Below are 57,671 nucleotides of genomic sequence, written 5' to 3' on the forward strand. Positions count from 1 at the left end.
GAGTGAAGGGTCGGGTGCGGCGGGTGCTGTCAGCGGTCGCCGAAGACGGTGCGGTGCCAGTCCTTGCGCACCACGCCGGTCGTCTCCGACATGACGTGCTTGACCTGCGTGTACTCCTCGAAGGAGTAGGCGGACATGTCCTTGCCGTAGCCGGAGGCCTTGTAGCCGCCGTGCGGCATCTCGCTGATGATCGGGATGTGGTCGTTGAGCCACACACAGCCGGCCTGGAGCTCCCGCGCGGCGCGCCCGGTGCGGAAGACGGAACGGCTCCAGGCGGAGGCGGCGAGTCCGTAGGGGGTGTCGTTGGCCAGGGCGATGCCCTCATCGTCGGAGTCGAAGGGGAGGACGACCAGAACGGGGCCGAAGATCTCCTGCATAACGACCTCGCTGTCCTGCGGCGCGTCGGTGATGAGCGTCGGCCGGTAGTACGCGCCCTTGGCCAGTTCCCCGCCAGGAGCCTCACCGCCGGTGACGATGGTGGCGTAGGAGCGGGCCCGGTCCACGAAACCGGCCACCCGGTCGCGTTGTGCGTGGGAGATGAGCGGCCCCAGGTCCGTACCGTCGGCGAACGGATCACCGACGCGCACGTCGCTCATGAGGTCGGCGACGGCGGAGACGAACGCGTCGAACAGTGGGCGCTGGACGTAGGCGCGGGTCGCCGCTGTGCAGTCCTGCCCGGTGTTGATCAGCGCGCCCGCGACCGCGCCGTGGGCCGCGGCCTGGAGGTCGGCGTCGTCGAACACCAGGAAGGGGGCCTTGCCCCCCAGTTCCAGATGGAGGCGCTTGGCGGGCCGGGAGGCCGTGGTGGCGATCTCGGCGACGCGCCTGCCGACCGCGGTGGAGCCGGTGAAGGAGGTCATGGCGACGCCGGGATGTGCGACGAGCGCCTCACCCGCGTCCCGGCCCGCGCCCGTGACGATGTTGATGACACCGGCCGGGATGCCCGCCTCGTGTGCGGCCTGCGCGAACATCAGGGAGGTGAACGGGGTGAGCTCGGAGGGCTTGAGGACGATGGTATTGCCTGCCGCCACAGCTGGGAGGATCTTCCAGGCCGCCATCTGGAGCGGATAGTTCCACGGGGCGATGGAGCCGATGACGCCGAGCGGTTCCCGGCGGATGGCGGAGGTATGTTCGCCGCTGTACTCGGCCGCCGCCGCACCGGTGAGGTGACGGGCGGCGCCCGCGAAGAAGGCGACATTGTCGAAGGAGCCGGGGACGTCGAACTCGGCGGAGAGCTTGAGCGGCTTGCCGCACTGGAGCGACTCGGCGTGGACGAACTCGTCGGTCAGCTCCGTCAGCCGGGCCGCCCAGCGGTGCATCGCGTCGGAGCGCTCGGCGGGGGTGGCGCCCGCCCAGCCGGGCAGGGCCTCGGCGGCCGCACTCACGGCGGTGTCGACGTCGGCTGCGCCGGCCAGCTCGTACGTGTGGAGCTCCTGGCCGGTCGCCGGGTCGACGACCGCGTGCGTACGGCCCGAGGTACCGGGCCCCAGCCTGCCCGCGACGTACTGGGCGCCCGCGGCGAACCGTTCGGACACATCGAAGCGCTGGACCATCGGGACTCCTGACCACTACGGCGTACGGCGTGCTCCGGCGGCCTCAGGCCACGGTTCACCTGACACGGCACCGTGGCCCGGACCACTGTTGGCAGCCGATCCTGACAGGGGTTCGACCATCCAACAAGGGATTCCGTAGTTATCTTTTGATTACGCCACGGAATCGATACTCCGGTGGAGCTTTCGCCTCGCGATGGGAGAGCCCGCGGCGGCGCGAGGGCGGACTCCGGCGCGGCACATGCGAAAGGCGGCCCTCCCCACATCCCGCGGGAGGGCCGCCTCTGGCGCAACTGACATACGGCTGCTCGGCGTTCGAGCGGCGGCTCGGCCGTTACAGCGCCAGAGCCGCCGGAGCCCGTGCGCCCCGCGCATCGTAGGAGTCACCGCTGCCGCCGCCGCCCGGACCACTCCCGGAGTCGTCCGACCAGACCGTCAGCCCGAGGATCAGCAGCGTGCTGATGACCACCGAGAGCACGAGTCCGACGATGCCGAGGATGAACCCGGCCGTCGCCTGTCCGCCGCCGCCCAGCTCGCCCCGGTCCACTCCGCGCCGGGCACTGACGCCCAGGACCAGCGCGACGACGGAGGAGAAGACGGCGAGGAAGCTGCCCCAGCAGGTGATGACGAGCACCACGCTGGCGATGCCGACCACCATGGCCGCCACGGACTTCCCTGCCGGCGGAGGCGGCCCCTGCCATCCGTATCCATAGGGCGCGTACGCCCCGGCACCGTAACCGTCGTGGCCGGACTGGCCACCGTAGCCGGCCGGGCCACCCTGACCTGCGTAGCCGCCGTGGCCCGCGTAGCCGTCGTAACCCCCGGTCCAGCCGGTGGCTCCAGCCCCGGGATGTCCGGCGTAGCCGGGATAGCCGGGGGGTCCGGCCGGTCCGCCGCCGTATCCGCCCGGCGCCCCCTGTCCCGCGGAGCCGCCTTGCGGGCCGTGGCCCGGCGCGTACCGACCGCCGTAGGAGCGGCCCGGTCCGTCCGGCGCGGTCGGTATCGGGGGCGGTTTCTCCTCACCCGGGCCGGCGCCGTTGCCCGTGCCCCCGTGCCCGGGCGCTCCGGCCGACGGCATCTGCCCTGCCCCCTGGTCCATCGCGTCCCCCTCCTGTACTCCGTTCCCTGTCCCTCATGCTAAGCGGCAGCTCGGACATCACCCGGTGCGGCAGCCGCCTACGATGTTGCGGACCCGCAACCAGCCGGAGGCCCCCTTGTCCCATCCTTCCGACGATCTGGCCGCCTTCATCGCAGGGCTGCCCAAGGCGGAGCTGCACGTGCACCACGTCGGCTCCGCCTCGCCACGGATCGTGGCCGAGCTCGCGGCCCGCCACCCGGAGGCGGGAGTGCCGGCGGACGCCGACGCGCTCTCGGAGTACTTCACCTTCACCGACTTCGCCCACTTCATCCAGGTCTATCTGTCGGTCGTGGACCTGATCAGGGACGCCGAGGACGTGCGCCTGCTGACGTACGAGATCGCCCGCGACATGGCGCGGCAGTCGATCCGGTACGCGGAGCTGACCGTCACCCCCTACAGCTCGGTGAGCCGCGGCATTCCCGACGGCGCCTTCCTGGAAGCCATCGAGGACGCCCGCCGCGCCGCCGAGCGGGAACTCGGCGTGGTGCTGCGCTGGACATTCGACATCCCCGGCGAGGCCGGACTCGCGGCGGCGGAGGAGACCACCCGGATCGCCACCGAGCTGGCACCGGACGGGCTGATCTCCTTCGGGCTCGGCGGACCGGAGATCGGTGTGCCGCGGCCGCAGTTCAAGCCCTACTTCGACCGTGCGCTGGCCGCCGGGCTGCACAGCGTCCCGCACGCGGGCGAGACGACGGGACCGGGCACGATCTGGGACGCGCTCACCTCGCTGCGTGCCGAGCGCATCGGCCACGGCACCAGCGCGGTCCAGGACCCGCGGCTGCTGGAGCACCTGGCCGAGCGCGGCATCCCGCTGGAGGTCTGCCCCACCTCGAACATCGCGACCCGGGCCGTGGACACGCTGGATAGCCACCCCATCGGCGAGATGGCCAAGGCGGGCGTACTGGTGACGGTCAACAGCGACGACCCGCCGATGTTCGGCACCGACCTCAACACCGAGTACGGCATCACGGCACGGCTGCTGGGCCTGGACGCGCCCGGCGTCGCGACGCTCGCCAGGAACGCGGTGAAGGTGTCCTTCCTGGACGAGGCGGGCAAGGCCCGACTGTGCGAGGAGATCGACACCTATCTGGCGACCTGGCAGCGCACCGGGTGACCGACGAGACGGCTCCGGCCGCACCGCAGGCCGGCCCGCCGCGTGGGCGGCCGGCCGCGGTGGCGCACCGGGGCGCGCCCTTCGCGGCGCGGGAGAACACCCTGCCCTCCTTCCGCGCCGCCGTGGCCGCGGGTGCGGACGCCGTGGAACTCGACGTACGGCTCACCCGCGACGGGGTCCCCGTGGTGCTGCACGACCGCACGCTGGAGCGGTTGTGGGGCCACGAGGCCGCGCTCGCCGCGCTCACCCACGAGCGGCTGACCGCCCTGGCCGAGGGCGTGCCCTCGCTCCCCGACGCGCTGGCCGCCACCGACACGGTCCGTACGCTCATCGACCTGCCGGACCCGGCGGCGGTGCCGGCCACCGTCGCCGCGGTACGCGCTGCCGACGCGGCCGAACGCGTCTACTACTGCGGCGGCCCGGAGGCGATGCGGCGGGTGCGCGCGGCGGAGCCGGGCGCCGAGCTGGCGCTCACCTGGGAGCGTGCGGCACCGGTGCGGCCGACCCTGCTGGAGGAGCTGCGGCCCCGCTGGCTCAACTACGGCTTCGGTTTGCTCACCCCGGAACTGATCGCCCGCGCGCACGCCGACGGACGACTGGTCTCCGCCTGGACGGTCGATCGGGTGCGCACCATGCGCAGGCTCGCCGCACTGGGCGTCGACGCGATCACCACCAACCACATCGCCCGGCTGGTGAGCGCCTTGGAGTCCTCGCCCGCCCGCGGGAGTTGGGGCAGGCTTGTTACATGAGGTGCCTTACGCGGGGCACCTGCGAATGATTGGCTCATACACGCCGTCTACGCACTCGTGAATGGATACCGCCGTGATCATTTTCGGTACCAGCAGCAAGCTGGTGCAGCTGGCGATGCTGAACCTCCTCTGCGGCTTCTGCGGAAACCCGTCCGCGCACCCGCTGCGCAAGCGCGTGACGAAGTTCTCGCTGTTCTTCATCCCGCTCTTCCCGATCGCACCTGCGAAGCACTCGATCCAGTGCACCTTCTGCGGAGCGCAGACGGAGGTCTCCAAGGAGTCGGCCGAACAACTGCTGGCCCAGGGCGCCGCTCCGGCCGGCGGGCCCGGCCCGCAGCAGGGCGCGGGCGGTGTGCCGCCGCAGCCGGGCGGCGCCCACAGCGGCAACCCCTTCGCGGGCCAGCAGCCCCGGAACCCGTACCAGTCCTGAGCCCGGGACCGCGCACCGTACGACGATCGCGTGTGCGTACGACGGGGCCCGCACCCTGCGGCAGGGTGCGGGCCCCGAGGTGCGAGACGGCGCCCACCGGGGCGGCGCCCACCGGGCAGCGCTCACCGCGCGAGCGGGGTCACATCGCCGTCATGACGTGCTTGACGCGGGTGTAGTCCTCCAGCCCGTACATCGACAGGTCCTTGCCGTAGCCGGACTTCTTGAAGCCGCCGTGCGGCATCTCGGCGACGAGCGGGATGTGGGTGTTGATCCACACACAGCCGAAGTCCAGCGACTTGGACATCCGCATCGCGGTGCCGTGGTTGGTCGTCCACACCGACGACGCCAGCGCGTACTCCACGTCGTTGGCCCAGGTGACCGCCTGCGCCTCGTCCGTGAACTTCTGGACGGTGATCACCGGACCGAAGACCTCGTTCTGGATGATCTCGTCGTCCTGCTTGAGCCCGGAGACGACGGTCGGCGCGTAGAAGTACCCCTTGTCTCCCACGCGCTCGCCGCCGGCCTCGACCTTGGCGTGGGCGGGCAGGCGGTCGATGAAGCCCTCCACCTTCTCCAGGTGGGTGGGGTTGTTCAGCGGGCCGTAGAAGCAGTCCTCGTCGCTCAGGTCGCCGGTCTTCACCTCGGCTGCGGCCTTGGCGAGTGCCTGCACGAACTCCTCGTAGACGCCCTCCTGGACGAGTACGCGGGTCGCGGCGGTGCAGTCCTGCCCGGCGTTGAAGAAGCCGCCGTCCCTGATGCCCTCCACGGCCGCCGGGATGTCCGCGTCGTCGAAGACGACGCAGGGGGCCTTGCCGCCCAGCTCCAGGTGCACCCGCTTGAGGTCCTTGGCGCCGCTGGCCGCGACCTCCATACCGGCGCGCACCGAACCGGTGATCGAGGCCATCGCCGGGGTCTTGTGCTCGACGAGCAGCCGGCCGGTGTCGCGGTCACCGCACACCACGTTGAAGACGCCCTTGGGCAGGATCTCGCCCATCACCTGGGCCATGAAGACCGTGGAGGCCGGGGTGGTGTCCGAGGGCTTGAGCACGACCGTGTTGCCCGCCGCGAGGGCCGGGGCGAACTTCCACACGGCCATCATCGCCGGGTAGTTCCACGGCGCCACCTGGGCGCATACGCCGATCGGCTCGCGCCGCACGAAGGAGGTCAGGCCCTCCATGTACTCGCCGGCCGACTTGCCGTCCAGCATCCGGGCGGCGCCCGCGAAGAAGCGGATCTGGTCGAGCATCATCGGCAGCTCCTCCTGCCGGGTCAGCTCCAGCGGCTTGCCGCAGTTCTCGCACTCGGCGGCCAGCAGCTCGTCGGCCCGCGCCTCCAGGGCATCGGCGATCTTGAGGATGGCCTGCTGACGGGTTCCGGGCGTGGCGTCCCGCCAGGCGGGAAAGGCGGCCTCGGCGGCGGCCATCGCGGCGTCGACATCGGCGGCGCCGGACAGCGGTGCCGTGGCGTACGCCTCACCCGTCGCCGGGTTGACCACCTCGGTGGTCCGGCCGTCAGCGGCGTCCCTGAACTCCCCGTCGATGTAGTTGCGCAGTCGACGCAGCTCGGTGGTCACTTGGCACCCCTCCTGCTCCGTTGTCCATTGGGTGAGACTGCCACCCTAACCGGCCGAGCAACGTTTTCGATATGCCCAACGCCACCGAACAACGGAATCAGTGTTCAGCCGCCCGATTGGCTGCGGATTACATCGCTCAAGGGTTGCGGGACGGAGGATGTCTCATGCACAGTGGCACCCGTGGCTCGCGACTCGAAGAAGACAGCCGGCTCCTCATCCCTGGATGCCGTGTCCCTGGCAATCATCGAACAGCTCCAGGAGGACGGACGACGTCCGTACGCCGCCATCGGCAAGGCCGTGGGCCTGTCGGAGGCGGCCGTGCGCCAGCGCGTCCAGAAACTCCAGGAGCAGGGCGTCATGCAGATCGTCGCCGTGACCGATCCGCTCACCGTCGGCTTCATGCGCCAGGCGATGCTCGGCGTCACGGTCGACGGTGACGTCGAACCGGTCGCCGACGCGCTCGCCGAGATCGACGAGGTCGACTACGTCGTGATCGCGGCGGGCTCGTTCGACCTGCTCGTCGAGATCGTGTGCCACGACGACGACCATCTCCTCGAACTGATCAACAAACGCATCCGGACCCTGCCGGGCGTGCGGTCGACGGAGAGCTTCGTCTACCTCAAGCTGCGCAAGCAGACCTACACATGGGGAACGCGATAACAGTGAGCAAGGACAGTCACGCCAGCCAGGGGAGCAAGGACCTCTCCCGCACCGCGAACGACCACCTGTGGATGCACTTCACCCGCATGTCGTCGTACCAGCACGCGCCGGTTCCGACCATCGCCCGCGGCGAGGGCGTCTACATCTACGACACCGACGGCAAGCGCTACCTCGACGGCCTGGCGGGCCTGTTCGTCGTCCAGGCGGGGCACGGCCGCGCCGAGCTGGCGGAGGCCGCCAACAAGCAGGCCCAGGACCTCGCCTTCTTCCCCATCTGGTCCTACGCGCACCCCAAGGCGATCGAACTGGCCGAGCGGCTGGCGCACCACGCGCCCGGCGACCTGAACAAGGTCTTCTTCACCACGGGCGGCGGCGAGGCGGTCGAGACGGCGTGGAAGCTGGCCAAGCAGTACCACAAGCTGACCGGCAACCCGATGAAGCACAAGGTCATCTCGCGGGCCGTCGCCTACCACGGCACCCCGCAGGGCGCCCTGGCCATCACCGGGCTGCCGGCCCTCAAGGCGCCCTTCGAGCCGCTGGTCCCCGGCGCACACAAGGTGCCCAACACCAACATCTACCGCGCCCCGATCCACGGCGACGACCCGGAGGCGTTCGGCCGCTGGGCCGCCGACCAGATCGAGCAGCAGATCCTCTTCGAGGGCCCGGAGACCGTCGCCGCGGTCTTCCTGGAGCCGGTGCAGAACGCCGGCGGCTGCTTCCCCCCGCCGCCCGGATACTTCCAGCGGGTCCGCGAGATCTGCGACAAGTACGAGGTGCTGCTCGTCTCCGACGAGGTCATCTGCGCCTTCGGCCGGCTGGGCACCGTCTTCGCCTGCGACAAGTTCGGCTACGTGCCCGACATCATCACCTGCGCCAAGGGCATGACGTCCGGCTACTCCCCGATAGGAGCCGCGATCATCTCCGATCGCCTCGCCGAGCCCTTCTACAACGGTGACAACACCTTCCTGCACGGCTACACCTTCGGCGGCCACCCGGTCTCGGCCGCCGTCGCCCTGGCCAACCTCGACATCTTCGAACGCGAGGGCCTCAACCAGCACGTGCTGGACAACGAGGGCAACTTCTACAGCACCCTGCAGAAGCTGCACGACCTGCCGATCGTCGGCGACGTCCGCGGCAACGGCTTCTTCTACGGCATCGAACTCGTCAAGGACAAGGCCACCAAGGAGACGTTCACCGAGGAGGAGTCCGAGCGCGTCCTGTACGGCTTCCTGTCCAAGGCGCTGTACGAGAACGGTCTGTACTGCCGCGCCGACGACCGTGGCGACCCGGTCGTCCAGCTCGCCCCGCCGCTGATCTCCGACCAGAAGGTGTTCGACGAGGCCGAGCAGATCCTGCGCTCCGTACTGACGGAGGCGTGGACCAAGCTGTAGGCCTCAGCAAGCTGTACGCGTGAGCGCAGCTGAGAGCGCGGGCGAAGCTGTGAGCGGCGACGCGCCCGGAACCCGCAGGCCACCCGGCACGGCCGCATGAGGGGCGGTGGCATCGGTCCAGTGACCGATGCCACCGCCCCTCGTTTCACCCTCCAGAGGGAATGACGGCTCGCGATGTTGAGTGGAGGTGCCCCATGACCGCCCCGCCGGACGACGTGCTCTGGGCGCGAGGACTGCACTACGCCTACGACGGTTCACCCGCGCTGCAGGGCGTTTCGATCGGTGTCCGGGAGGGCGAGATCGTCGCCCTCACAGGCCCCCGGGGGAGCGGAAAGACCACACTGCTGCGCTGTCTGTCCGGTCAGGTGCTGCCCGAACAGGGCGAAGTGTGGTTCAACAGCGCCCCCGTGCACACCCTCGGCCGGGCCGCCCGTGAGCGACTGCGGCTGCACCGCTTCGGCTGGATCGACAGCAGCCCCCGCCTCGTCCCCGAACTGACCGCCTGGGAGAACGCCGCGCTCCCTCTCCTGCTGCACGGCAGCGGCTACCGCGCCGCCCGCCGCGCAGCCCGCTGCTGGCTGGACCGGCTGGACGTGGGCGACTGCGCGAGCAAGCGGCCCGCCGCGCTCCGCCAAGCACAGCGCCAGCGCGTCGCGGTGGCCCGCGCCCTCGTCCACTCCCCCACCGTGCTCTTCGCCGACGAACCCACCGCCCCGCTGCACCAGAGCGACCGCGCTCAAGTGCTGCGGGCGCTCAGCGCGGCGGCCCGTTCGCACGGCATCACCGTCCTCCTCGCCTCCCACGACTTCACCCTCGACCAGGCGGCACGCACCTCCGACGCGACCGGCGCAGCGCTCGCGGACCGCATCGTCACACTCACCGACGGGCGGCGGTCCCGCGCCCCCGCCCACAGCGGCGCTGCCGCACGCTCCGCAGGATCGGAAGGCGCGGCAGCGTGCTCACTCTCCGTCTGACACTCACCGCACCGCCCCTGACGCTCCTGCTCCGGCTGCTGCTCCTGTGCGCCTCGGCAGGCATCGGACTGCTGCTGCTCGCCACCCTCTCCTACGCCCTGGAACACCCCGGCCACCGGGTCGCCGCACTGGTGCGCCTGCTGTGGTGCCTGGTCCCGCTCGCCGTCGCCGCACAGCTCGCCGCGGCCCTCGGACGCACCGAGCCGCGCCCCGAGGTCCGCTCCGGGCTGGACGCCGCCGGGCTGGGGCCCGCCCGGCTGCCGCTGCTGGCCGCGCGCACCGCCGCGGTCCCCGGCCTGGCGGGCAGCGCACTGGTTCTGCTGGTGACCGCACGGGGCGGCATCGGCGGTCTCGTCGGCACCGACGGCTCGGTGCACGGGTTGACGCTGCCGGGAGCCGCCACCGGGCTCCCGCTTCCCGAGCAGCCGCTGCCCGCACCCGCCGTCGTGACACTGCTGAGCACCGTCCCCCTGCTGACCGCGCTCGCCGCCGCCTGGGGAGCCAGATCCGGTGCCCCGGCACCGGCAGCGGGCGCGGCGGCGGAACCTGGGACACCGGCACGGAGCCACCGGGGGCCGACCGGATCCGAGCAGACCGGCGCCGGGCGCCGGGACGCTTCCGGCCCCTCCTGCCGGGCGGGGCTGCTGTGGGGGGCCGCGCTGACTTCCGGCGGGCTGCTGCTGGCCGCCTACGCACCGCGGGTGGCAACCGTGACCGGCACCGCACGGCTCGAAGACCGGGAGGTGCGCGTCGAGGACCTGGCGACCTCACCGCTGGCCGCCGGGTGGCTGCTCGCGGCGTTCGGGCTGATGCTGGCCGGTCCCGGCCTGGCAGCGTGGAGCGGCCGCCTGCTGGGCGCCCTGCGGCCGGGACCGGTACGGCTGCTGGCAGGACGCACACTGGTACGCGAAGCGCTCTTCCTCGGCCGCTCGCTGGGCGCACTCAGCGCTGTTGCGGCGGCACTGGTGGCCCTCGCCCGCGCGCGGCTCACCGGTGGCGCGCCGCTCGCGCCCGGCCCGCTGGTGGGGGCGACGGCGACACTCACCGGATGCTGTGTGGCCGGTGCCGTGCTGGCGGCGCTCACCCGGGCCCGGCACGCCCGTGCGCCGCTGGGGGAGCTGCTGGACCGGATCGGGGCGCCCCGCCGACTGGGGCGGGCTGTGACGCTGCTGCGGGCCGGCGTGCTGTGGGCAGTGTTCACGGCACTCGCCACGACGGCCGGGCTGCTCACTCCGCTCCCACCGCACTGAGACGGTACGCCGGAGGACCCCCGGGGAGGGCTGTCCGAACAGCGGATCGGCGTCCCACGGCTACGAGCGGCTGCCGGCCGGCTGTGTGGGCGGTTCGGCGACCGCCCCCTCCCCGCCGTCCAGTGCGACCACCTCGCGCGGGTCGAAGACCACACCCACCTCGATGCCCTCCTGCGGAGCGTCCCGCAGCGTGCAGGCGGCCTCCAGGGCCGGCCCCTCGTGCGGACGCAGCAGGACGGTCACCGTAGAGGCGTCCCCGCCCCGGAACGTCCGCGCCTCCACCGTGCAGCGCAGCCCCTCATCCGGTGCGCGCAGCAGCACCCCTCCAGGGCGTACGAGCAGCAGGGTGCTGCCCTGTGGAGTGCCCTGGGGGACGGCGATGTGGCCCCAGCCGGTGACCGCCCTCTCCCCGTGGACGGTGGCCGCGGTGATGTTGTCGAAGCCCAGGAAGCGGGCCACGAACGCGGAGGCGGGGCGCTGCCAGACCTCCAGCGGGGTGCCGGCCTGCGCGATGCGTCCGTTCTCCATGACCACCACGCGGTCGGCGAGTGCGAAGGCCTCCCCGTGGTCGTGCGTGACAGCGAGCACCGTCGTACCCAGTCGCCGGAAGAGGCCCCGCAGCTCCACGACGAGGCGCTCGCGCAGTCCGCGGTCGAGCTGGCCCAGCGGTTCGTCCAGCATCAGCAGCTTCGGCTCGGGTGCCAGCGCGCGGGCGAGCGCGACGCGCTGCTGCTCACCGCCGGACAGCGCGGTCACGGCGCGCCCACCGGCGCCCGGCAGTCCCACCAGGTCCAGCAGTTCGGCCACCCTGCGCCCGGTCTCGGCCCGGTCCGTGCGGTGCATGCGCGGTCCGAAGGCGACGTTTCCCGCGACATCGCGCTGAGGGAAGAGCTGGTGGTCCTGGAACATCAGCCCGACGCCCCGCCGGTGCGGCGGCACCCCGCTCTGGTCCCGCCCCGACAGCAGCACTCGTCCCGCGTCGGCCTGTTGCAGCCCGGCGACGACCCGCAGCAGGGTGGACTTCCCGCTGCCGCTGGGCCCCAGTACGCACACCGTCTCGTGTGCGGCCACCTCCAGGTCGACCGCGTCCAGCGCGGTCCGCTCCCCGAAGCGCACGGTGACACCGTCCAGCCGCAGCATCTACAACTCCCCCTGGCGGTCGATTCGGACGCGCTCCAGCGCGAGCAGAACGCCCGCGCAGACGAGCATCAGGATGGTGCTCAGGGCCATCGCCTGGCCGTAGTACGACTCCCCGGCGCGGCCCAGCATCCTGGCCACCGCGACCGGCAGGGTGGGAGTGTCCGGGCGGGCGATGAAAACTGTCGCCCCGAACTCGCCCAGCGAGACGGTGAAGGCGAACCCGGCGGCCACCACCAGTGCCCGCCGCACGAGCGGGAAGTCGACCTCCCGCCAGGCGCGCAGCGGGGAGGCGCCCAGCACGGCAGCGGCCTCACGCAGCCGTACGTCCACAGCGCGCAGTACCGGCAGCATGGTGCGGATGACGAACGGCACGCCCACCAGTGCCTGCGCGAGGGGCACCAGGATCCAGGTGGAGCGCAGATCGAGCGGGGGCTCGTCCAGCGCGACGAGGAAACCGAAGCCGACGGTGACGGCAGAGGTGCCCAGCGGCAGCATCAGCAGCGCGTCGAAACCGCGCACCAGCCGTGCCAGGCCGAAGGCCCGTCCGCCCGGACGGCGCCGGGGATCGGGGAGAGTGAGCGCGGCAGCGGCCGATCCACCCACCACCAGGGCGATGACGGTCGCGACGGCGGCGTAGGCCAGTGAGTTGCCGACGGCCTCGACAGGCGCGACGACAAAGGTCGCACTGTCGGACTGTGCCGCCAGTGCGCGGAAAAAGGTGAACCCGTACCCGTCCGGCCCCCCGAATGCCCGCTGTACCAGCACCAGCAGCGGCACAACAGTCAGCACAAGGATCACGCCCAGCACGGAGCACAGCAGCACCCACTGCCCGGCACCTGCGGGACGCCGTGCGGTGTGTTCCGCTGGGACGAGGCTGAGCGCGCTCTCCCGCTTGCGCAGCGACCAGGCGTGCACCGCCAGCAGCGCGGCGACGGCCGCGAACTGGACGAGCGTCAGCACAGCCGCCGTCGGCAGGTCCAGCAAGGTGGCGGTCTGCCGGTAGATCTCCACCTCCAGTGTGGCGTAGCGCGGACCGCCCAGTACCTGGATGACACCGAAGCTGGTGAAGGTGAAAAGGAAGACGATCAGCGCGGCAGCTGCCACGGAGGGTGCCAGCGCCGGCAGGGTGACCCGCCGCCAGGCGGTGAGGCGACCGGCCCCCAGCACCCGTGCGGCCTCCTCCTGGCGCGGGTCGAGCTGGGACCACAGGCCGCCCACGGTGCGCACCACGACCGCGTAGTTGAAGAAGACATGCGCGAGCAGGATCGCCCACACACTGGTGTCCAGCCGTACCCCGAACCATTCGTCCAGGACTCCCCCGCGTCCCGCCAGTGCGAGAAAGGCGGAGCCGACCACGACGGTCGGCAGGACGAACGGCACGGTCACCACGGCACGCAGCACCCGCTTGCCCGGAAAGTCGAACCGCGCGAACACATAGGCACCCGGCAGTGCCAGCGCGAGGGTGAGCGCTGTCGAGGCGGCGGCCTGCCAGAGGGTGAACCACACCACCTGGAGGATGTCCGGGTCGCTCAGCACCTGCCCGATCCGGCCGAGCTGCCACTGTCCGCCCTCACGCAGCCCCCGCCCGACGATGGCGACCACCGGGTAGCCGAAGAAGACGGCGAAGAAGGCCGCCGGCACAGCCATCAGACCGAGCCGCACCCACCCGGTCCTCGAACGGGGCGCCACGGCGGTGACGTCCGGCTCCGGCCCGGCCGGGCCGCCCATCAGGTCCGCGACGTCCGGCACCTCAGGGGCGTCCGCGGCGTCCGGGGCTGCTACTTCACGGCGAGCGAGGTCCACGTCTTGATCCACTGCTCACGGTGTTCAGCGATCTTCTTCGGGGCGACGGTGGCCGGGTCGTCGACGGTCTCGCCGTACTTGGAGAACAGCTTCGGCAGCCGGGCGTCCTCACGGACCGGGCTGACGAACATCTGCAGCGGCAGGTCCTCCTGGAACCGCTTGCTGAGCAGGAAGTCCAGCAGCGCCTTGCCGCCCTTGGTGTTCTCGGCGCCGCTGAGCAGCCCGGCGTACTCGGTCTGCCGGAAGCAGGTGCCCTTGGCGACGCCGGTCGGCGCCTTCTCGGGCGGGTTCTCGACGCCCAGCACCTCGGCGGGCGGGCTGGAGGCGTAGGAGACGACGAGCGGCTTGTCGCCCTTGCCCTTGCCCTCGCGCGAGCCGGTGAAGCGGTCGTTGTAGGCCTGCTCCCAGCTGCTCGCCACCTCCACGCCGTTGGCGCGCAGCTTCTTCCAGTAGCCCTGCCAGCCGTCCTCGCCGAACTCGGCGACGCTCGCCAGCAGGAACGCCAGTCCGGGTGAGGAGCCCGCGGCGTCCTCGGTCACCAGGAGGTTCTTGTAGCGGGGCTTCGTCAGGTCCTCGAGGGTGCGCGGCGGGTCGAGCTTCTTGTCGGCGAACCACTTGCGGTCGTAGTTGACGCACACGTCGCCGGTGTCGACCGGGGTGACCCGGTGTTTGTCGGGGTCGGCCTGCAGCCGCTGCGGCACCTTGTCGAGGCCCTTGGCCCTGTACGGCGCGAAGACGCCCTTGTCGAGGGGGCGGGAGAGCAGGGTGTTGTCGACGCCGAAGAAGACGTCGCCCTGGGGATTGCCCTTGTTGAGCACCGCCTGGTTCACGGCGGCTCCGGCGTCACCCCCGCGCAGCACCTTGACCTTGTAGCCGCTGCGCTTCTCGAAGTCCTTGAGAACGGGCTTGGAGACGGCGAACGAGTCGTGGGTGACGAGGGTGACGGTCTTGGCGTCTCCGCTACCGCCCGAGCCGCCGCAGGCGGTGGCGAGGAGTGCGAGGGTGAGGACAGCGGTGGTTGCGGCAGCAGCGCGCCGCGCGTGCTTCTTCATCAGTGCATCGACTTCCTACCCGGCATGACCCGGGCGAGGTTCGAGGGTCTGCGGCGCGTACGGATGTACTGCCGCACTCTCAGCGCTGTGAGCGCTCCCCTGTCGGCTGTTCGGTTTTCACGGGCCGCACGGACGGCCCGTTCGAACACTATCAGTCAGGCTCCGACGCCGGTCGGGCGTCGGCGTACCCCAGCGGTCGGCGGTCGGGTCGTCAGCGCTCGGTGGCCGCGAGCTGGCCGCACGCACCGTCGATCTCCTGGCCCCGGGTATCCCGAACGGTCACCGGCACACCATGCGACTCCAGCGTCCGTACGAACTCGGCCTCGTCCTCCGGCCGGGAGGCGGTCCACTTGGAGCCGGGAGTCGGGTTGAGCGGGATGAGATTGACGTGCACCCGCTTGTTCTTCAGCAGCCGGCCCAGCAGGTCGGCCCGCCAGGCCTGGTCGTTGATGTCCTTGATCAGCGCGTACTCGATCGACACCCGGCGGCCGGACTTGGCCGCGTACTCCCAGGCCGCGTCCAGCACCTCGCGCACCTTCCAGCGGGTGTTGACCGGGACGAGGGTGTCGCGCAGTTCGTCGTCGGGCGCGTGCAGGGAGAGCGCCAGCCGGCACTTGAAGCCCTCGTCGGCGAAGCGCAGCATCGCGGGCACGAGCCCCACCGTGGAGACGGTGATGCCGCGCTGGGAGAGCCCGAGACCGTCCGGCTCGGGGTCGGTCAGCCGCCGGATGGCGCCGACCACCCGCTTGTAGTTGGCCAGCGGCTCGCCCATGCCCATGAAGACGATGTTGGACAGCCGTGCCGGCCCCCCGGGCACCTCACCGTCCCGCAGGGCGCGCATACCGTCGACGATCTGGTGGACGATCTCCGCCGTGGACAGGTTCCGGTCCAGTCCGGCCTGGCCCGTGGCGCAGAACGGGCAGTTCATCCCGCAGCCCGCCTGCGAGCTGATGCACATGGTGACGCGGTCCGGGTAGCGCATCAGCACCGATTCCACCAGCGTCCCGTCATGCAGCCGCCACAGCGTCTTGCGGGTGGTGTCGTCGTCACAGCTGATGTGCCGCACCACGTTCATCAGGTCGGGCAGCAGCCCCGCCGCCAGCTTCTCGCGGGCAGCGGCCGGGATGTCGGTCCACTGCTGAGGGTCGTGCGCCAGCCGCGAGAAGTAGTGCTGCGAGAGCTGTTTGGCGCGGAAGGGCTTCTCCCCGATCTCCGCGACCGCCTCCCGGCGCTCCTGAGGGCTGAGATCGGCAAGATGACGGGGCGGCTTCTTCGCGCCACGCGGGGCGACGAATGTCAGTTCTCCAGGGGCAGGCCCCGACATGAGCAGGTACTCCTCAAAGCTGCACGGGTGGTGATCCCCGCGGACACGGGGACGACGGCACGGCGACGCCTGCGCCGGGAGATCTCACCGGACGATCCCCGCCGCAGCGGGGACGCAGACCCATCCAGCGTAACCGGTGCGCTTTCAGCCCGCGCCGACGAAGACCACCAGCAGCAGCCACACCACCGGAGCTGTCGGCAGCAGGGAGTCGAGGCGGTCCATGATGCCGCCGTGTCCGGGCAGCAGGGTGCCCATGTCCTTGATGCCCAGGTCCCGCTTCATCATCGATTCGCCCAGGTCGCCCAGGGTGGCGCTGACCGAGACCGCCAGCCCCAGCAGCAGCCCCTGCCACCAGCTCCCCCCATCGATCAGGAACTGGGTGCACAGCGCCCCGGCCCCCATGGCGAAGGTCACCGCGCCGATCAGCCCCTCGCGGGTCTTGCCGGGGCTGATGCGGGGAGCCAGCTTGCGCCGGCCGAAGCGCCAGCCCACCGCGTATGCGCCGGTGTCGCTGACCACGGTGAGGATCAGGAACGTCAGCACCCGCCACGGCCCGTCGTCCGCGGCCAGCATCAGGGCCACGAAGGTGGCGAGGAAGGGTACGTAGAAGGCGGCGAAGAGGCCTGCCGTCACATCCCGCAGATAGTCGGCCGGGGGCTGCGTCATCCGCCACGCCAGGACGGCGAGGGCCGTGAGCGCCATGGCCACCCACGCGCCCTCCGCGCCCCGTACGTACCCGGCGATGGTCATGGCGGCGCCGCCGAGGGCCAGCGGCACCAACGGGGCCCGGATGCCCTTGCGCTCGCGCAGCCGTGAGGTCAGCTCCCACAGACCGACGACGACCGCCAGCACGATCACGCCCAGGAAGACCGGCTTGTAGAAGAAGAGCGCGGCCAGGATGACCGCGCCGAGTCCCAGGCCGACTCCTATCGCGGCGCGCAGATCCCGCCCCGCGCGCTTCTTGCCCTTCCCCGACGGCGCGGTACCGGCGGTACCGGCTGACGGGGCAGCCGGCTGCCCGGGGGTGGGCTCCGGCTCGTCGTGGCCGTACGGCTGCGCACCGCCGGGAGGGCCGGCGGGGCCTGTGAAACCGGGGCCTTCGGGACGGTGCCGGCCGTCACGGCCGTCTCCCCCGCCGGCGGGACCCCCTGGGTCGGACACAATGGGCATACGCCGAGTCTGCGACGCTTCGCCCCCCACATCGTGCACGGGGACACTCACGTCGTGGGCGGGCACCTGACCATCGCCCGGGCGGGGCAGCGCCGAAGGGGTGGCGTAGCCCTGCTCGGGCGGACCCCAGTACCGGGCGTCCCCGGCGTTCGTTTGCGGCGCTCCCCAGGATGAGTCGTTCACAGATTGCAGCCTTCGACCTCGGACCTTGAGACGGTGAGCTCAGACTTCGAGCAGCTCGGACTCCTTGTGCTTGAGCAGCTCGTCCACCTGCGTGACGTACTTGGCGGTGGTGTCGTCGAGCTCCTTCTCGCCCCTGCGGCCCTCGTCCTCACCGACCTCGCCGTCCTTGATGGCCTTGTCGATGGTCTCCTTGGCCTTGCGCCGGATGCTGCGAATGGAGATCTTGGCGTCCTCGCCCTTGCTCTTGGCGACCTTGATGTACTCCCGGCGGCGCTCCTCGGTCAGCTCGGGGAACGTCACCCGGATGATATTGCCGTCGTTCGACGGGTTGACGCCAAGGTCCGAGTCGCGGATGGCCTGTTCGATGTTGCGCAGCGAGCTCTTGTCGAACGGAGTCACCACGGCCATCCGGGGCTCCGGGACGGAGAACGACGCGAGCTGGTTGATCGGCGTCATCGTGCCGTAGTACTCCGCCGCGATCTTGTTGAACATCGCCGGGTGCGCACGGCCGGTGCGGATAGCGGCGAAGTCCTCCTTGGCGACGACGACCGCCTTCTCCATCTTTTCCTCGGCTTCGAGGAGGGTCTCTTCGATCACCACGTGCTCCTGGTTCGATGAATGAGCCTGACTGCTTCATCCGGGGCTGTGAGCTGACGGCCGCCCCGCGGGCCGCCCCGGCCCCCGCGATGCCCTGATTCCTGCACGGTGTCCGACCGGCAGGCTGTTGTCCATCCCCGTACCGTGCCGTTCGTGCGCCGCCGTGTTGCCGACGGCGCCGGGCGGGCGCGGACCGGTTCGCGCCCGCGAGGACCGTCGGCGGGACGGTCAGACCCGGGTGCCCTGGTTGCTCACCAGGGTGCCGATCTTCTCACCCTTGACCGCGCGGGCGATATTGCCTTCGGCGAGCAGCTCGAAGACGAGGATCGGCAGCTTGTTGTCGCGGCAGAGCGTGATCGCGGTCATGTCGGCGACCTTGAGGTCGCGGGTGATGACCTCGCCGTACTCGAGCGCGTCGAACTTCTCCGCCGCCGGATTGCGCGCGGGGTCCGAGTCGTAGACGCCGTCCACGCCGTTCTTGCCCATGAGCATCACCTCGGCGTTGATCTCCAGGGCACGCTGGGCCGCGGTGGTGTCGGTGGAGAAGTACGGCATGCCCATACCGGCGCCGAAGATGACGACGCGGCCCTTCTCCAGGTGCCGGATGGCGCGCAGCGGAATGTACGGCTCGGCGACCTGGCCCATCGTGATGGCGGTCTGTACCCGCGAGTCGATGCCTTCCTTCTCCAGGAAGTCCTGGAGCGCCAGGCAGTTCATGACGGTGCCGAGCATGCCCATGTAGTCGGAGCGGGCCCGGTCCATACCGCGCTGCTGGAGCTCGGCGCCGCGGAAGAAGTTGCCGCCCCCGATGACGACGGCCATCTCGGCACCGTCGCGGACGACCGAGGCGATCTCCCGGGCCATCTTGTGCACGACGTCGGGGTCGACACCGAGCCCACCGCCGCCGGCGAACGCCTCGCCGGAGAGCTTCAGCAGGAAGCGCCGGCGCATTTCACTCTCTTTGCCGGTGTCATTGCAGGTCATGGAGATCTCCTCGTGCACATACGAAAGAGGCCATTGCCGTCGGATCCTCGCGGTTCCCTCTGCGGCAATGGCCTCCTCGTCACAACTGCCCTGTGCCCGACCTTATCGGGCCCGTTCCGGTTCTGTACGCGGTGCTGGGTGTGCTCCACCTCTGAGCGAACAGAACCGGCCTGCGGGATGCGTCAGGAACGGGGCTCTCAGGCGCCGACGCGGAAGCGTGCGAAGCGCTTCAGCGAGACACCGGCCTCTTCCAGGACCTTCTGCACGGACTTCTTGTTGTCCTTGGCGAAGGGCTGGTCGAGGAGGGTGTTCTCCTTGAAGAAGCCGTTCACCCGGCCTTCGATGATCTTCGGCAGGGCCTGCTCCGGCTTGCCCTCCTCGCGGGCGGTCTCCTCGGCGATACGGCGCTCGTTTGCGACCGTCTCCTCCGGGATGTCCTCGCGGGTCAGGTACGCCGGGGCGAAGGCGGCGATGTGCTGCGCGACGTCCTTGGCGATCTCCTCGTTCGCCGAGTCCAGCTCGACCAGCACGCCGACCTGCGGGGGCAGGTCGGGGCTGGTGCGGTGCAGGTAGGAACCGACGTACGCGCCGGAGAACTGCGCGAAGCGGTCCAGCACGATCTTCTCGCCGAGGCTCGCGTTGGCCTCGTCGACGTACGCCTGGACGGTCTTGCCGGACTCGATCTCGGAGGAGAGGAGCGCGTCGATGTCGGCCGGGGAGGTGGCCTCGACGTGCGCGGCGATGGCCTCGGCGACGGCGAGGAACTTCTCACCCTTGGCGACGAAGTCGGTCTCGCACTTCAGCTCGACGAGCACGCCTGCGGTGTTGTCGTCGGCGATACGGGCGATGACCGCGCCGTTCTCGGCCGTGCGGCTCTCGCGCTTGGCGACGCCCTTCTGGCCCTTGACGCGCAGGATCTCCACGGCCTTGTCGACGCTGCCCTCGGCCTCGTCCAGCGCCTTCTTGCAGTCCATCATGCCGGCGCCGGTCAGCTCCCGGAGCTTCTTGACGTCGGCGGCGGTGTAGTTCGCCATGGTCTGTGAATCTCTTCTCGGAAAGTCGGTGAGAAAGTCGGTGAGGTTGGATCGGAGTCACATGGGGCCGGTGGGACCGGCTCAGCTCACGGCTGGACGGCGGGGGCGCTCGGCCCCCGCCGTCTCACCGTGAACCTGTGGGGCCCACGTGATCCACGTGGCCCGTAAGTCAGCCCTGCTCGGCGGGGGCCGCCGCCTGCTCGCCCTCGGCGGCCGGCTGGGTCTCGGCGGCCGGCTGAGCCTCGGCGGCGGGCTCGGCCTCGGCCTCGGCGGGCTTCTCGGCCTCGGCAGCCGGCTTCTCGGCGGCCTTCTCGCCCTCCAGGAGGTCACGCTCCCACTCGGCCAGCGGCTCACCGGCGGCCTTCTCGCCCTTGCCCTCGCCGGAGCCGCCCGAGGAGCGGGCGATGAGGCCCTCGGCCACGGCGTCGGCGATCACGCGGGTCAGCAGGGTGACGGAGCGGATCGCGTCGTCGTTGCCCGGGATCTTGTAGTCGACCTCGTCGGGGTCGCAGTTGGTGTCGAGGATCGCGACCACCGGGATGTTGAGCTTGCGCGCCTCGCCGACGGCGATGTGCTCCTTCTTGGTGTCCACGATCCAGACGGCGCTGGGCACCTTCTGCATCTCGCGGATACCACCGAGGGTCTTCTCCAGCTTCGCCTTCTCGCGGGAGAGGACCAGCAGCTCCTTCTTGGTGAGGCCGGAGGCGGCCACGTCCTCGAAGTCGATCTGCTCCAGCTCCTTGAGGCGCTGCAGCCGCTTGTAGACCGTCGAGAAGTTGGTCAGCATGCCGCCGAGCCAGCGCTGGTTCACGTAGGGCATGCCCACGCGGGTGGCCTGCTCGGCGATGGCCTCCTGGGCCTGCTTCTTGGTGCCGACGAACATGATGGAGCCGCCGTGCGCGACGGTCTCCTTGACGAACTCGTAGGCGCGGTCGATGTACGACAGCGACTGGAGCAGGTCGATGATGTAAATGCCGTTGCGCTCGGTGAAGATGAAGCGCTTCATCTTCGGGTTCCAGCGGCGGGTCTGGTGCCCGAAGTGGACGCCGCTCTCCAGCAGCTCCCGCATCGTGACGACGGCCATGGCCGTTCTCCTTGGGTTACTCGGTTGTCGTCAGCGAAGACCGGACGGCCCCCGCTTGCCTGACGCCCCTGGCGCGCCGCCCGGGAAGTCCGGCTGGGAGACCGGGCCTTTCCTGGGACCGAGATGCGCGGCCACCGGGTGAGGGTGGCGGGGCGTGCGAAGTCAGCCCGGTCACCCGGGCCGCACCAGCAGTGTACGGGACCGGGGAGGGGCGCCGCGCCCGGCGGGGGCCGGGGGCCGCTCGGCGGGGGCCGGAAGCGGGGGTGGAGGGTTCCACAGAAGGCCCGGCGACCGCTCGCAGGGGTGACGGCGTTGTCCACAACTGGGCAGTTACCCACAGATCCTGGCCAAGATCCCCGCTGGAGGGCAAACCGCGTCACCGTTCCCGCATGGAAGAGCACAGGCAGCCGAGGGGCGGGGACAGGGCGAGCTGCGGGCTGGGCCCTCCCCTGGCACGTGAGGCACGCGGGCCACGACGGCGTGGTGCGGTTGTGCGGCGTACTGCCCGGTGGGGGGCGGTGCTGGTCGCTCTGCTGCTCGCGCTGCCGTGCTGGCGGCTGCCGGTGGGAGGGGACGCTCTGCTCGGTGCGGCCGGGACCGGGAAACCCCCCGCACCCGACGATCACCTCACCCCCGTCGGCGCGGAAGCAGGCTCAGACCAGCAGCGCGCTGCCGCGCACCGCGACGGCGAGGACCACGACGCCGACGACCGGGACGGCGGGGCCCCGGCGGCCGGGCGGGCCTGGCCGGTGGAGGGGGCGAACGGAGCCCGGCGGCCATGGGTGTCCCGTGGCTGGGACCCGCCGCCCGAGCCCTGGGCCGCCGGGCACCGCGGAGTCGACCTCGCGGCCCGCCCGGACCAACAGGTGCGGGCCGTGGCGGCGGGCCGGGTCTCGTTCGCGGGGAAGGTGGCGGGCCGCGGGGTGGTGTCCATCGAGCTCAGCGGCACCGGGAGACCTCCGCTGCGGACGACGTATCAGCCGGTACGGCCCTCCGTACGCAAGGGCGATCGGGTGCGGGCGGGCCAGCAGGTGGGTACGGCCGTGAGCAGTCGGCACTGCACGCGCACCTGTCTGCACTGGGGGCTGCTGCGCGGGAAGCAGTACCTCGACCCGCTCTCCCTGCTGCCCGCCGCGCTCCTCGGCGGCCCCGTACGGCTGCTGCCGGTCCACGGTGTGCCGCTGCCCGGCTCCGGCAGTGGGCGGGACGAGGACGAAGACGAGGAACGGGACGAGGACGAAGACGAGGAAGGGGACAGCACGCCGCAGCGCCCGGACCGCGCCCGCTTACGGGTGGCCGGCGTCGCGGACGCTACGGGCGCTGCGGAGGGGCGAGCCGGCTGGATGGGTGCGGCCGCTCTGGCGCTGGGTGCGGTCTGGGCGCACCGACGGCTACGAGGTTCGGCGCGACCCACCGCCGTGCGGCATCCACCGTGCCGAGAGCACCGGCGTCCCGGCCTCGTGGTCAGCCTCGGACGCCGTTCAGGGCCATGGAGACGGCGGCCTCGGCAATCTGTTCCGGGTCCTCGGCGGCACCGATCTCGATGCGGCGCACGCCCGCGTCCACCACGCCCTGGAGCAGCATGGCCGCGAGGCGGGGCTGGAGGTGACCGAGGTCGCCGAGCGCCTCGACGACCATGGAGATCAGCCCGCCGTGCGCGGCGCGGATCCGCTCGCGGGCCCCCGCGTCCAGCTCCCCGGCGGAGATCGCCACGACGGCGCGGTGCCGGCGGTCGCCCACCAGGGCGAGCTGGCTGCGGACGTACGCCTCGACCTTGCCCTCCGGCGTCGCAGCCGCCTGCATCGCCGACTCCACCTCGGCGGCCCACACCGGGAAGTCGACGGCGCACAGCTCTTCGACGACCGCGGCGCGGGAACGGAAGTACTCGTAGACGGAGGAGCGCGCGAGGCCGGTGCGCTGGGCGAGGGCGGGGAAGGTCAGGGCTTCCGTGCCGCCCTCGGACAGCAGTGACCTGGCGGCGTCCAGCAGGGCCGCGCGCTGCATCGTCCGGTGCTCGGCCACGGAGGCCGCTCGAATCCTGGGCACGCCACTAGCTTACGGAGAGGGGGTCGAGAGTTGCACGGGTCCCGGGCGACCGGACTCGGTCAGCGGCCCGCGTCGGCGAGTTTGGCGCGAAGCTGCAGAACCGATTTGGTGTGGATCTGGCTGACTCTGCTCTCGGTGACGCCGAGCACCTGGCCGATCTCGGCGAGGGTGAGCCCTTCGTAGTAGTAGAGCGTCACGACGGTCTTCTCGCGCTCGGGCAGCGTGTTGATGGCCCGCGCCAGCAGCCGCCGCAGCTCGCGGTCCTCGGCGACCTCGACGGGGTTGTCGGCGGCCGTGTCCTCCAGGGTGTCCACCAGGCTGAGCCGGTCACCGCCGTCACCGCCGACATGCAGCAGCTCCTCCAGGGCCACGACGTTGGCCAGGGACAACTGGCTGAAGACGCCGTGCAGTTCCTCCGTCTCGATGCCCATCTCCTCGGCGACCTCCGCCTCGGAGGGGCTGCGCCGGAGCCTGGCCTCCAAGGTGGCGTAGGCGCGTTCCACCGCACGGGCCTTCTGCCGTACCGAGCGGGGGATCCAGTCCAGGGCGCGCAGTTCGTCGATCATGGCGCCCCGGATGCGTGTGATGGCGTAGGTCTCGAACTTGATCGAGCGGGAGGGGTCGAACTTCTCGATGGCGTCGATGAGTCCGAAGACTCCGGAGGAGACGAAGTCGGCCTGCTCGACGTTGGGCGGCAGGCCCACACTCACCCTGCCCGCGACGTATTTGACCAGCGGCGAGTAGTGCAGGATGAGCTGTTCGCGCAGCCTGCTGTCCGCCGTGGCCTTGTAGGACCGCCAGAGTTCATCCAGCGAGCTGGGCGCAGTCCTGGGCGTGTCGTCATCGACCACGGTGCGTGCGGCTGCGGCGGCCGCTGCGGCTGTGCGGTCGGGCCCGGAGATGTGCTGAGGCATACGTCGCCTTGAGCCGTTCTGCTGGGTAGTGGTGGTCTGTCGGTGTACGGAATCGTGTGTCTCGTTGGAGATGATGTGAGCGTAGCGTGACCGCAAGGTCGCGGTGTGCGACGTAACGTTCTTTCCCCTCCGCGCTGGCGTGCTCCTTTCCGCGGTGGCTCGGCGTGGCCGGGAGCGGGCGCGGTGCGGATGACCGGGCACGGGGCCGGGGTGCGATGCCCCACGAGGCCCATGCCGCCCCGGCGGGCGCGCACAGCTCAGCCTTTCACCCGATAGCCCCAGGTCAAGGACCGCCTCATCACCCGATGGAGTGCCCCTTACGGCGCGGCGTCAACTGCCAGCGGTCGCCGTCGCGTTCGACGAAGCCGAGCGCCCGCAGCTCATGGAGCCGGGCGAGGGCTTCGCCCGGCGGGACACCCGCGGAGCATGCGATGCGGGCCGGGTCGCTCGTACCACGCCCGGGAAGCGCCTCAAGTACCCGCGCCGCACCGGGACTCAGCGCGTCGCGCGGCACGGCCGGTCCCCGCCGTTCGGGGGCCAGCTCCCCCATCATGCCCACCTGCTCGATCACTTCGGCGACGTCGGTGACCACAGTGGCCTCACCTCGCAGGAGTTCATGCACCCCCTGAGAGAGCCCCGAGGTGACCGGCCCCGGCACCCCCATCAGCTGCCGGCCCAACCCGAGGGCGCGGCGGGCCGTGACCAGCGCCCCGCTGCGCAGGGCCGCCTCCACCACAACCGTTCCACGGGTGAGTGCGGCGATCACCCGGTTCCGCAGCACGAACCGGCTGCGGGTCGGATGGTCCCCGGGCGGCAGCTCGGCGACGAGCAACCCGCGCTCCGCCAGCGTGCGGATCAACTCCTGGTTGCCGGGCGGATAGGCGACGTCGACGCCGCACGCGAGCACCCCGAGAGTGGGTCCCCGCACGGCCAGGGCCCCGCGATGCGCGGCGGCGTCGACGCCGTAGGCCGCGCCGGACACCACCGTCCAGCCCCGTTCGGCGAGCCCCGCGCCCAGCACGGCCGCGCAGTGCGCGCCGTACTCGGTGCAGGACCGGGCACCGACGACGGCCACCGAGCGCAGCGCCCACACGCGCAGCGAGGCCGCTCCCCGCACCCATAGCCCGAACGGTCCGGCATGGCCCAGGTCGTCGAGCTGACGCGGCCACTCGGTGTCCCCCGGACAGATGAAGCGGCCACCGTGCTCGGCGATCGCGGTCAGGTCCTGGTGCGGCCGGGCGCGGGCCGCGCGCAGCCGCAGCCCGGCCCACCGTCGCTCCCCCGCCCCGCTGAGTGCCGGTCCGCTCCCGCTCACCGCCTCCACCACCTCGCAGGCGCCGTATGTGGCGAGCCACCGCCCGACGAGTTCGTCACCCGGCTCGGCGATCCGCGTCAGCGCCGCCCGCGCGAGGCGCTCCGGTCCGGCCCCTCCCAGGGCGGTTCCCGCACCCTCCGGACCAGGGAACCCGGCGCCCGGTCGCAGGTGCTCGGCCGTCATACCGGGATCTCCCGCGCCCGGACGACGCCCCGGCGGATGCCGGTCCTCAGCTCCAGGGCGCAGTTGACGTCGTCACGGGTGGGCCGGGGGTGGCCCGCGAGGTCGGCGACCGTCCAGGCGACCCGCAGTACCCGGTCCAAACCACGTGCGGTGAGCAGGCCGCGTTCCAGGTCGTCCTCGGCTTCGGCCAGCGCGCCGGGAAGGACGGGGTGGCGGGTGCGCAGTTCGTGGCCGGGGACCTCGCTGTTGGTCTTCCACGGGGTTTCGGCGTACCGCGCCGCCGCGCGCTCCCTGGCCTCCAGCACGCGGGCGGCCACCACGGCGGTGGACTCGGCACGACCGTCGACCGCGGCCAGTTCGGAGCGGGAGAGAGGTTCCACACCGACCCGGAGGTCGACGCGGTCGAGCAGCGGACCGGACAGCCGCGCACGGTAGCGGCGCACCGAGGCGGGCCGGCACTCGCATCCGCCGACGGTGCTGCCGTGCCGTCCGCACGGGCAGGGATTCGCCGCCAGCGCGAGCAGGAACCGGGCGGGCATCCGCATCATTCCCGCTGCCCGGGCCACGACGATGTACCCCGACTCCAAGGGCTGCCGCATGGCATCCAGGACCTGGGCCCCGCATTCTGCGGCCTCGTCCAGAAAGAGCACTCCGTGGTGAGCGAGGGAGACGGCGCCGGGACGGGGCAGACCGGAGCCGCCGCCGACGAGCGCCGCCATGGTGGCCGAGTGGTGAGGAGCACAGTACGGGGGCCGGGCCACCAGTGGCTGCCCCGGAGGCAGGGCGCCCGCGACGGAGTGAACGGCCGTCACCTCCAGCGACTCCTTCCGGCTGAGCGGTGGCAGCAGCCCGGGCAGCCGTTCGGCGAGCATGGTCTTCCCGGCCCCCGGCGGCCCTTTGAAATAGATGTGGTGCCGTCCGGCCGCGGCGATCTCCAGGGCGCGGCGCGCATGGTGCTGCCCTGCGACATCCGCGAGGTCCACGGGGCGCTCCTCACCCAGCAGGCCGGTCAGTCCCGGCGCCGCCATGGGCAGTCCGGCCAGCCCGGCGCGGGCGGCGTCCGGCAGCCCGTCACCGGCCCGGTCGGGCTCCTCCGGCACCGGCTCGTCGGTCAGCACCGCGATCAGCTGGCGCAGGCTGCGCACTCCGAGCACCGAAACGTCCGGGACCAGCGCCGCCTCCGCCGCCGTCTGCTCGGGGACGACCACCTGCCGGTACCCCGCGTCGGCCGCCGCCAGCACGGCGGGAAGGACTCCGCGCACCGGCAGCACCCTGCCGTCCAGTCCCAGCTCGCCGATCATCACGACGTCGGCGATCTCCCGCGGGTCGATCCGTTCCGCCGCCGCGAGCACAGCGCAGGCGACCGCGATGTCGAACCCGCTGCCGCCCTTGGGCACCGAGGCCGGACTGAGACCGACGGTGAGCTTCTTCTGCGGCCAGGGCACATCCGAGTTCACCACCGCCGCCCGCACCCGGTCCCGGCTCTCCGTCAGGCTCTTGTCGGGCAGTCCGACGAGGGTGAAGGCGGCGACGCCCGGCTCCAGATCCGCCTGGACCTCGACCAGTACGCCCTCGACCCCCACGAGTGCGACCGCGCACGTACGTGCGAACCCCATCAGCCGATCCCCCGTACGTGCTGTACGACAGGGGCACCTCGGTCGGGCAGCACGACGCCGACCAGATCGATCCGCACCCCGCCGGTGGGTGGGCGGCCGTAGCGGGCGACCCAGCACTCGGTGAGCCAGCGCGCCGCCAGCCGGCGCAGCCGGGCCGTCTTCGCCGGCGGCAGACTCTCCATGGGGTCCTGGAAGGGGGTGGCCCTGCGGGTCTTGACCTCGCAGATCACCACGGCATCCGCATCGCGGGCGATGATGTCGATCTCGCCCTCCGCGCGGCGCCAGTTGCGTTCGAGGATCGCCATGCCCGCTTGGCGCAACCGGCGGGCCGCCAGGTCTTCCCCGTACCGCCCCAGGGCTCCCTTCGCGCAGGTCGGAGCCGGGGTCCGCGGTGGCTCCGCACTCCGCTGCCCGGCGCCCCGGCGCTGTGCACCGCGCCGTCCGTGACCGGTGCGTTTCCTGCCCGGGCGGGCCCTGCGCGGGTGTTCCCTGCCCGGGTTCTCCCCGTGCGGGGCTTCCCGGTGCGGCGGGTGTTGTCCCCTCCGGTGTTCTTCTTCCGTGCGAGCCGTGCTCGTCTGTTCGGCACCAGGGTGCTCGATACCAGGGTGCCCGGTACCAGGGTGCTCGGTGCTCCGCGCTTGGCCGGTGTTCATACGGCACCACCTCCGACGCCGACTGTGGCGGCATCGGAGGTGGCTCAGGGATCTTGCTCGTTTTCTGTGGAGAACCCGGCGGTTGTGGACAACTCCGTCACTCGCCCGGGTGAGGCCCGGCGGCGCTACCCCTTGAAGCCCGAGTCCTCCGGCAGGTCCAGCTCGCTCTTGTTGAGCTCCTCGATATTCACGTCCTTGAACGTGAGTACCCGTACCTGTTTGACGAACCGGGCCGGCCTGTACATGTCCCAGACCCAGGCGTCCGCCATCGACACCTCGAAGAAGACCTCGCCCTGTACCGAGTGGACCTGCATCTCGTAGTCGTTGGTCAGATAGAAACGCCGGTCGGTCTCGATCACGTATTTGAACAGCCCGACGACATCTCTGTACTCCCTGTAGAGCTTGAGCTCCATCTCGGTCTCGTACTTTTCGAGGTCCTCGGCGCTCATGGCATGTTCCCCTTCAGCCGTGCGTCCCCCCATTGTGCGTCACCCCGGACGGCGTCGGGCCGAAGTCGCACGGCGCCGCGCGAGCGGTCCGTACGCGGCACCGCCCAGTACCAGGACGGCGCCCACGATCACGGCCGTCAGCGCCAGCGGGAGCGGTCCGCGATCCGAGGTGCCGCCGGGCATGTCGGCGAACCCGTCGGCCTTCGGCAGCATGCCGAAGGCACCGACGGGCCAGGCTATGGCGTCGACCCGGGCCTGGACGGCGGAGCGTGGAACGGCACCGTGGTCGGCGTCCTTCAGATGCACCCGGGAGTCGAGGGACGCCTCCCTGTTGTCCCCCAGCAGGAAGAGCTTTCCCTCGGGTACGCGGGTGGCTTCGAAGGGGCTCTGCGCGGCACGGCCGTGGGCACGCAGATAGGGCTCGTCGACGGGCTCGCCGTTGACGGTGAGCCGTCCGTCCCGGTCGCAGCACGCCACCTTGTCGCCGCCGACCCCCACGACCCGCTTGACCATGGGCACCGCACCCCACACCGAGTCCCGGAAGACGACGACGTCGCCGCGCCGCACCTCGTTGCCGTCCACGCGCTCGGCCAGTACCCGGGCACCGGACTGCACCGTCGGGTCCATGGAGTCGGTGGGCACCGTGTACGGCTGGTAGAGCACGGCGCCCCAGACGAAGCCGCCGAGGAAGAGGACGCACCCGAGGGCCACCGCCACTCCGGACAGTCGGTTGCCCAGGCGGCTGCGGCCCTCGTCGGTACGTTCTTCTGCCTTGCTCACTTCCGTACTCCCGGATCTCCCGCAGCGGCCCCGACGGTCTGCGCCGGCGCAGATCCGCCGACCCTACCGGGCAGTACTGGAAGCCGTCAGCCCTCGGAAGACGCGGACTGCTCCACGGCAGCGGACCCCGCCGGGCGAGCGGGCCGTGCCTTCAGCTGCAGCCGTCGGCGCCGCCACAGCACCAGCGGGACGGCGCCCGCGAGTCCGAGTGCGCCGGGCGCGGCGCTCAGCGCGCGGGACTGCACACCCTGCTGGTCGAAGGTCTCGGGCACCGGCAGCGTGCCCCAGCGGTTGATCGGCCACGCCTTGACGATCGCCCGGCCCACCACCTGCTTCTCCGGAACGAAGCCGTCACCGGGCTGGTTCTGGTGGTAGCGGGAGTCGAGGGAGTCCTGGCGGTGGTCGCCCATCACCCACAGCTTGCCCTTGGGCACCTTGACCGGGCCGAACGGCTTGTCGTCGCAAGGAGTGTTGCCGGGGTAGATGTACGACGACTCGTTCAAAGCGGTGCCGTTGACGTGGATCTTCCCGCCCTTCTTGCACTCCACGGTGTCCCCGCCGACCGCGATGACCCGCTTGATCAGGTCCTTCTCGTTGGCCGACGGCATCAGTCCGATGAAGCTGAGCGCCGTCTGGACGAAGTTCTCCTCCACATGGGCCTCGGGGAGCCAGCCGCCGGGATCGTGGAAGACGACGACCTCGCCGCGCTCGGGGGTGGACCCGAACCACGGCGTCAGTTTGTCGACCAGGACCCGGTCGCCGCGCTCGAGCGTCGGCTGCATCGAGTCGGAGGGAATGGAGAACGCCTGGACCAGGAAGGTCTTGATGATCAGGGCGAGGATGAGCGCGATGCCGATGAGCATCGGCAGTTCCTTCCAGAACGCGCGCTGCTTCTTCACCGGCTTCTTCTCACCCCGATCGTCGGCTCCGGTGTCCGGGTCGGACGCCTCGTGTCCGGGCTTCGCATCGGAGCCCCACGGGCCGTCCCCGTCGGCGCCGGAGCTCGCTGCCGTCCCGTCAGTATCGGCGGTCACACTGTCACTCTCTCTTTCCACGGCCGGTGGTCCTGCGTCGTCCGTCCTGCCATCCGTACCGTCCGCACCAGGACGTCCGTCCTCCGGGTACTCGGAACCGGAGCGCTTGCCGACCGCCAAGTCCCCCACGTCCACTCCTCACGCTGCGCATTCGCCTGTTCCGCCACCGGGACAGGCCCACCATTCCCATAACGAGCGGAAGTTCCGCGGAGAACGGGAGTTGCGCCACTCGATTGTCCCGGTTCACGTAGTCGGCGGCTGCCACGCCACCGGGTTCGGGCACCGAAGCGTAGGTTTCCGGCTCCTCGAGCCGCCTCCAGTGGTCGAACGGCCAAGCGATGACAATCGCTCTGCCAACGATTCGGTCCTCCCCGATCGTTCCTCGATCGGGTTCCTTCAAGTGGTAACGGGAGTCGGCGGAGTTGGCCCGGTGGTCACCCATCACAAAGACGCGTCCCACGGGAACGGCCACCTTGAACTTCATCCGGGAGGGTTTGTTGCCCGGATGGATGTACGGCTCGTTCAGCGGTTCGCCGTTCACCGTGATACGGCCCTGCTTGTCGCAGCAGCGTACGGTGTCCCCGCCGACGCCGACGACCCGCTTGATCAGATCCTGCTCGTCGTCCGAGGGCAGCAGTCCGATGAACGTCAGGAACTCCTTGCCCTGCTTGATCCCCGCCGGTGGGTCCTGGGCGTCCTCCTTCTCGTCCTCCAGCCAACCGCCGGGGTCCTGGAAGACGACCACGTCGCCACGCTGCGGCTTGGAGCCGAACCACGGGGTGAGCTTGTCCACCAGCACCCGGTCCCCGATCCGGATGGTCTGCTCCATCGATCCGGAGGGGATCACGAACGCCTGGACGAGGAAGGTCTTGAGTACCCAGGCGATCAGCAGCGCGACGCCGACGAGCAGCGGGATCTCCTTGGTCGCGGAGAGCCTGCGGCGGCGTTTGATGCGCTTGGCAGCCCGCCTGCGGTCGGCCCGGCCCTGTCCGGGGCGGCGCAGCGACGATTCCTCGGCGCCCGCGCCCCCGGCTTCGCTCTCCGCCCCGTCGGCCGCTCTCTCCGCTCCGTCGGCCGCTGTTGCGGTGGGATCGGGAGGGGAGGGCGGCACATCGGTCTCGGGACGGTCGTACGGCCCGGAGGAGCAGTGGGGCTGGTGGGCGGCACCGGACGGGTGGGGCGGCGGGTAGCTGATCGGCTCGGAGTAGTAGCTGTTCGGCTCGGCGTAGTCGTACGGCTCCGTGTACGGGTACGGATGGTCGCTCGACCCCGGGTACGGGTGCGGCTGGTCGTACGGGTCCGCGCCAGGAACGCCGGATCCCTGGTGGCCGGGCCCCTGATGGCCGGGTCCCGAGTGCCCGTATCCGGAGTGACCCCGTCCGGAGTGCCCCCGAGCGGCCCCGTACCCGACCTCCCCGGCAGGGCGCTCGGGGTCAGCCATGGCCGCCGCCCGCTCCCGCCGACACCGAGCCGATGCGGGCGGGTGGCCAGCCGATCCAGTCGGCGCGCCCGATCACCCGTTCCACGGGGACGGTGCCGCCACCGGGTTCACCGAGGTGGTCGCGGGAGTCGCTGGACCGGGAGCGGTGGTCGCCCATCACCCACAGGCGTCCCTCGGGGACCCGTACATCGAAGGGCACGGCGGAGGGCGCGTTGCCGGAGTGCAGGTAGTCCTCGTCCACGGGCCGGCCGTTCACCTCGATCCTTCCCCGCTTGTCGCAGCAGCGCACGCGGTCGCCGCCGACCCCGATCACGCGCTTCACATAGTCGGTCTCGGAGGGCTGCGCCAGACCGGTCGCGGCACCCGCCTCGCGCAGCGCCGCCACCACCGGGTTGGCGTCGGGATCGGCCTCTCCCGCGAAGGAGTTGGTGCCGTCGAAGACCACGACGTCCCCGCGCCGCGGACCGTCGCCGAAGCGGTAGGCCAGCTTGTTGACCAGCACCCGGTCCCCGACACGCAGGGTCGGATCCATCGAGGAGCTCGGGATCAGAAAAGGTTGCACGATGAAGGCGCTCGTCAGCAAGAGCGCCACCAGTACGGAACCCGCCGACAGGCCCAGACGCACGGAGCGCGACCTGCCCTTCCTTCCCTGGTCGGGAACGGAAGAACGGTCGCGCTCCGGTTTGTCGTGCTGTTCCTCGGTCTCCATCGAGCGGAAGCCTAACCGGCCCGTCGGGCGCCGAGGACGCGAGCTCAGCTCTCGCGCTTCTCCTTGATCTTGGCGGCCTTGCCGCGCAGCTCACGCAGGTAGTACAGCTTGGCACGGCGGACGTCACCGCGGGTCACGACCTCGATCTTCTCGACGATCGGGGTGTGCACCGGGAAGGTGCGCTCGACGCCGACGCTGAAGCTGACCTTGCGGACCGTGAAGGTCTCGCGCACACCGGAGCCCTGGCGGCGGATGCAGACGCCCTTGAACTGCTGGACGCGGGAGCGGTTGCCCTCGATGACGCGGACGTGCACGTTGACCGTGTCGCCCGGGCGGAAGGCCGGTACGTCCTCGCGCAGGGATGCGGAGTCGACGCTGTCGAGAAGGTGGGACATGTCCGTCTGCTTTCTTCGCTGATGCCACAGGTCATCAACGGAATCGTGGTGGTGATCCGAGGAGCCGCCACTCTCGGCGGGCGTCGGTCCCCCTGTGGCAGGGTCGCGCGCCTGAGGTGAGGCAGCGGCCCATTCTTCCACGGGCCCGCCGCCCGGCCCAAATCGGCCACGCGTGCTTCACGGGGAGCTACTTTCCGGGACCGCCCTGGCCCCGGTCCTGATCCTGGTCCTGGCCCCGATCCTGGCCCCGCTCCGACTCCGACTCCGGCTCCGGCGGCTGCCCCGGGCCCGCCGCCTCGTCGGGGCCCGGGTGCCAGCGGCCGCCCGTGCCCTGCTGCCAGCCCAGCGCCTCCAGGGTCGCCCTGTCCTGCTTGTCGAGGGCTTCCGGGGCGCAGCGTTCGATCAGGTCGGGCCGGTTGGCGACCGTGCGTGCGAACGCCTGATCGCGGCGCCACCTGGCGATCCTGCCGTGGTGACCGCTCAGCAGCACTTCCGGGATGCCACGGCCGCGCCACTCGGGCGGCTTGGTGTAGACGGGCCCCTCCAGCAGGTTCGCCATGGTGCCGGGGGCGAACGAGTCGTCCTGGTGGGAGGCGGCGTTGCCGAGCACCCCGGGCAGCAGCCGGGCGATGGCCTCGACCATGACGAGGACGGGTGCTTCGCCGCCGGCGAGTACGTAGTCGCCGATGGAGACCTCGCGCACGTCCAGCCGGTCGGCGTACTCGTCGACGACGCGGCGGTCGATGCCCTCGTAGCGGGCCGGGGTGAACACCAGCCACGGCTTGTCCGCCAGCTCGACGGCCAGTTCCTGGGTGAAGGGACGGCCGCTGGGGGTGGGGACGACGAGCACGGGCGGCTCCTGGTCCGGCTCTTTCGCGGCCAGGACCGCATCCAGTGCCTCGCCCCAGGGTTCGGGCTTCATGACCATGCCGGGGCCGCCGCCGTAGGGGGTGTCGTCGACGGTGTGGTGCCGGTCGTACGTCCAGCTGCGCAGGTCGTGGATGCGGACGTCCAGTACGCCGCGCGCGCGGGCCTTGCCGACCAGCGAGACGTTGAGCGGCTCCAGATACTCGGGAAAGATCGTGACGACGTCGAGTCTCACCGGGAGCTCTCCTGGCCGCCGTCCCGACCGCGCTCCCGCCCGTGGTCCGCTCCGGTCTCCTCGGACTCCTCGGACTCCTCGGACTCCTCGGGCTCCTCAGTCTCCTCGACGTCCTCGCCGAGCAGACCGGGCGGCGGGTCGACGACGGCCCGCTGAGCCTCCAGATCGATCTTGGGGACGATCTCACCGACGAACGGGATCAGGACCTCGCCGCCGTCCTCACGCCGTACGACGAGCAGGTCCTGCGCGGGCAGGTGCGCGACGCTCTCGATCCGGCCGACGACCGTGCCGTCCACCGTGACGACCTCCAGGTCCTCCAGCTGGTGGTCGTAGAACTCCTCGGGGTCCTCGGGGCTCTCGTCCGGGTCGACCTCGGCGATGAGCAGGGTGTTGCGCAGGGCCTCGGCGGCGGTGCGGTCGCTCACCCCCTCGAAGCGCAGCAGCAGCCGTCCGCTGTGCACCCGTCCGGCGGCGATGGTGAGCGGCCCGACAGTGGGCGGGTCGGTGGCCAGCACGGCGCCGGGGGCGAGCCGCAGTTCGGGCTCGTCGGTCCTGACCTCGACCGTGACGTCGCCCTTGATGCCGTGGGCGCGACCGATCCGCGCGACGACTAGCTGCACTGTGCTTCTCCGTGCTCGGTTCCGTGCTCGGTGGGTTTGTGTGGCCCGCGGACAGGGGTGCGGGCGCGACAACGGGCCGGGGACGGCTTGGCTGCCGTCCCCGGCCCGTGCCGGTGCTGCATGCTGCGCTTCAGCGGACCTGGTCCACGTCGACGAGGTCGACGCGGATACCGCGGCCGCCGAGCGCTCCCACGACGGTGCGCAGAGCACGCGCGGTGCGGCCGTTACGGCCGATCACCTTGCCGAGGTCGTCGGGGTGCACCCGGACCTCCAGCACACGCCCGCGACGGAGGTTGCGGGACGCGATCTGCACTTCGTCGGGGTGGTCGACGATGCCCTTCACAAGGTGCTCGAGGGCCTCCTCGAGCATCCTCAGGCCTCGGTCGACTCGGTGGTGGCCGAAGCGTCGGCAGACTCGCCGGCGTCTGCCTTCTTGTCGGCCTTGTCAGCCTTGTCTGCCTTCTTCGCCTTGGGGGTGATGGCCTCACCCTTCGGCTCGTCGGCGGACTCCTTGGCGGCGGCCTCGAAGAGAACGCGCTTGTCGGCCTTCGGCTCGGCGACCTTCATCGGCTCCGGCGCGGGCAGGCCCTTGTACTTCTGCCAGTCACCGGTGACCTTGAGGATGGCCTCGACCGGCTCGGTCGGCTGGGCGCCGACGCTGAGCCAGTACTGCACCCGCTCCGAGTCGACCTCGATGCGCGAGGGGTTCTGCACCGGGTGGTACAGGCCGATCTCCTCGATGGCCCGGCCGTCACGGCGGGTACGGGAGTCGGCGACGATGATGCGGTAGTGAGGCGAACGGATCTTGCCCAGACGCTTCAGCTTGATCTTGACTGCCACTGGTGTGGTGTCTCCTGGTCTTGACGTGGGTGGACACGACGGGATGCCACGTGGGGTTGTAGCGCCGGGTGTCCGAATGGACGCGTCAGCCGGAGGAGAGAGGGGTCCTGTGCGGCTGCCGAGTTCAGCCGACCATGATGCCACACCGCGCGGGCCCGGCAGAAACCGCCCCGGGCCCACCCACCTGCCGCAGGCCTGACCGCACCTGCCGCGGGTCCGTCCGCACGTGTCCGTCCGCACGCGCCCCGGGCCCACCGCACGGCACGGCTCCCGGGCGCGCGAACGCGAGGGGTGTCAGCCGACGGCCATCGGCTCGGCTGCCGTCGCCGGTGCCGCTGCCGGCTCGGCGGGAATGCGGAACTGCTTTCCGCAGGCTCCGCACATGATCGGGGCCTGGGCCAGCACGGACGGGACGACGCGGACGTTGCGCCCGCAGTCGCAGACGGCCTTGACGCGGACACCGCCCCCGGAGGAGCCGTGCCGGGCTGCGGGCCCGCGGAAGCTGCGGCCGGTATCGGTCTCGGTGGCCGCGCTGTACGCCTTCAGCGCCCGCTGGAGGCGCTCGATAGTGGGGCGATAACGCCGTCGGGTCTCGGGCGTGAGCACCACGAGGGAGAAGCCGCTGCTGGGATGCGGCTCCTCGGGGTGATCAAGGCCGAGCTCCTCGGCGATCGCCAGGAATCGGCGGTTGTGGTAGCGGCCGGCTCGTGAGGTGTCCCGGATGCCGCGGGCCGCGGCGATGCCGTGGACTGCCTCGTGAAGCAGCCGTTCGAACGAGAGCCCGGTGCCGCAGGCGGACGAGGACTCTCCGATGAGTGATTCGGGCGCGGCCAGATCCGGCAGCTCGGGGTGGTGCCGTTGAATGTCGGCCCAGGCGGCTGCCAGCTCGGCGGCGAGAACTGGTGGTGTCGTGCTCACGTCGTTCCCAACGAGCGGAGGTGCCTCGGTGTTCCGATTACGGGGCATCGCAAATATTTTGCACGTACCAGTCAGTTCTCGGTGATGCACGAGGAGATGGGTGCGGGTACGCAGATCTGCGCCCAAGTCGCGCAGCCACCCCAAGCCGGGACGTATCACCGAGCGGAACGCGACATCCGGCCGGGTCTCGTCCGACCTCCTGTGATGGTACGGACGTTTGTGGCGTACTGCTGGATCGGACGACGGAAGTAGACGTTCTGAGCGTCCGTCTGCCCGGGCGGCTGTCCGGCGCGCGGCGGCTGAGGGGCGCACATAGGGGGCGCGGAAGACAACCCGGCGCACCCCCTGGACTCCCGGAAGGATACGCAGTTCCCTGGCATACGGGGCACGAGCACCACTCGGGGGACCAAAACGGCTGCACGGATCTTCGGATTGAAGCGTTGCGATGACACCCACGCTCGTACACCACCAGCAGCGGACCCACCTCCCGGCCGCCGGAAGCGCGGCCAGGGTGCGGGACTGGGCGGAGATCCAGGAACGGATGCTGGTTCCGCTCTACGAAGCGGTGTACGAACGGATGGAGACCGGGCCGGGGACACGAGTGCTCGGTCTCGGCTGCGGCACGGGGCTCGCGCTGCTGCTGGCGGCCGGCCGGGGCGCGGACGTACACGGCGCGGACGCGGACGCGGCCCGCCTCCAACTCGCCGGACAGCGACTGCTCGGTGCCGACGGGACGCCCGACCAGGCGCCCCGGCTCACCCACGGCACCACCCTGGAGGCGATCGAGGCGGTGGAGGCGTCGGACACCGGGCTGCGGCCGACGCTGGTGACGGCTTTCGGCGCACTGCCGCAGCCGGACGAGCTCGTACGGCTGCGGGCGGCACTCGGCCGCGGTGTCCCCGTCGTGGTGGCCGGCTGGGGCCCGGCGGAGCGGTGCGCCGCCGCGCCCGCGCTGCGGGTGGCGACCCGGCTGGCCGGGCCGGCCGAGGCCGGGCCCGACTGGTGCGGCCGGGACGACCTGGAAGAGCTGGCGGTACGCGGCGGGCTGCGACTGGAAGGGTCCGGCCGGGTGGCCTGCCCGTTCGGTTACGCGGACATGGAGGACGCGGTGCGCGGACTGCTGTCGACCGGGCTGTACGACAGTGCGGTCCGCGCGACCGACGAGGAGCAGGTGCTCAAGGAGCTGGTGGAGGCGCTCCATCCGCACCAGCGCGCGGACGGCACCGTGTGGATGCCGAACCTGTCCCGCTACGTCGTCGCCCGTACCTGACGGCTGCCCCGGCCGAACCCGGCGGTGGGGCGGGCAGGAGCCGACAGCGGCGGGCCGTCAGCCCAGGCCCGGCCACTCCTCGGCGGTGAGCGCGAAGCGCTCGTGGTCGCGCCAGGCGTCGTTGATGAAGAGCATCCGGGGTGAAAACCCCTCGTGCCGGAATCCGAGCCGCTTGGCCATGGCCAGGGAGCGCTCGTTCTCCGGCTGGACGTTGATCTCCAGCCGGTGCAGGCCCAGTCCGTCGGGTCCCGGCTGGAAGCAGCGGTCGACGACCAGCCGCAGCCCCTCGGTCATCCGCCCGGTTCCGGCATAGGGGACGTAACTGTCGTAGCCCAGCGAGCCGTTGCGGAAGCGGGCCCGGACGATGTTGGCCACGTTCACCCGGCCGACGAGCCCCTCGTCCTCGCGGTCGAGGATGAGGAAGGTACGCAACGCGGGCCCCTGGCGGCGCAGCAGATCGGGGAAGCCGTCCGGCTCGACCGGGTTCCACGGGCGAAGGTGGTCTGCCGAGCGGACGACGGCCTCACTGTAGAGCTGCTCGTCGGCAGGCCGCGGGGGGCGGATGTAAACGCGCATGGACGACATCATCCGCCTTTGCCGCGGCACGCTCACTTCGGGGGCAGGATGTCCTTGAACTCCTGGGGGAGTTCGAAGTCGCCCGGGTCCTGGCCGGCGCCCGGGACACCGAAGGCGCCGCCCTCGCCGGCCTGGGCCCGGCGGGCCGCCGCGGCCTGCTCCTCCTGCTTGCGCTTCATCGGGTTGCCCGACTGGCGCTTGCCCTTGGCCTTCTTCTGCTTGCCCTTCTTCTTGCCCCCGCCCCCACCGGGCATCCCCGGCATGCCGGGCATCCCGGGCATACCGCCGCCCTGGGCCATCTTGGACATCATCTTGCGGGCGTCGAAGAACCGCTCCACCAGATTCTTGACGGCGCTGACATCCACCCCTGAGCCGCGGGCGATACGGGCCCGCCGCGAGCCGTTGATGATCGTCGGCTCGGCGCGCTCCGCGGGGGTCATCGACTTGATGATGGCGGCGGTGCGGTCGACCTCCCGCTCGTCCAGATTGTTGATCTGGTCCTTCATCTGCCCCATGCCGGGCATCATGCCGAGCAGCTTGGAGAGCGAGCCCATCTTGCGGACCTGCTCCATCTGGGCCAGGAAGTCGTCGAGCGTGAACTCCTTGGGCCCCTTCGCCAGCTTGGCGGCCATCTTCTCGGCCTCTTGCTGGCTGAAGGTCTGCTCCGCCTTCTCGATCAGCGTGAGCATGTCGCCCATCCCGAGGATGCGCGAGGCCATCCGGTCGGGGTGGAAGGCGTCGAAGTCGTCCAGCTTCTCGCCGTTGGAGGCGAACATGATCTGCTTGCCGGTGACCTGCGCGACCGAGAGGGCCGCACCGCCGCGCGCGTCGCCGTCGAGCTTGGAGAGTACGACGCCGTCGAAGCCGACGCCCTCCTGGAAGGCCTCCGCCGTGGTGACCGCGTCCTGACCGATCATGGCGTCGACGACGAAGAGGACCTCGTCCGGGCTGACCGCGTCACGGATGTCGGCGGCCTGCTGCATCAGCTCCTGGTCGATGCCCAGGCGGCCGGCGGTGTCGACGATGACCACGTCGTGCTGCTTGTCGCGCGCATGGGTGATCGAGTCCTTGGCGACCTTGACCGGGTCCCCGACCCCGTTGCCCGGCTCCGGCGCGAAGACGGCCACGCCCGCGCGCTCGGCGACGACCGACAGCTGGTTGACCGCGTTCGGGCGCTGGAGGTCGGCCGCGACCAGCATCGGCGTGTGCCCCTGCTGCTGCAGCCAGCGGCCCAGCTTGCCCGCCAGGGTGGTCTTACCCGCGCCCTGGAGACCGGCGAGCATGATGACGGTCGGCGGGTTCTTGGCGAACCTCAGGCGCCGCGTCTCGCCACCGAGGATGCCGATCAGTTCCTCGTTGACGATCTTGATGACCTGCTGGGCCGGATTCAGCGCCTGGGAGACCTCGGCTCCCAACGCACGTTCCTTGACCTGCTTGATGAAGGCGCGCACCACAGGGAGCGCGACGTCCGCCTCGAGCAGGGCGATACGGATCTCGCGCGCGGTGGCGTCGATGTCCGCCTCGCTGAGGCGCCCTTTGCCCCGGAGGTTCTTGAACGTCGCACTCAGGCGGTCGGAAAGGGTATCGAACACAGCGCTCGTCGGTCCTCGGGTCGGTGGCGGAGTCAATCTCTGCCAAGGGTAGCCGCCTCCCGGGCGGGGCCATCCCGCCTGTCCGGATCGGGGACGGCTCCGGGCCCGGAGCGAAGCCGGCCCGTCCGTTCGGACCGGACCGTACCGGTTCAGCGCAGCGCGGTCTCGACCTGCTGTGCGAGCCGCGCCGCCACCACGTCGGAGAGGGGCTCCCCGGCGGCGTCCGTCACGTAGAAGGCGTCGACGGCGTTCGCGCCCAGAGTGCTCACATGGGCGCTGCGGACGCGGACGCCGGCCTCCTCCAGGGCCTGGCCGATGCGGTGCAGCAGTCCCGGCGCATCCTGGGCCCGTACCTCGATGACGGTGGCCGCCGCGGAGTCGCCCGGCGCGACGGTGGCGCGTGGCGGGGGCGGCTGGATCGCCGTGCGGCGCGGACGGTAGGCGGCCTCCCGCTCGGCGAGCCGCAAGGCGAGACCCAGCGAGCCGTCCAAGGCGCGCACCAGGTCCTCCCGCAGCCTCGCCGCCTGTGGGAGGGAGCCGTACCGGGCGGCAACGCGCCAGGTGAGCAGCAGGACGCGAGGGGTCTCGGCAGTCGCGGATTCGCCTTCCGCCGCTGTCGCGAAATCTCCCGCCACTGTCGTGCCGTGGGATGCCACCGTTGTGACGTCCGACGCCGCTGTCGAGCCGCCCTCCGTCAGTGCTGCGGGAAGTTCCGCCAGTCGCAGATCCGCGGCCCGGACAGTCAGCTTGTGCAAGGCCAGCACTCCGGCGACTGCCGGGAGCACTCCGGACTGCTCGGGCAGCGCCACGGAAAGCTCCACACCGACGGGCTCCGGCCCGCCGTCGGCACCGCCGCCACCCGGTACCGCGGCGGCGCCCTCTCCCCCGGTGTGGCCGGTCTTGTGGGTGCGTAGCGCCAGTACGGGGCCACCGGTGCGCCACGCCTCCATCGCCAGTCGTTCGCCCTCCGCCGTCAGCTCCCGGTCGGCTGTCCGATCGGCCACCGGTTCACCGGCCAGCACGGCGGCCACCCGGGAGACGAGGTCGGACACGAGCGTCGCCCGCCAGGAGGACCAGGCGGCCGGTCCGGTGGCCAGGGCGTCGGCCTCCGTCAGCGCGTGCAGCAGTTCCAGCGTGCCGGGCGAGCCCACCGCTTCGGCGACGGAGCGGATGGTGGCCGGGTCGTCCAGGTTCCGCCGCGTCGCCGTCTCGACGAGCAGCAGGTGGTGGCGTACGAGAGTGGCCAGCGTCCGGGTGTCGGCGGCGTCGAAGCCGATACGGGCCGCCAGGTCACCGGCGATGGTCTCGCCGGTGACGGAGTGGTCGCCGGGCCAGCCCTTGCCGATGTCGTGCAGCAGCGCACCGGTCAGCAGCAGGTCCGGACGGTGGACGCGCCGGGTGAGCGCTGCGGCCCGTACGGCGGTCTCCACCAGGTGCCGGTCGACGGTGTAGCGGTGCACGGGGTTGCGCTGGGGCCGGCAGCGCACCCGCTCCCAGTCGGGCAGCAGCCGGGTGATCAGGCCCGCGGCGTCCAGCGCCTCCCACACCGGGACCGTCGCCTCGCCCGCGCCGAGCAGGGTGACGAACTCCTCACGGGCCTCGGCGGGCCAGGGCACGGGCAGCGGAGGGGCGCTACGGGCCAGCTTGCGTACGGCGGGCAGCGCCAGTGGGACTCCGGCCTGGGCCGCGGCGGCAGCGGCACGCAGCGGCAGCACGGGGTCGCGGTCCGGGCGGGCGTGCAGGGCGAGGGCCGCCTCGCCCTCGTGCTCGACGACGCCCTCCGCCAGGGGCGTGCGCTCCCTCACGGGGGCTCCCGGGCGTCCGCCGGTGCGCCTGCCGCCGCCCAGCAGTCCGCGCAGCCGGGTGCCGCGCGGGGTGCCGCCGCGCGCCCGCAGCACCCGCTCCACCTCGCGCCAGGTCACGTCGCTCGCGTAGCCGACGGCGCCGGCGGCCTCGTAGACGCGGCGCAGCAGGGTGTCCGCGTCCAGCAGACCGAGTGCCGCCGCGACCTGGTCCTGGTCCTGGAGGGCGAGCCGGTCGGTGGCGCGGCCGGTTGTCAGATGCAGCGCGTCGCGGACGTCGAGGAGGGTGTCGCGCGCCTCCCGCAGTCCCTCGCGCGGGGCGTCGGCGAGCCAGGAGGCGGCCACGGCCCGCAGTGCGGTCAGATCCCGCAGGCCGCCACGGGCCTCCTTCAGGTCGGGCTCCAGCAGGAAGCGCAACTCGCCGTGCCGCCGGGCCCGTTCACCGGCGTACTCGCGCAGTTCGGGGAGCCGGGAGCGGGCCTCGGCGCGCCATCGGGCGAGGGCGGCGGTGCGCAGTTGGGCCGTGAGGTCCTGGTCACCCGCCACATGGCGGGCGTCCAGCAGGCCGAGCTGCACCTTGAGATCGTCCTCGGCGGCGGCGCGCGCCTCGCCCAGGGTGCGTACGGAGTGGTCGAGGGCGAGCCCGAGGTCCCACACCGGGTACCAGAGGTGGTCGGCGAGGGCGGCGAGAGCCGCGGTGTCGATGGTGCCGTCGTGCAGCAGGAGCAGGTCGAGGTCGCTGCGCGGGGACAGCTCGCCGTGGCCGTAGCCGCCGACGGCCACCAGCGCGGTCCCGGTGGGCGCCTTGGCGGTGAACAGCCCGGCGAGCCACCGGTCGGTGAGCCCGCAGAGTGCGCGGCGGCGGTCCGGGCCGGACAGCGCGGTGTCCTGCAACAGCCGCACCCGGGCCGCCGCGTACCCCTCGGCCGCCCGGCCCGGGCCCTCGCCCGGGCCGCCCCCCGCGGGTGCTGGGCTACCCGTACCCGGCCCGTTCCCGGCGGGCGCGTCGGCGCCGTCCCCCGCCGGCGCGCCCGGGCCGTGCACTCCGTGTACCGTTGCCGCCGTCCGTGCCGCCGCCGCGTCCCTCACAGCGCGTCCGGCCCTCGCTCGCCCGTCCGTACCCGGACGGCGGTCTCGACCGGCACCATCCACACCTTTCCGTCGCCGATCTTGCCGGTGCGTGCGGCCTTGACGACGATCTCCAGGAGCTGTTCGGCGTCCTCGTCCTCGGCCAGCACCTCGATGCGCACCTTGGGGACGAGGTCGACGGTGTACTCGGCACCCCGGTAGACCTCGGTGTGGCCGCGCTGCCGCCCGTAGCCGCTGGCCTCGGTGACGGTGAGGCCCTGGACCCCGAAGGCCCGCAGCGCCTCCTTCACCTCGTCGAGCTGGTACGGCTTGATCACCGCGGTGATGAGCTTCATGCCTCCACCTTGCTGTCGTGGCTGTCGTAACGGGCGCTGTTCGCGGTCACGCTCCCACCTGCCGCGGTGCCGGGTGCCGGCAGCCCGCTCCGGTCCCGGAGCGAGGAGCCGCCGACGGCGCTGAAGTCGTACGCGGTCTCCGCGTGGAACGCCTGGTCGACGCCGGCCGCCTCGTCGTCCGGGTCGGCGCGGAAGCCCATCGTGGCCTGTACCAGCTTGGCCAGCAGCCAGGAGACCACGAAGGAGAACGCCATCACCGAGAAGGCGCCGAGTGCCTGCTTGCCGAACTGGGTGAGGCCGCCGACCCCGTCCACGGCCAGGAAGCCGACCAGCAGCGTGCCGATGACGCCACCGACCAGGTGGACGCCGACCACGTCCAGGGAGTCGTCGAATCCGAGCTTGTACTTGATGCTGACCGCCCAGGAGCACACCGCACCGGCGACGACTCCGATCAGCAGCGCGCCCATGGCGTTGACCGCGGCACCGGACGGGGTGATGGCCACCAGGCCGGCGACGGCGCCGGAGGCGGCACCCAGCGTGGTGAAGGCGCCGTGCCGCACCCGCTCGTAGATCAGCCAGCCCAGCATGGCGGCACCTGTCGCGAGCTGCGTGTTGAGCGCCATGTTCGCGGCGGTGCCGTCGGCGGCGAGCGCGGATCCGGCGTTGAAGCCGAACCAGCCGAACCACAGCAGCGCGGCGCCGAGCATCACCAGCGGCAGGCTGTGCGGCCGCATGGGGTCCTTCTTGAAGCCGATGCGCTTTCCGACGACGAGTACCGCGGCCAGCGCCCCGATGCCCGCGTTGATGTGCACGGCGGTGCCGCCGGCGAAGTCGATGACTTCCAGTTCGTAGAGCCAGCCGCCCTCGGCCCACACCCAGTGCGCGACAGGGAAGTAGACGATCGTCACCCACAGGGTGAGGAACACGGCCCAGGCGCTGAACTTCACGCGGTCGGCGAGGGCGCCGCTCATCAGCGCCGGCGTGATGATGGCGAACATCATCTGGAAGAGGACGAAGGCGAAGACCGGGATGCCGCCCTTCTCGGTCAGGGACTCGGACGAGATCCCCTTGAGGCCGATGAAGTCCAGGTTCCCGATCACACCGCCGGTGTCCGGGCCGAAGGCCAGCGAGTAGCCGTAGAGCACCCACAGCACGCTGACGATCGCCAGCGAGATGAAGGACATCATCAGCATGTTCAGGGCGCTCTTCACCCGGACCATGCCGCCGTAGAAGAAGGCGAGGCCAGGCGTCATCACCATCACCAAAAACGCGCTGACCAAGACGAAAGTGGTATCCGCGCCGTTCAATGTGGACGTCTCCTCGGGTCGCGACCCTGCGGGCGGGCCGGTGGGCACCTCCCGGCCGAGGCCGGGGGAGGGCGGGCTGGATGCCAGGTTTCCGAAGCCCGGTTTCGCCCGTCGCCCCCCGGTGTTTCGACACCGTGAAAAGAGGCGCGTCGGTGTTACGCGCAGATGAAGCGGGGCCTTCCGCGCGGTGACGCGCGTACGCTGCGCCCACTCGCCGGGGTCCGGAGCGCCCGGTCCCGCCGTATCCCATGGCCGGACCCGTACCGGCGATGTCGGCGGGGGAAGGCGCGCGGCGCAGAAACCCCGAGGTCCCGGAGGCCCGGGCTCAGCCCGCGACGGCCTCGCTGTCGGTCAGCTCGACCCGGAGCCGCTCGCTCAGCTGCACCACGTCCGCGAGCTCACCGAACTCGCGCACGGCACCGGCCGTGGTCCGGCGCAGCCGGTTGTTGACCCGTTCCGAGCGCAGCCGCTTGGCGACGCCGAGGGCCTCGCTCGCCCGCGCCACACACCCTTCGGGCTCGCGCTGCAGCAGGTGCACGCTGGCCATCCCGATCAGGTTGAGCGCGTAGGAGCGCTGGTGGCCGCCGCCCTCCTCCTCACGGGCCTCCTGCGCGAACAGCTCGACGGCGCGTTCCATCGCCGGCCGTGCCAGTGAGGCGTAGGTGGGGCTGCGGCCGGAGGAGTAGGCCAGATCACGGTAGGAGTGCGCGTTCTCCGCGTACAGCTCGGCCTCGGAGAAGAACCGGATCCAGTCGGGGTCGGCGTCCGAGGGGTCGATGTCGGAGAACGTCTCCTCGGCCATCCGCACCGCGCGCTTGCACTTGCCGGGCTGGCCCATGTTGGCGTAGGCGCGGGCCTCCATCGCGTAGAGCATCGCCTGAGTGCGGGGGGTGGCGCCCTCCCGGCTGCCGTACTGCGCGAGGTGCACCAGCTCCAGCGCGTCCTCGGGGCGGCCCAGATGGATCATCTGACGGCCCATCTTGCTGAGCACGTACGAGCCGAGGGGCCGGTCACCGGCCTCCTTGGCGGCGTGCAGCGCCAGGACGAAGTACTTCTGCGCGGTGGGCTGCAGCCCGATGTCGTAGCTCATCCACCCCGCCAGTTCGGACAGCTCCGCCGTGACACGGAACAGGCGGCGCCGGACGGGCTCGTCGGGCCGCTCCTGCAGCAGGTCGGTGACTTCGTGCAGCTGTCCGACGACGGCCTTGCGGCGCAGCCCTCCCCCGCACTGTGCGTCCCAGGTGCGGAACATCTGAGTCGTCTGCTCCAGCAGCTCCAGCTCCGGCGCGGACAGCCGCGGCCCGCGCCGCAACCCGCCACCGCCGCGCCCGGCACCCTCTTCTCCGCCCCCGGCACCGGCGCCGGCCGCCTGCCGCCGACGGCCCGCGTACGGGGCCTGTCCGCCGCCGCGTACGGCCTCGCCGTACAGCCCGTCCCGGGGTGCGGGAACGGTGGGCCCGCCCGCGGAGGCCTGCTGCTCCCCGGGCAGTCCGGCTTCGGGACCGGTGCCCGGCACCAGCCAGCGCTGCATGGGCTCGATCAGGGCGGGGCCCGCGGACACGGACAGCGAGGTGCCCAGGAAGCCTCGGCGGCCCAGCATCAGATCGCTGCGGGTGAAGTCGCTGATCATCGCCACGGTCTGGGGTCCGGCCCAGGGCAGGTCGACTCCGGAGGCCGCGGGGGACTGCCGGGCGGGGCGCAGCCCGAGGTCCTCGACGGCGACGACGCAGCCGAAGCGCTCGGAGAACAGCTCGGAGAGGATGCGGGGGATGGGCTCCCGGGGCTGCTCGCCGTCCAGCCAGCGGCGCACCCGTGAGGTGTCGGTACTGATGTGGTGTGCGCCCAGCTGTCGTGCCCGGCGGTTCACCTGGCGGGCCAGCTCGCCCTTGGACCAGCCACTGCGCATGAACCACGAGCCCAGCCGCTCGTTCGGGCTCTTGCTCGCCTGGCCTCGCTCAGCCACTGGTAACGCCCCCATCCCGCCTTGGTGACGCGCTCAGGAGCGGGCAGGTCCGCGTTGCCCCGCGCGCCCGCACCCTCGACCCCGCCATGCCTGAGGCATAGTCCGCCGCCGCGCTCTCTCCGTTGTGTGTACCGAAAGTAATCCTACGATCACGACCCAGGCGAGCGTAATTGCAGAATCGCCACCATTCGCCACCCCTTCGGATGAACCCTGAAGCGCTCGGAGGCGCTTGACTTGACACCTGGGAAGCAAACTCCACGGAGAGGCACCCCATTCCCCTGTCCTCGCCCAGGAGTCCGACCGCCACCATCTCTTCGTCACTGTGCGCAACGACGCCGTAACCATAAGCATTCGGGACCCGTTGGAGTGAGCATGGGCTTCACGATCGGCGCCATCAGCGGTCTCAGCGGCATCCGCGAGATCCGCGAGCTGCGGCCCGGCGCACGCAGGCGCGAACGCGCCCAGGTGTGCACCACTGTCGCGGAGTACACCAGCCTGTGGGGCTGGGACGTGATCCCCGGCGCCCGCGCCATCCGCCCGGGCGGCCGTGTCGCCTGCTCCTGCGGCGCGAGCGCCTGCCCCTCCCCCGGTGACCATCCGCTCGACGCCTCCCTGGAGGTTCCCGCGGGTGCCACCCTCGACGAGGCCTCCCGCGCCTGGGCAGCGGTTCCCGGGGCGGCCATGCTGCTCCCGACGGGCCGCGCCTTCGATGTGCTGGAGGTCGCCGAGCACGTCGGCCGGTGCGCACTGGTGCGGCTGGAGCGGATGGGGGTACCGCTGGGTCCGGTGGCCGCGACACCGCACGGGCGGGCCTGGTTCCTGGTCGCCCCGGGTGCGGCGGCCGAACTTCCGGAGCTGCTCTACCGGATGGGCTGGGACGACGCCGGCCTCGACCTGCGCGGCAGGGGCGAGGGCGAGCACATCACCGCGCCGCCGTCCGACCTCGCCGGTCTGGGCGCCGTGCGGTGGCTGCGGCCGCCCACCCTGGAGGCCTCGGGGCGCCCCCCGCAGGCCCGGCTGCTGCTGGGCACGCTGGCGTACGTGTGCCACCGGGCAGCCGCCGTCCGGTGAATCGGCCGCGCGTCCGGCTCCCCGCCGGCGAGCGGCCGCCTGCGGCGCACCGCCGTGGTGGGCCGCCGTCGCGGCGGAACAGGTACCGCCGCGACGGCGGCGTTCGGCCTCAGGCCTCCCGCACCAGCGCGTCCACGAACGCCTCCGGTTCGAAGGGCGCCAGATCGTCGGCGCCCTCGCCGAGCCCGACGAGCTTGACCGGCACGCCGAGCTCGCGCTGGACGGCGACGACGATGCCGCCCTTGGCGGTGCCGTCCAGCTTGGTGAGGACGATGCCGGTGATGTCCACGACCTCGGCGAAGACCCTGGCCTGCACCAGGCCGTTCTGACCGGTGGTGGCGTCCAGCACCAGCAGCACCTCGTCCACCGGGCCCTGCTTCTCGACGACGCGCTTGACCTTGCCCAGCTCGTCCATGAGACCGGTCTTGGTGTGCAGCCGGCCCGCCGTGTCGATCAGCACCACATCGGCGCCGGCCTCGGTGCCCTGCTTGACCGCGTCGAACGCGACCGAAGCGGGGTCGCCGGCCTCCGGGCCGCGGACCGTACGAGCGCCCACCCGGGTGCCCCAGGTCTCCAGCTGGTCGGCGGCGGCGGCGCGGAAGGTGTCGGCCGCGCCGAGCACGACCGACTTGCCGTCGGCCACCAGCACCCGGGCGAGCTTGCCGGTGGTGGTGGTCTTGCCGGTGCCGTTGACGCCGACGACGAGCACCACGCCCGGACGGTCGACGGCGGCCGCCTCTGCGCCCGGCTCGGTGTGCACCGTGCGGTCCAGGTCGGTGCCGACCAGCTTGAGCAGCTCCTCGCGGAGCAGACCGCGCAGCTCGTCGGGGGTGCGGGTGCCGAGCACCTTGACCCGCTCACGCAGCTGCTCGACCAGTTCCTGGGTGGGGCCGACGCCGACATCGGCCGTCAGCAGGGTGTCCTCGACCTCCTCCCAGGTCTCCTCGTCCAGGTGCTCCCGGGACAGCAGGGTCAGCAGGCCCTTGCCGAGGGAGTTCTGGGAGCGGGAGAGCCGGTCGCGCAGCCGCACCAGCCGGCCGGCGGTCGGGGCCGGGGTCTCGATCTCCGGCGCGGCCGTGGCCGCCTCCGCGGTGGCGGGTGCCTCGGCCTCCGCCTCCTCGGCCTCGGGAAGGCCGACCTCCTCGATCGTGCGGCGGGCCCCTTCGGGCGGGGCCTCCGCCTCCTCTCCGACCTTCGGTTCGACAGTGCGGGTGGGGGCTTCGGTAGTGCTCTCGGAGGTGCCGGGCTGCTGGGTCTCGGCCGCCTTCTTCCTGCGGCCGGTGACCACGAGCCCGCTGATCGCGACGAGCGCGATCACAGCGATGACTACTACAAGGATGACGATTTCCATAGCGGCTCCAGTATCGACCACCGTCAACGCTTCGCCGCCATTCCCTCTTCGCGCGCGCTGGGCTACGGTCCGGCACTCGCCATTGCCGTCTGCCGGGTGGGAGTCCTCGTGACCGTGACGACAAGTGTCCGCTTCAACCTCGTCCAGCCCGAACAGCCGCCGGGACCAGCGGAGTCGGCCGAGCGGCCGGTGGACCGGTATCGGGCGGCGCTGGAGATGGCCGGCTACGCCGACGAGCACGGTGTGACCTCTCTCATCGTCGAGGAGCACCACGGTGTGCCGGACGGCTGGCTGCCCTCGCCGCTGGCTCTCGCGGGCGCCTTCCTGGGGCGTACGCGCACCACGCTCGTGACGGCCTGCGCCATCCTGGCGCCGCTGTACGACCCGGTACGGCTGGCGGAGGACATCGCGGTGCTCGACCTGGCCAGTGGAGGGCGACTGGTCACGGTGGCGGGAATCGGCTACCGCCCGGAGGAGTACGCGGCCCTGGGACGGGACTTCTCCCGGCGCGGCGCCCTGCAGGACGAGGTCCTGGAGACGCTGCTGGCCGCCTGGACGGGCGAGCCGTTCAGCTACCGGGGCCGTACGGTGCGCGTCACCCCGCGCCCGTACAGCAGTCCGCATCCGCCGCTGTTCGTCGGCGGCAGCTCGCGTCCCGCCGCACGCCGTGCCGCGCGGCTGGGGCTGCCGCTGTTCCTCCCCGCGCACCTGCCGCAGCTCGAGCGCTACTACGAGGAGCGCTGTGCGGCGGCGGGCGGCGCCCCGCTGTGTGTGATGCCGCCGCCGGAGCTGCCCGTCGTCCATCTGACCGACGACCCGGACCGGGCCTGGGCCGAGCTGGGGGAGCACTTCCTGTACGAGGCGCGCCGGTACGCCGCCTGGCAGACGCCGGATGTGCACTCGGCGATGCGGGCGCAGGCCACCACGGTGGCGGAGCTGCGCGCGGAGGGCGTCTACCGCTTCGTCACCCCGGACGAGTGCCTGGCGGTGGTGGAGCGGCAGCCCGCCGGGGCGCGGCAGGTGCTGCTGCATCCGCTGTGCGGCGGGATGCCGGTGGAAGAGGGCCGGCGGTCGCTGCGGCTGCTGGTGGAGGAGGTCATGCCCCGGCTGAAGGGGCTCGACGGCTGAACGGCTGCCGCTCCCGGGCCGGGGCCCGCACAGCCCGCTGCCCCGGCTCCTGGCGAAGGAGCCGGGGCAGCGCCGTACGAGGAGTGGGCGGCGGGGGGGGCTAGCCCATCTCCTCCAACGCCTTGCCCTTCGGCTCCGGCACCCACTTGAGGATGAACGGAATGGAGAGCAGGGCGAAGACCGTGTAGCCGACGTAGGTGGCGGACAGGTTCCACTCCGACAGGCTGGGGAAGCTGGCCGTGATGGCCCAGTTGGCGACCCACTGCGCGGAGGCGGCGACACCGAGCGCGGCGGCGCGGATCTTGTTCGGGAAGATCTCGCCGAGCAGCACCCAGACGACCACGCCCCAGGAGAGGGCGAAGAACAGCGTGAAGGTGTGCGCGCCGACCAGGGCGACGACGCCCTGTGCGTCCGGCAGCGAGACGTTGTCGCCGGAGCCGGTCTTGGCGGAGAACGCCCAGGCGACCGAAGCCAGCGAGAGGGTCATACCGACCGAGCCGATCAGCGCCAGCGGCTTCCGGCCGATCCGGTCGACGAAGAGCATGGCGATGACGGTGCCGATGATGTTCACGATCGAGGTCGTGAAGGAGTAGAAGAAGGAGCTCTCGGGGTTGATCCCCACCGACTGCCACAGCGTCGAGGAGTAGTAGAAAACGACGTTGATGCCGACGAGCTGCTGGAAGACCGACAGGCCGATACCGACCCAGACGATGGGCAGCAGGCCGAAGCGACCGCCGAGCAGGTCCCGGAAGGTGGACTTGTGCTCGCTGCGCATGGCCGTCTCGATCTCGCCGATCCGCGCGTCGATGCCCTTGTGCTCGCCCTCGACACCGGCCAGCACCTCGCGGGCCTTGTCCTGGCGGCCGACCGAGATCAAGAAGCGCGGGGACTCGGGGATGGCGAAGGAGAGCAGGAAGTAGCCGACCGCGGGGATCACCATGATGCCGAGCATCCACTGCCAGGCCTCCAGGCCGGCGACATCGCCGCGCTGCTTGCCGTCGGCGAGGTTGAGGATGCCCCAGTTGACCAGCTGTGAGACGGCGATGCCGAGGACGATGGCGCCCTGCTGGAAGGAGGCGAGCCGGCCGCGGTAGGCGGGCGGGGAGACCTCGGCGATGTAGGCCGGGCCGATGACGGAGGCCATACCGATGGCGATGCCGCCCAGCACCCGCCACATCGCCAGGTCCCACAGCGCGAAGGGCAGGGCCGAGCCGACGGCGCTGACGACGAAGAGGACGGCGGCCAGCCGCATGACCTGGATGCGGCCTATCCGGTCGGCTATCCGGCCGGCGACGGCGGCACCGATCGCGCTGCCGATCAAGGCGGCGGCGATGACCTGCGCCAGCATGGCGGAACCGACGTCGAAGCGACCGCGGATCGCCTCCACCGCTCCGTTGATCACTGAGCTGTCGTAGCCGAAGAGGAAGCCGCCCATGGCGGCTGCGGCGGTGATGAAGACGACACGGCCGAGGGGCGCGGTGTGCGCTCCGGTGCCTGGCCGCGGCTGCGGCGTCTGCGGCGCTTCCTGCGCTGTGCTGGTCACGTTCTTCTCCTGAGGTACCCCGGCGACAGTGCCGGGCGGGGACACCACCGTCAAAGGGTCGAAGACGGGCCTGCGCGGGGGAAGCGCGCTGGCCTCAGACTTAACGGTGGCCTCTCAGACTGTAAATCTTCAATTCATGAAGTCAATAGGTCAGCTTCTGCGACTCAGAGCACACAACAGGCGATCATCGTTCGACTTGTGAAGTGAAGCAGTCGGAGTGGAGCCGGACCGGGACCGCTGCGGGCCGCTTCGGGCCGCCTCAGGAGAGGCGCTGGCTGATCACCTTGGAGACGCCGTCGCCCTGCATCGAGACGCCGTAGAGCGCGTCGGCGACCTCCATCGTGCGCTTCTGATGGGTGATCACGATCAGTTGGGAGCTGTCCTTGAGCTCCTCCATGATCCGGATGAGCCGCTGGAGGTTGGTGTCGTCGAGGGCCGCCTCGACCTCGTCCATCACATAGAACGGGCTGGGCCGTGCCTTGAAGATCGACACCAGCAGCGCGACAGCCGTCAGCGACCGCTCACCGCCGGAGAGCAGCGAGAGCCGCTTGACCTTCTTGCCGGGCGGCCTGGCCTCCACATCGACCCCCGTGGTCAGCATGGAGTCGGGGTCGGTGAGCACCAGCCGCCCCTCGCCGCCCGGGAAGAGCCGGGAGAAGACGCCCTCGAACTCGCGAGCCGTGTCGTGGTACGCCTCCGTGAAGACCTGCTCGACGCGCTCGTCCACCTCCTTGACGACCTGGAGGAGGTCCGCGCGGGTCTTCTTGAGGTCCTCCAGCTGCTCGCTGAGGAACTGGTGCCGCTCCTCCAGCGCCGCGAACTCCTCCAGCGCCAGCGGATTGATCTTCCCCAGCTTCTGGTAGGCGCGCTCGGCCGCCTTGAGCCGCTTCTCCTGCTCCGCGCGGACGAACGGCACCGGCTCGCTGTGCGAGTGCCCGGCCGCGGCCGATCTGCCCTCGGAGCCCCCCTCGGACGGCTCCTCGCCCTCGGCCGTCACGGACGGCGGCACCAACTGATCGGGGCCGTAGTCCCGGATCAGCCCCGCCGGCTCCACACCCAGCTCCTCCAGTGCCTTGGTCTCCAGTTGCTCGATGCGCATCCGCTTCTCCGCGCCGAGCACCTCGCCCCGGTGCACCGAGTCGGTCAGCTTGTCCAACTCGTCCTTGAGCACGCGGCCCTGGCTGCGCTCGTCGGCCAGCGCCTGCTCACGCTCGGCCTTGGCCCGCTCGATCCCTTCCCGCTCCTCGCGGGCGCGCTGCAGTGACGCCTCGACATGGGCGAGCAGCTGCCGGGAGCCGTCGGCCACGGCCTGCGCGACCTCCGCCTCGTGGCGCAGCCGCGCCCGGCGCTCCTCGGCACGGGCGCGGGCCTCCCGCTCGGCGCGGGCTCCCCGGTCGAGGGCGTCGGCCCGGCCGGCGATCGCCTTGACCCGCTCCTCGTGCGTACGGACCTGGAGACGGGCCTCCATCTCGGTCTGGCGCGCGTTGGCGCCGTCGGCGGCCAGACGGTCGCGAACGGAGGTGTCCGGGTCGTCCGCGCCCTCCGTCTCCTGGGCCTCCTCGGCGGCGGCCAGGCTCTCGGCCAGCTCGTCGGCCTCCTGACGGGCTTTCGAGAGCGCCTCCTGCGCCTTGGTGACCGCCGCAGCGGCGCGCTCGGCCTCGCCCCGGGCCGCGCGGGCCTGGCCTTCGAGGGTGCCGACGCGGCCTGCGACACGGGACTTCTCCCGCTCCGCGCTGCTGCGCCGCCGGGCCAGGTCCTCGACCTCGGCCGCCGCCGTCCTGCGGGCCTCCTTGGCCCGGGCCTGCTCCTCCTTGAGGCGTTCGCAGCGGCTTTCCAGCTCGGTGAGCTTGGCCGCTGCCTCATCCACCGCTGCCTGCGCCTCCAGCAGGGAGGGCGCGCCCTCCGAGCCGCCGGTGACACGGTGCGCGGACAGCAGGTCGCCTTCGGCGGTGACCGCGGTGGTACCCGGGTGCCGCTTGACGACCTCCTCGGCCGTCTCCAAGGTGTCGACCACCACGGTGTCGGCGAGCAGCCGGCCCAGGGCGGGGCGGAGCTGCTCCGGCGCCGCCACCAGGGCGGTCGCCGAGGTGCCCGGCGCGGGCGCGGCGCCGTTGCCGGCTGCCGGGCGGGCGCCTCCCGCATCGGCGGCCACCAGCAAGGTCGCCCGGCCGCCGTCCTCCTTGCGCAGCAGGCGCAAGGCCTCGGTGGCGGTGGCCAGATCCGTGACGGCCACCGCGTCGGCGGCCGCCCCCCGCGCGGCCGCTAACGGCACCTCGTAGCCCGGCGTCACGGTCAGCAGTACGGCCGCCGGGCCGAGCAGACCGGTGAGGCGGTCCTTGGCGGCCAGCAGCGCCGCCGTGCCGTCCTTGCGCCGGAGGTTGAGGGCGAGGGCGTCGTGCCGGGCCGAGGTCGCGGCGCGTTCGCGTTCGGCCTCGGTGAAGGCCTCGCGGGCGGCGCTGAAGGCGGCCTCGACCTCGGCGAGTTGACGCTTGGCCTGTTCATGGCGGTCCGCCAGCTGTTCGTCGCCCGCGTCGAGGCCGTCGACCTCACCGCGCAGTGCCTCGTACTCCTCCTGGGCCTGTTCCGCGCGCCGGAGGGCGTCGTCGCGTGCGGCGGCGAGGCGGTCGATCTCGGACTGGGCCGAGGCGACGCGGCTGCGTGCGGCCCCGGCCTTGCCGCGCAGGCGTTCGAGGCCTTCGCGGCGGTCGGCGAGGGCACGCGCCTCGTCCCGCAACCGGCGCTCCTCCTGCTCCAGCCCGCGCTCCAGCTCGGCCCGGTGTGCGACGGTCTCGTCCAGCGCGGTGGTGGCGGCCTCCAGCGCCGCCTCCAGCTCGGCCTCCTGCTCTCGGATCCGGGCTGCCTCCCGCTCCATCTCCTCCGGGTCGCGCCCCCTGCGCTCCTCGGTCTGCGGCGCGGCGGCGTGCTGGACGCGCTGGTCGGCCAGGCCGATGGTGCCGCGCACCCGCTCGGCCAGCTGGGAGAGCTCGTACCAGGTCTGCTGGGCCCGCTCCAGCCGGGGTGCGAGGGTGCGGACCTGCTGCTCCAGGTCGGCCTCGCGGCGCAGCGCCTCCTTCAGCTCGGTCTCCGCGGCCTGTTTGCGCTGCTTGAGTTCGGCCTCGTCGGCCACCTCGGTGCGCAGCGCCTCGCGCAGCGAGACGAGGTCGTCGGCGAGCAGCCGCAGCCGGGCGTCACGCAGATCCGCCTGGATGACCTGTGCCTTGCGGGCCACGGCCGCCTGTCGGCCGAGCGGTTTGAGCTGGCGGCGCAGCTCGTCGGTGAGGTCCTGGACGCGGGCCAGGTTGGCCTGCATGGCGTCCAGCTTCCGCAGCGCCTTCTCCTTGCGCTTGCGGTGCTTGAGGACACCCGCCGCCTCCTCGATGAAGGCCCGGCGCCCGGTCGGGTCGGCGTGCAGTACGCCGTCGAGCTGGCCCTGGCCGACGATGACGTGCATCTCGCGGCCGATTCCGGAGTCGGAGAGCAGCTCCTGGATGTCGAGCAGCCGGCAGGTGTCGCCGTTGATCTGGTACTCGCTGCCGCCGTTGCGGAACATGATCCGGGTGATGGTGACTTCGGAGTACTCGATGGGCAGCGCGCCGTCGGCGTTGTCGATGGTCAGCGAGACCTCGGCCCGGCCCAGCGGCGGGCGTCCGGTGGTCCCGGCGAAGATGACGTCCTCCATCTTGCCGCCGCGCAGCGACTTGGCGCCCTGCTCGCCCATCACCCAGGAGAGGGCGTCGACCACGTTGGACTTGCCGGAGCCGTTGGGGCCGACGACGCAGGTGATCCCGGGCTCGAAGCGCAGCGTCGTGGCGGAGGCGAAGGACTTGAACCCCCGCAGTGTCAGGCTCTTGAGGTGCACGCGTCCGGACCCTACCGAGGTTGGCCCGGGGATGTCGCGCCGACGGCCCCGAAGCGACAGGAAGGGTTTTGTCCGGGGGTTTCACCAGGAGGGGGCGGGGGCAGATCAGACGTAACGAAACGCGCCACGGTGAGCACACACTCCGTGAACAGCGGAAGGCGAGCACACGAGAGGCGGCAAAAACTAAGGGACGCCGAAGCGTCCCTTGAGATTTCTGAGTACGGCTGTCCTGCTCAGCCCGTCCTGCCCGGCGGGCGCGGATCAGGTCAGCGCAGGCTCGGCCGTTTTCACATCGATGTCTTCGAACACCGGGTCGCGGTGCCGAGCGGCGGCGGACAGAGCGTCGTTCTCGGCCTGCATCCGTACGAGTTCGGATTCCAGGTCCTGGACACGCTGCTGCAGCCGTCGCATCTCGGCGAGCACCCGGGGGTCGTAGCCGCCGACGTGACCGAGAAGCGCCTTTGCCATGATGGATGGTCCTCCACACTGAGTGACCGACCGTGGGTTTGGTGGGTCGTGAGGGATTCGCACCGTTGAGGGTCTGCTCTGGACTTTTGCTAAAGGTTCGCTGGATCAAACAACTCAGGTGCGCGGGGTTTCAGGATCTCACCAAATGGTTTGACGGTCAACACGATCACACGTCGCTCCCCCGGACCTGCCTCGGCTCGACGGCGTCCGACGCCGGAGACGGCTGTCCGCGGGGGTGGCTGAAAGATCCACAGCGCTCACTCGTTGCGGCAGCTTTGCACGGTACGGCGCGAATGGCAACCGTTGTGGATCACCGGATCGCGAAGCCGCGATACCCCCCTCTGGGTGTGTCCCAGATCTCCGTGACGCCGTCCACGTGTCCGGGCGTGTCACCGCCCCGCAGCCACTCGAGCAACTGCTCGCAGTCGGCACGGGTGCCCTCCGCCACGATCTGGACCCGGCCGTCACCGAGGTTGAGCGCGAAGCCGACGAGCCGGCCGATCCGCAGCGCCGCCGCGCGGGTGAACCAGCGGAAGCCGACGCCCTGCACCTCGCCGCGGACCCAGGCGGTCAGCCGCGCGGGCTCCTCGGGGCGCACCGGATCAAGCTGCTCGGACAACTGTTCACCCAGTTGTTCTCCCAGCTGTTCACGCGGCGTTCCGTCCGTACTGTCGGTCGGGTTGATGGCAGCCATGGGGTGCACGGTATCCGGACAATTCCCGAGCGGGCACATCAGGCCCCGTGGGGATGCCGTACATTGCCCGGCAACTCTCTTCACACCTCGCTCACACCCGGGCGTGAAGGGGGACGGAAGAGTCACGCCGTATCGCCGAGCAATGTGAGGACAGCACAGATGGGCCGCCATCGACGCGCTAACCCCACTCCCGCCGCCGCGCCGGAGCCCTTCGAACGGCAGTCCGGGCCCCGGCACCACGCGAGCAGGCACCGCAGACGCGCGGCCACCCCCGTACGGACCGGACTGCTGGGAGCCTCCGCCGCACTCGCGATGGGGACCGTGGCCGTCGCCTCGGGTCTGATACCGGCGCCGGGCGGGCTCGGCGGTCCGCGGGACGGCCGGGTACAGGCCGACGGCACCGGCGATCCCGCCTCTCCGCCGATATCCGCCACCCCCTCCGACCGGACCTCCACCACCGCCCCCGAGGAGGGCCGGAAGGGCGGCGACCCCCGGGCGACCCCCTCGCAGCAGACCTCGCGCCCCGAGAAGAAGCCGAGGACCACCCCTTCCGAGCAGCCGTCGAGGACCCCCGAGGCCTCCCAGGACGACAAGCGCGGCTCCCGCTCGGGCGACGATCGCCGGCCGGAGCCGGACCGGGCCGGTGGCGGCGGCACCGCGGCCGGCGCCCAGGAGTCCGCCGCCGAGAGCGAGGTCCTCGCCCTGGTCAACCAGGAGCGCGCCAAGGCGGGCTGCCGACCACTCAAGGCGGACGACCGGCTCGCCACACTGGCCGGCAACTACAGCGAGGACATGGCGCGGCGCGGCTTCTTCTCGCACACCTCCCCCGACGGCAAGAGCCCCTGGGACCGCGCCGAGGCCGCGGGCATAGACGATCTGGGTGGCGAGAACATAGCGCGCGGCCAGGCCAACGCGCGCTCGGTCATGGACTCGTGGATGCGCAGCCCGGGCCATCGGGCCAACATCCTCAACTGCGACTACCGGACGCTGGGCGTCGGCGCGCACTTCGCCGAGGGCGGCCCCTGGTGGACGCAGAACTTCGGCTTCTGAGGCCGACCGCAACCGGAGCGTTCGGCTTCACCGCTGACGGGGAGCGCGCTGGCAGCGGGGGCAGAAGTAGCTGGAGCGGTTCATCCACGGGCTGCGGCGCATCGGGGTGCCGCAGCGGCGGCACGGCTCGTCCTCGCGCCCATAGGCGTCGAGCGAGCGTTCGAAGTAGCCGGACTCGCCGTTGACGTTCACATAGAGGCTGTCGAAGCTGGTGCCGCCCTGGGCCAGCGCGGCGGTCATCACGTCCCGCACATGGCCGACCAGCTCGGTGGTCCGCGCCCTGGTCAAGGTGGCCGTGGGGCGGTCGTAGTGCAGCCGGGAGCGCCACAGCGCCTCGTCGGCGTAGATGTTGCCC

50 protein-coding genes, 2 pseudogenes and 1 riboswitch (1 of these 53 running past the window's edge) are annotated in these 57,671 nt (G+C 71.5%); of the genes and pseudogenes, 12 read left to right on the forward strand and 40 right to left on the reverse strand.

Translation table 11 applies throughout. The features are described 5' to 3' along the window. Positions 1-29: 29 nt before the first annotated feature. Positions 30-1,553, reverse strand: a complete 1,524-nt coding sequence (locus KBY19_RS09200; protein ID WP_210965571.1) for a gamma-aminobutyraldehyde dehydrogenase — start codon at positions 1,551-1,553, stop codon at positions 30-32. A 331-nt stretch (positions 1,554-1,884) separates the two neighbouring features. Next, entirely contained in the window at positions 1,885-2,649 is a 765-nt protein-coding gene (locus KBY19_RS09205; protein WP_185018248.1) for a DUF4190 domain-containing protein, read from the reverse strand. A gap of 115 nt (positions 2,650-2,764) precedes the next feature. Here KBY19_RS09205 and KBY19_RS09210 point away from each other — a divergent pair, with 115 nt between their 5' ends. From KBY19_RS09210 to KBY19_RS09220, 3 genes are all read left to right on the forward strand, one after another. Beyond that, positions 2,765-3,805: an adenosine deaminase gene (locus KBY19_RS09210; RefSeq protein ID WP_247690787.1), complete on the forward strand. Its 1,041-nt coding sequence runs from the start codon at positions 2,765-2,767 to the stop codon at positions 3,803-3,805. Then, on the forward strand, positions 3,802-4,554 hold the full coding sequence (locus KBY19_RS09215; protein WP_099884644.1) for a glycerophosphodiester phosphodiesterase: 753 nt from the start codon (positions 3,802-3,804) through the stop codon (positions 4,552-4,554). Before KBY19_RS09210 ends, KBY19_RS09215 begins: the two co-directional genes overlap by 4 nt. A gap of 73 nt (positions 4,555-4,627) precedes the next feature. Beyond that, positions 4,628-4,984, forward strand: a complete 357-nt coding sequence (locus KBY19_RS09220; RefSeq protein ID WP_099886819.1) for a zinc-ribbon domain-containing protein — start codon at positions 4,628-4,630, stop codon at positions 4,982-4,984. A 139-nt stretch (positions 4,985-5,123) separates the two neighbouring features. Here the strand turns inward: KBY19_RS09220 and KBY19_RS09225 are convergent, their stop codons facing one another. Further along, positions 5,124-6,557 carry a gamma-aminobutyraldehyde dehydrogenase gene (locus KBY19_RS09225; RefSeq protein ID WP_099884643.1) on the reverse strand — a complete coding sequence of 478 codons (1,434 nt, stop codon included), beginning with the start codon at positions 6,555-6,557 and terminating at the stop codon, positions 5,124-5,126. Between the two features lie 171 nt (positions 6,558-6,728). Between KBY19_RS09225 and KBY19_RS09230 the strand changes: the two genes are divergently transcribed. From KBY19_RS09230 to KBY19_RS09245, 4 genes are all read left to right on the forward strand, one after another. Continuing rightward, positions 6,729-7,217, forward strand: a complete 489-nt coding sequence (locus KBY19_RS09230) for an Lrp/AsnC family transcriptional regulator (protein ID WP_099884642.1) — start codon at positions 6,729-6,731, stop codon at positions 7,215-7,217. Next, positions 7,202-8,608 carry an aspartate aminotransferase family protein gene (locus tag KBY19_RS09235; protein WP_210965573.1) on the forward strand — a complete coding sequence of 469 codons (1,407 nt, stop codon included), beginning with the start codon at positions 7,202-7,204 and terminating at the stop codon, positions 8,606-8,608. The genes KBY19_RS09230 and KBY19_RS09235 overlap by 16 nt, the downstream gene beginning before the upstream one ends. A 194-nt stretch (positions 8,609-8,802) precedes the next feature. Beyond that, positions 8,803-9,582 (forward strand): ABC transporter ATP-binding protein, encoded by a 780-nt coding sequence (locus KBY19_RS09240; protein WP_099884640.1) that lies wholly within the window; start codon positions 8,803-8,805, stop codon positions 9,580-9,582. Beyond that, complete coding sequence (locus KBY19_RS09245; RefSeq protein WP_210965574.1) at positions 9,564-10,832, forward strand: hypothetical protein; 1,269 nt, start codon at positions 9,564-9,566, stop codon at positions 10,830-10,832. The genes KBY19_RS09240 and KBY19_RS09245 overlap by 19 nt, the downstream gene beginning before the upstream one ends. 60 nt (positions 10,833-10,892) lie before the next feature. On the opposite strand, the gene KBY19_RS09250 is transcribed toward KBY19_RS09245, so the two are convergent. The 9 genes from KBY19_RS09250 to rpsB form a co-directional block, all read right to left on the reverse strand. After that, entirely contained in the window at positions 10,893-11,972 is a 1,080-nt protein-coding gene (locus tag KBY19_RS09250; RefSeq protein ID WP_099884638.1) for an ABC transporter ATP-binding protein, read from the reverse strand. Next, a complete protein-coding gene (locus KBY19_RS09255; RefSeq protein WP_307843479.1) occupies positions 11,973-13,634 on the reverse strand; it encodes an iron ABC transporter permease in 1,662 nt (553 codons plus the stop codon). It lies immediately after the preceding gene. A 116-nt stretch (positions 13,635-13,750) separates the two neighbouring features. Next, the gene (locus tag KBY19_RS09260) at positions 13,751-14,827 is read right to left on the reverse strand and encodes a thiamine ABC transporter substrate binding subunit (protein WP_210965575.1); all 1,077 of its coding nucleotides are present in this window, start codon (positions 14,825-14,827) and stop codon (positions 13,751-13,753) included. Next, positions 14,823-14,938, reverse strand: a riboswitch (TPP riboswitch). Its footprint overlaps the gene before it by 5 nt. Before the next feature lie 100 nt (positions 14,939-15,038). Beyond that, positions 15,039-16,151, reverse strand: a complete 1,113-nt coding sequence (gene rlmN, locus KBY19_RS09265; RefSeq protein ID WP_099884635.1) for a 23S rRNA (adenine(2503)-C(2))-methyltransferase RlmN — start codon at positions 16,149-16,151, stop codon at positions 15,039-15,041. 144 nt (positions 16,152-16,295) lie between these two features. Continuing rightward, positions 16,296-17,504, reverse strand: coding sequence for a phosphatidate cytidylyltransferase (locus KBY19_RS09270; protein ID WP_210965576.1), 1,209 nt, complete (start codon positions 17,502-17,504; stop codon positions 16,296-16,298). 39 nt (positions 17,505-17,543) lie between these two features. Beyond that, complete coding sequence (gene frr, locus KBY19_RS09275; protein ID WP_099884631.1) at positions 17,544-18,101, reverse strand: ribosome recycling factor; 558 nt, start codon at positions 18,099-18,101, stop codon at positions 17,544-17,546. A 228-nt stretch (positions 18,102-18,329) separates the two neighbouring features. Beyond that, on the reverse strand, positions 18,330-19,085 hold the full coding sequence (gene pyrH / locus KBY19_RS09280; RefSeq protein WP_099886818.1) for a UMP kinase: 756 nt from the start codon (positions 19,083-19,085) through the stop codon (positions 18,330-18,332). Positions 19,086-19,282: 197 nt separating this feature from the next. Then, a complete protein-coding gene (gene tsf / locus KBY19_RS09285) occupies positions 19,283-20,119 on the reverse strand; it encodes a translation elongation factor Ts (RefSeq protein WP_099884629.1) in 837 nt (278 codons plus the stop codon). A 169-nt stretch (positions 20,120-20,288) separates the two neighbouring features. Beyond that, positions 20,289-21,203: a 30S ribosomal protein S2 gene (rpsB, locus tag KBY19_RS09290; RefSeq protein WP_099884627.1), complete on the reverse strand. Its 915-nt coding sequence runs from the start codon at positions 21,201-21,203 to the stop codon at positions 20,289-20,291. Positions 21,204-21,937: 734 nt separating this feature from the next. On the opposite strand from rpsB, the pseudogene KBY19_RS09295 reads away from it, so the two are divergent. Continuing rightward, positions 21,938-22,390: pseudogene (locus KBY19_RS09295) on the forward strand (murein hydrolase activator EnvC); the annotation flags it as partial. A 277-nt stretch (positions 22,391-22,667) separates the two neighbouring features. Here the strand turns inward: KBY19_RS09295 and KBY19_RS09300 are convergent. The 16 genes and pseudogenes from KBY19_RS09300 to KBY19_RS09375 form a co-directional block, all read right to left on the reverse strand. Further along, on the reverse strand, positions 22,668-23,207 hold the full coding sequence (locus tag KBY19_RS09300; RefSeq protein WP_099886817.1) for a TetR/AcrR family transcriptional regulator: 540 nt from the start codon (positions 23,205-23,207) through the stop codon (positions 22,668-22,670). Between the two features lie 101 nt (positions 23,208-23,308). After that, positions 23,309-24,163, reverse strand: a complete 855-nt coding sequence (gene whiG / locus KBY19_RS09305; protein ID WP_099884626.1) for an RNA polymerase sigma factor WhiG — start codon at positions 24,161-24,163, stop codon at positions 23,309-23,311. Between the two features lie 298 nt (positions 24,164-24,461). After that, positions 24,462-25,661 (reverse strand): DNA-processing protein DprA, encoded by a 1,200-nt coding sequence (gene dprA, locus KBY19_RS09310; protein ID WP_210965577.1) that lies wholly within the window; start codon positions 25,659-25,661, stop codon positions 24,462-24,464. Beyond that, positions 25,658-27,277 carry a YifB family Mg chelatase-like AAA ATPase gene (locus tag KBY19_RS09315; protein ID WP_210965578.1) on the reverse strand — a complete coding sequence of 540 codons (1,620 nt, stop codon included), beginning with the start codon at positions 27,275-27,277 and terminating at the stop codon, positions 25,658-25,660. The genes dprA and KBY19_RS09315 overlap by 4 nt, the downstream gene beginning before the upstream one ends. Further along, positions 27,277-27,633: a YraN family protein gene (locus KBY19_RS09320; RefSeq protein WP_185019529.1), complete on the reverse strand. Its 357-nt coding sequence runs from the start codon at positions 27,631-27,633 to the stop codon at positions 27,277-27,279. The genes KBY19_RS09315 and KBY19_RS09320 overlap by 1 nt, the downstream gene beginning before the upstream one ends. Before the next feature lie 422 nt (positions 27,634-28,055). Then, complete coding sequence (locus KBY19_RS09325; RefSeq protein WP_027735391.1) at positions 28,056-28,379, reverse strand: DUF2469 domain-containing protein; 324 nt, start codon at positions 28,377-28,379, stop codon at positions 28,056-28,058. A gap of 39 nt (positions 28,380-28,418) precedes the next feature. After that, a complete protein-coding gene (gene lepB, locus KBY19_RS09330) occupies positions 28,419-29,159 on the reverse strand; it encodes a signal peptidase I (RefSeq protein ID WP_185018242.1) in 741 nt (246 codons plus the stop codon). A gap of 86 nt (positions 29,160-29,245) precedes the next feature. Next, positions 29,246-30,313, reverse strand: a complete 1,068-nt coding sequence (gene lepB / locus KBY19_RS09335) for a signal peptidase I (protein ID WP_099886815.1) — start codon at positions 30,311-30,313, stop codon at positions 29,246-29,248. After that, a pseudogene (gene lepB / locus KBY19_RS09340) lies at positions 30,198-31,178 on the reverse strand (signal peptidase I); the annotation flags it as partial. The pseudogene lepB (KBY19_RS09340) and the gene lepB (KBY19_RS09335), both read right to left, overlap by 116 nt. A gap of 448 nt (positions 31,179-31,626) precedes the next feature. Then, a complete protein-coding gene (gene lepB, locus KBY19_RS09345; RefSeq protein ID WP_099884619.1) occupies positions 31,627-32,343 on the reverse strand; it encodes a signal peptidase I in 717 nt (238 codons plus the stop codon). Between the two features lie 44 nt (positions 32,344-32,387). After that, positions 32,388-32,738: a 50S ribosomal protein L19 gene (rplS, locus tag KBY19_RS09350; RefSeq protein ID WP_099884617.1), complete on the reverse strand. Its 351-nt coding sequence runs from the start codon at positions 32,736-32,738 to the stop codon at positions 32,388-32,390. A gap of 187 nt (positions 32,739-32,925) precedes the next feature. Next, positions 32,926-33,840, reverse strand: coding sequence for a tRNA (guanosine(37)-N1)-methyltransferase TrmD (trmD, locus tag KBY19_RS09355; protein WP_099884615.1), 915 nt, complete (start codon positions 33,838-33,840; stop codon positions 32,926-32,928). Beyond that, positions 33,837-34,460, reverse strand: a complete 624-nt coding sequence (rimM, locus tag KBY19_RS09360; protein WP_210965579.1) for a ribosome maturation factor RimM — start codon at positions 34,458-34,460, stop codon at positions 33,837-33,839. Before rimM ends, trmD begins: the two co-directional genes overlap by 4 nt. 130 nt (positions 34,461-34,590) lie before the next feature. Then, a complete protein-coding gene (locus tag KBY19_RS09365; protein ID WP_099884612.1) occupies positions 34,591-34,830 on the reverse strand; it encodes an RNA-binding protein in 240 nt (79 codons plus the stop codon). A gap of 2 nt (positions 34,831-34,832) precedes the next feature. Continuing rightward, complete coding sequence (gene rpsP / locus KBY19_RS09370) at positions 34,833-35,300, reverse strand: 30S ribosomal protein S16 (RefSeq protein WP_099884610.1); 468 nt, start codon at positions 35,298-35,300, stop codon at positions 34,833-34,835. 294 nt (positions 35,301-35,594) lie between these two features. After that, entirely contained in the window at positions 35,595-36,266 is a 672-nt protein-coding gene (locus KBY19_RS09375; RefSeq protein WP_099884608.1) for a hypothetical protein, read from the reverse strand. Positions 36,267-36,663: 397 nt separating this feature from the next. Between KBY19_RS09375 and KBY19_RS09380 the strand changes: the two genes are divergently transcribed. Then, positions 36,664-37,488, forward strand: a complete 825-nt coding sequence (locus KBY19_RS09380) for an SAM-dependent methyltransferase (protein ID WP_210965580.1) — start codon at positions 36,664-36,666, stop codon at positions 37,486-37,488. A gap of 57 nt (positions 37,489-37,545) precedes the next feature. On the opposite strand, the gene KBY19_RS09385 is transcribed toward KBY19_RS09380, so the two are convergent. The 6 genes from KBY19_RS09385 to KBY19_RS09410 all read right to left on the reverse strand — a co-directional run bounded on the left by KBY19_RS09385 (position 37,546) and on the right by KBY19_RS09410 (position 46,167). Next, positions 37,546-38,064 carry a GNAT family N-acetyltransferase gene (locus KBY19_RS09385; RefSeq protein ID WP_245226327.1) on the reverse strand — a complete coding sequence of 173 codons (519 nt, stop codon included), beginning with the start codon at positions 38,062-38,064 and terminating at the stop codon, positions 37,546-37,548. Positions 38,065-38,096: 32 nt separating this feature from the next. Then, on the reverse strand, positions 38,097-39,656 hold the full coding sequence (ffh, locus tag KBY19_RS09390; RefSeq protein WP_099884603.1) for a signal recognition particle protein: 1,560 nt from the start codon (positions 39,654-39,656) through the stop codon (positions 38,097-38,099). A gap of 149 nt (positions 39,657-39,805) precedes the next feature. Then, entirely contained in the window at positions 39,806-42,502 is a 2,697-nt protein-coding gene (locus KBY19_RS09395; RefSeq protein ID WP_185019527.1) for a [protein-PII] uridylyltransferase, read from the reverse strand. A 41-nt stretch (positions 42,503-42,543) separates the two neighbouring features. After that, positions 42,544-42,882, reverse strand: coding sequence for a P-II family nitrogen regulator (locus KBY19_RS09400; protein WP_099884599.1), 339 nt, complete (start codon positions 42,880-42,882; stop codon positions 42,544-42,546). Next, positions 42,879-44,189: an ammonium transporter gene (locus KBY19_RS09405; RefSeq protein ID WP_210965581.1), complete on the reverse strand. Its 1,311-nt coding sequence runs from the start codon at positions 44,187-44,189 to the stop codon at positions 42,879-42,881. Before KBY19_RS09405 ends, KBY19_RS09400 begins: the two co-directional genes overlap by 4 nt. Before the next feature lie 325 nt (positions 44,190-44,514). Continuing rightward, positions 44,515-46,167, reverse strand: a complete 1,653-nt coding sequence (locus KBY19_RS09410; protein ID WP_099884596.1) for a hypothetical protein — start codon at positions 46,165-46,167, stop codon at positions 44,515-44,517. Between the two features lie 357 nt (positions 46,168-46,524). On the opposite strand from KBY19_RS09410, the gene KBY19_RS09415 reads away from it, so the two are divergent. Then, positions 46,525-47,223: a bifunctional DNA primase/polymerase gene (locus KBY19_RS09415; RefSeq protein ID WP_099884594.1), complete on the forward strand. Its 699-nt coding sequence runs from the start codon at positions 46,525-46,527 to the stop codon at positions 47,221-47,223. Between the two features lie 109 nt (positions 47,224-47,332). Here KBY19_RS09415 and ftsY read toward each other — a convergent pair whose 3' ends face one another. Further along, positions 47,333-48,574 (reverse strand): signal recognition particle-docking protein FtsY, encoded by a 1,242-nt coding sequence (ftsY, locus tag KBY19_RS09420; RefSeq protein WP_099884593.1) that lies wholly within the window; start codon positions 48,572-48,574, stop codon positions 47,333-47,335. 108 nt (positions 48,575-48,682) lie between these two features. Here ftsY and KBY19_RS09425 point away from each other — a divergent pair, with 108 nt between their 5' ends. Beyond that, positions 48,683-49,702, forward strand: a complete 1,020-nt coding sequence (locus KBY19_RS09425; RefSeq protein ID WP_210965582.1) for an LLM class flavin-dependent oxidoreductase — start codon at positions 48,683-48,685, stop codon at positions 49,700-49,702. A gap of 100 nt (positions 49,703-49,802) precedes the next feature. On the opposite strand, the gene KBY19_RS09430 is transcribed toward KBY19_RS09425, so the two are convergent. The 4 genes from KBY19_RS09430 to KBY19_RS09445 all read right to left on the reverse strand — a co-directional run bounded on the left by KBY19_RS09430 (position 49,803) and on the right by KBY19_RS09445 (position 56,170). Beyond that, positions 49,803-51,245, reverse strand: coding sequence for a sugar porter family MFS transporter (locus KBY19_RS09430; protein ID WP_099884589.1), 1,443 nt, complete (start codon positions 51,243-51,245; stop codon positions 49,803-49,805). 259 nt (positions 51,246-51,504) lie between these two features. Continuing rightward, positions 51,505-55,104: a chromosome segregation protein SMC gene (gene smc, locus KBY19_RS09435; RefSeq protein ID WP_210965583.1), complete on the reverse strand. Its 3,600-nt coding sequence runs from the start codon at positions 55,102-55,104 to the stop codon at positions 51,505-51,507. A gap of 261 nt (positions 55,105-55,365) precedes the next feature. Next, positions 55,366-55,572, reverse strand: a complete 207-nt coding sequence (locus tag KBY19_RS09440; protein WP_099884585.1) for a hypothetical protein — start codon at positions 55,570-55,572, stop codon at positions 55,366-55,368. 310 nt (positions 55,573-55,882) lie between these two features. Continuing rightward, positions 55,883-56,170 carry an acylphosphatase gene (locus tag KBY19_RS09445; protein ID WP_099886814.1) on the reverse strand — a complete coding sequence of 96 codons (288 nt, stop codon included), beginning with the start codon at positions 56,168-56,170 and terminating at the stop codon, positions 55,883-55,885. Positions 56,171-56,425: 255 nt separating this feature from the next. On the opposite strand from KBY19_RS09445, the gene KBY19_RS09450 reads away from it, so the two are divergent. Next, positions 56,426-57,316 carry a CAP domain-containing protein gene (locus KBY19_RS09450; RefSeq protein WP_185018235.1) on the forward strand — a complete coding sequence of 297 codons (891 nt, stop codon included), beginning with the start codon at positions 56,426-56,428 and terminating at the stop codon, positions 57,314-57,316. A 27-nt stretch (positions 57,317-57,343) separates the two neighbouring features. Here KBY19_RS09450 and mutM read toward each other — a convergent pair whose 3' ends face one another. Beyond that, positions 57,344-57,671, reverse strand: partial view of a bifunctional DNA-formamidopyrimidine glycosylase/DNA-(apurinic or apyrimidinic site) lyase gene (gene mutM, locus KBY19_RS09455; protein WP_099884583.1) — the 3' portion only. The gene runs 530 nt beyond the window's last position; the window shows 328 of its 858 coding nt (coding positions 531-858); its start codon lies off the right edge, out of view; its stop codon occupies positions 57,344-57,346.

This window comes from Streptomyces sp. B15, from assembly GCF_018070605.1.
GTDB classification, from domain to species: Bacteria; Actinomycetota; Actinomycetes; order Streptomycetales; family Streptomycetaceae; genus Streptomyces; species Streptomyces smyrnaeus.

Excerpts from the sequence above, each read along its gene's own strand:
- KBY19_RS09200 (WP_210965571.1), bottom strand. The coding sequence starts at position 1,553 with ATGGTCCAGCGCTTCGATGTGTCCGAACGGTTCGCCGCGGGCGCCCAG.
- KBY19_RS09205 (WP_185018248.1), bottom strand. The coding sequence starts at position 2,649 with ATGGACCAGGGGGCAGGGCAGATGCCGTCGGCCGGAGCGCCCGGGCAC.
- KBY19_RS09235 (WP_210965573.1), top strand. The coding sequence starts at position 7,202 with ATGGGGAACGCGATAACAGTGAGCAAGGACAGTCACGCCAGCCAGGGG.
- KBY19_RS09240 (WP_099884640.1), top strand. The coding sequence starts at position 8,803 with ATGACCGCCCCGCCGGACGACGTGCTCTGGGCGCGAGGACTGCACTAC.
- KBY19_RS09250 (WP_099884638.1), bottom strand. The coding sequence starts at position 11,972 with ATGCTGCGGCTGGACGGTGTCACCGTGCGCTTCGGGGAGCGGACCGCG.
- KBY19_RS09260 (WP_210965575.1), bottom strand. The coding sequence starts at position 14,827 with ATGAAGAAGCACGCGCGGCGCGCTGCTGCCGCAACCACCGCTGTCCTC.
- rlmN (WP_099884635.1), bottom strand. The coding sequence starts at position 16,151 with ATGTCGGGGCCTGCCCCTGGAGAACTGACATTCGTCGCCCCGCGTGGC.
- pyrH (WP_099886818.1), bottom strand. The coding sequence starts at position 19,085 with ATGACCTGCAATGACACCGGCAAAGAGAGTGAAATGCGCCGGCGCTTC.
- tsf (WP_099884629.1), bottom strand. The coding sequence starts at position 20,119 with ATGGCGAACTACACCGCCGCCGACGTCAAGAAGCTCCGGGAGCTGACC.
- rpsB (WP_099884627.1), bottom strand. The coding sequence starts at position 21,203 with ATGGCCGTCGTCACGATGCGGGAGCTGCTGGAGAGCGGCGTCCACTTC.
- KBY19_RS09300 (WP_099886817.1), bottom strand. The coding sequence starts at position 23,207 with ATGCAGCGCGCGGCCCTGCTGGACGCCGCCAGGTCACTGCTGTCCGAG.
- whiG (WP_099884626.1), bottom strand. The coding sequence starts at position 24,163 with ATGCCTCAGCACATCTCCGGGCCCGACCGCACAGCCGCAGCGGCCGCC.
- dprA (WP_210965577.1), bottom strand. The coding sequence starts at position 25,661 with ATGACGGCCGAGCACCTGCGACCGGGCGCCGGGTTCCCTGGTCCGGAG.
- KBY19_RS09315 (WP_210965578.1), bottom strand. The coding sequence starts at position 27,277 with ATGGGGTTCGCACGTACGTGCGCGGTCGCACTCGTGGGGGTCGAGGGC.
- KBY19_RS09325 (WP_027735391.1), bottom strand. The coding sequence starts at position 28,379 with ATGAGCGCCGAGGACCTCGAAAAGTACGAGACCGAGATGGAGCTCAAG.
- lepB (WP_099884619.1), bottom strand. The coding sequence starts at position 32,343 with ATGGAGACCGAGGAACAGCACGACAAACCGGAGCGCGACCGTTCTTCC.
- rplS (WP_099884617.1), bottom strand. The coding sequence starts at position 32,738 with ATGTCCCACCTTCTCGACAGCGTCGACTCCGCATCCCTGCGCGAGGAC.
- KBY19_RS09365 (WP_099884612.1), bottom strand. The coding sequence starts at position 34,830 with ATGCTCGAGGAGGCCCTCGAGCACCTTGTGAAGGGCATCGTCGACCAC.
- KBY19_RS09375 (WP_099884608.1), bottom strand. The coding sequence starts at position 36,266 with ATGCCCCGTAATCGGAACACCGAGGCACCTCCGCTCGTTGGGAACGAC.
- KBY19_RS09380 (WP_210965580.1), top strand. The coding sequence starts at position 36,664 with ATGACACCCACGCTCGTACACCACCAGCAGCGGACCCACCTCCCGGCC.
- KBY19_RS09385 (WP_245226327.1), bottom strand. The coding sequence starts at position 38,064 with ATGCGCGTTTACATCCGCCCCCCGCGGCCTGCCGACGAGCAGCTCTAC.
- KBY19_RS09400 (WP_099884599.1), bottom strand. The coding sequence starts at position 42,882 with ATGAAGCTCATCACCGCGGTGATCAAGCCGTACCAGCTCGACGAGGTG.
- KBY19_RS09410 (WP_099884596.1), bottom strand. The coding sequence starts at position 46,167 with ATGGGGGCGTTACCAGTGGCTGAGCGAGGCCAGGCGAGCAAGAGCCCG.
- KBY19_RS09415 (WP_099884594.1), top strand. The coding sequence starts at position 46,525 with ATGGGCTTCACGATCGGCGCCATCAGCGGTCTCAGCGGCATCCGCGAG.
- ftsY (WP_099884593.1), bottom strand. The coding sequence starts at position 48,574 with ATGGAAATCGTCATCCTTGTAGTAGTCATCGCTGTGATCGCGCTCGTC.
- KBY19_RS09440 (WP_099884585.1), bottom strand. The coding sequence starts at position 55,572 with ATGGCAAAGGCGCTTCTCGGTCACGTCGGCGGCTACGACCCCCGGGTG.
- KBY19_RS09450 (WP_185018235.1), top strand. The coding sequence starts at position 56,426 with ATGGGCCGCCATCGACGCGCTAACCCCACTCCCGCCGCCGCGCCGGAG.